This window comes from Rossellomorea pakistanensis (genome assembly GCF_016908495.1).
GTDB lineage: Bacteria > Bacillota > Bacilli > Bacillales > Bacillaceae_B > Rossellomorea > Rossellomorea pakistanensis.
The window spans coordinates 346029-403699 of sequence record NZ_JAFBDZ010000004.1; the positions used below are offsets into that span (position 1 = coordinate 346029).

The window sequence follows — 57671 nt, forward strand, 5'->3', positions numbered from 1 at the left end:
ACAAAAGGTAAACGGTAAGCGAGATTCACGTCATTCCATTGAGCATGTAGAAGTGATTCACCCTGATGATATCACTCGTTTCAAAGAGCTTGGTGTTACGGCTTCGATGCAGCCAGATCACTTAGCGATGTCTGAAAGAGGTGTTTACACCGATCGAATTGGTTCAGAGCGAGAAAAGTATGTTTTTCCGATTCATACATTACAAAAAGCCGGTGCGAAAGTGGCTTTTGGAACGGACTTCCCTATTGATATCCTGAATCCGTTGCTTCAAATCTATCGTGCCGTATCGAGAATCGATAGTAGCGGAAAAACAGTATGGCATCCACATGAGCGCATTACATTGGCTGAAGCATTAAAAGCTTACACGAGCGGCTCGGCCTTCGGTACATTCAGAGAGCAGGAATTAGGGACATTGGAAATAGGTAAGCTGGCCGATATTGTCGTATTGGATAGAAATCTTTTTGAAGTTCCTATGGATGAACTACTAGATACAAAAGTACAGTTAACGATTGTTGATGGGAAAGTCGTTTATGATCATTCTAGTTCATTGGTAAAATCATAAATGCTTTCGATTTAGAGGCTCCATTAGCAAGCGATTAGTTACAATATAGCGATATAAAACAAGGAGGTCTGATAGATGAATCATGCAAACTCGCCAACTCTTAAACGTTCTCTTTCATTGAAATATGTTGTTTTTTTTGGATTAGCCTTTATGGCTCCAACGACTTTATTTTCTACTTATGGAGTAGCTGTTCATGGCACTAATGGGATGCTTTCAACTGCTTATATCATTGCCTTAATCGTTATGTTTTTTACAGCCTACAGCTATGCACAATTGGTGAAAGCTTTTCCAAATGCAGGGGCCGCCTATACGTTTACACAAAAATCCCTAAGTCCCCACATCGGTTTTCTCGTAGGTTGGACCATATTGCTCGATTATGTATTCAGTCCAATGATTAGTGCTTTATTGTTAGGAATTGCCATGAATGCCTATTTCCCTTCGATTCCTATGTTCATTTGGATTATCCTCTTCATCATTACGATTACAATCGTCAATATACTTGGCATTACGGTAGCTGCCAAGTTTAATACTGCCATTCTGTTCCTTCAATTCGGAACATTCGCACTCTTTATCGCTTTTTCAATAAAGGGGCTCCTAAATGGTCATGGAGCAGGAACACTTTTTTCTATATTACCGTTTATGGATTCCAATTCAAATATGCCGGATATCATGTCCATGATCCCTGTCTTATGCTTTTCCTTTTTAGGATTTGATGCCGTTACAACTCTTTCTGAAGAAACGAAAAATCCTCGAAAATCTATACCCAGGGCTATTTATCTTATTACAATCATTGGTGGGGTATTATATATATTCGGCTCTTATTTCTTACAGCTTATTTGGCCGGACTTTCAATCATTTAAAAACCCGGAATCTGCTTATATGGAAATTGCCCTGTATATCGGAGGTAACTTTTTGACAAGTTATATTCTTGCAGAAGGAATAATGGCAAGTTTTTCATCGGCCGTTGCGTCAGGGACAAGTGCTTCACGTATTTTATATGCAATGGGTGCGGTTATCCGCCATGCCTATGATTTTACAAAAGAACAAAAAAGAGAATTTTTCAAGAACTTCCTTACTCATGCTGCTAGTTTAGGAGTAACCGCCGTCCACGACTTATTTGCAACGGAATCAATGGAAATCTTAAATGATTATGACCTTTTCAAAGAATTTGATGATAGAGGAGAATTAACAACTCGTATTCATTTATGGCCGGCTCTAAATGGCAATCTTGACCATGCTAAACAATTGCGAGAGAAGTATCAATCGGATAAACTTCGCGTATCAGGGCTGAAACAATTTATCGATGGTGTCATTACAGCTCGTACTGCTTACTTACTAGAACCTTATGCAGACCTTAAAGAATCACGGGGAGAGACATCCTTCCCTCCTGAGACAATTAAAAAATGGGTAATGGATGCAGATAAAGAGGGATTCAGTATTCGATTTCATGCGATTGGGGATGGAGCGATCCGTCTTGCTTTAGATGCCTATGAAGAAGCTCAGAAAGTAAACGGTAAGCGTGATTCACGTCATTCGATTGAGCATGTAGAAGTGATTCACCCTAATGATATTCCGCGATTCAAAGAGCTTAGTGTGACGGCTTCCATGCAGCCAGATCACTTAGCGATGTCAGAACGAGGGGTTTATACCGATCGAATCGGTCCAGAACGAGAAAAGTATGTTTTTTCAATTCATACATTGAAAAAATCCGGTGCGAAATTAGCATTTGGAACGGACTTCCCCATTGATATCCTGAATCCGCTTTTACAAATTTATCGTGCAGTAACGAGAATCGACAGCAGCGGAAAAACGGTATGGCATCCACATGAACAGATCACACTGGCCGAAGCATTAAAAGCTTATACATCCGGGTCCGCTTACGGTACATTTAGAGAGCAGGAATTAGGGACATTGGAAGTGGGTAAGCTTGCTGATATTGCGGTCTTGGAACGAAACCTTTTTGAAGGACCCGTAGAAGAAATCCCCAATACAAAGGTACTGCTCACGATTATTGATGGTAAAGTTGTTTTTGATCGAAAGAGCCAGTTAATCGAAAAGTAACCTAATGATCAAAAGAGGATTCCACAGCTGTAGAATCCTCTTTTGTATAGGATCTATCGTTAAACGTAGTTTTCATCTAACTTTGGAGGTATCCCACATTACCTTCCATTATTTAAGGACCAATTCGAAAATAAAGCGCAGTTCCTATTCAAGAAATTCTCCCTTAAATAAAAAATGAGCGCTAATCCGTTTTTCAGGATAGCGCCCATTTGATTAAAATCTATAATCAACTGATTCTAATAGCTAGATTAATCGAAAAATATTGAGGATCACAGGAGCAAGCCTACTTAAACTTAAAGCACCTGTGAGGTATAATGACATCATAAAATGGCTGTAAGAAGAACATTCAGTCCTGTTTATCAAATTCTGTTTTAATAACGTTCAATCCATTCCCCCCATCATTTTCTACCACATGTTTAAGCATGGACAATTTGTTATTCCAAAATTGCTCATAATAAGAAAGCCACTGCTTTAATTCTGTTAAGGGTTCTGGTTGTAACTGATAAATTTTTTCTCTCCCTACCTTTCGTCCACTAACTAATTTTGCTTCTGAAAGGATACGAAGATGTTTTGCAATGGCTGTACGACTAATAGGAAAATGAGATGTTATTTCCGAAATTGGTAATTCATTTTGAGCAAGCAATCGTAGAACCTCTCTACGAGTTGGGTCGGCAATAGCTTGAAATACATCATGCTTTACTGCTGCCACTTATCCCTCAACAGCCTTTCGAAGTCGTTCATTCACAATATCCACCCAGCCATTATCCATTCTATTACGAATAACAGAACTCTTCTCGTTCGCTTTTGGAAGAATAGTATCACGGTCTTTCCAACCACTATGAATAAGTGTAAACTCCGTTTTGTCACCCAACTCTTTTAAAGTAAACGAAACAATCCAACCATCTGTATCCCATGAAAAAGAGAGTCGGTTTGGTTCATCAATTTCTAAAACCTTACAAGGAGATGGACCGAATGGGGATTGCAAATGAAATTCGTGCCCTACTTTAGGTTCAAAATCATTTGGCATGAACCATGAGGCAATCCCTTCCGATGTTGATACTGTGTTCCATACTTTTTGAATAGGCGCTTCATAAATGACAGTTTGCTTTATATCTTGTAATGTTTCCATGTTATTTCTCCTTCTTTCTATTATCACAAATATAAAACCATTTGGTTTCATTTTCATAATATAACACCTTTTAGTTTCATGTCAATGTTAGATTGCCTCACTCCACCTATTCTTATTCAGTTTTTGTTTAACAATCAAATGACCATCTAATTGAACAATACAGCTGGAGTTTAGGATCAAAAGAAAAACCTATATTAATACAGGGTTTTATTAAACTTTGTTTTAAATCAACAAATTTTCAACATAAAAAGCCGACTCCTTGTATTAAGGAATCGACATTTTGTGATTTGCCTTTGTTTAAGAATCGCTCCCTTTTGCAGAATACTCGATTTCAAGATAAACTTAAAAGACATTAATACCCTTTAGGTAAATTAGACATAATATATGATTCACTATCGGCAGAATACCACTCAGGAATTCTGCATTGTTAGTACGAATTTAAACAGGCTTAAAAGTCCCCTTTATAAGCTCTATTTTTACCAGACAGGTCCTTACCTCGATGATAGTTTACCCTCATTTTCTTCAAAAACTAATTTTAATAAATCTTCTTTGAGCATTTGCATTCGTTCAGCACCTATGTTTTCAATCCAGCGTCCCTCAATCTCAGTTAGTATCTTCTCTTTTGCTTCTATTACTGACCAACCTCGTTCAGTCAAAACAATAATTTTTCCCCTTTTATCTGTGGGATGAGTTTGGCGCATAACATAACCACTTTTCTCAAGATAATCTACCATTTTACTCACAGCTTGCTTTGTAATTCCTAAATACTCAGCTAGTTCTATACCTGTTGCTCCGTTAGGAGTGATACATTTAAACATAAAACCATGTGCGGGTCTAATATCTCCAAATCCCAATTCACTCAATCTATCATGGAGTTCATTAATCGATGCCCTAAAAGATAAAGACAAAAGTGATGTTAGATCTAATTCACTAAATACTTGGTGATTCATACGTAAAACCTCCTAAAATAAAGTCAATTAAGTTGACTACATTTAAATCATATTGTACAATACGAAATATAGTCAATCAAATTGACTATATTTCAATTATGAAAGGAATGGGATTCACCGAAATAAACTAACAAATTATGGAGGTTTTTCATGGCAAACGTCATTAAAATTAGAGCAAGTGTTTTTATTCCAATGTCTTGGACTGAACCTAAGAAAGATATCCAAACAGGAAACATAATCCAATTTGAAGGTGACTCACGTGAATTTACACCTTATGCTATAAACACAATGCGTTCTAGAATTGAACAAGAAGTAGTTGTAGATTTTCATAAAAAAGATATTTTCTCATACGCGAATACTGGCACAACAACAGAAAGAGTAACAAATCCAGATGGTTCGGTTAATAAAAGAACTGGAAAAGCAAGTACAGAAGGTATTTTGTGCACTAATATTGAATGGAGTTCTGATGACGTCAAGTTTCAAATGAGTGCAAGTGCTAGCAACCCATTAAATGTATATGCACCTCCTGTTGACTACCTTTTAACTGTACAGGTCAAAAAAGATGGTAGGATCGATATTCAAGGAGCACATGATGGATTCCCTTGTTTTGAATTTTATAATCAAGTAAATTTTGGTTCGTTTGAACAAATTTATACTCATGATTTTAGAGAAACTGGTGACACACCTGAAGCTCTAGCTGGAGAAATGGAGTATTGTTTTAAAAAGATATTATAATGTAATTGTCTTGCCACATAGCTATAAAAACCAAGATAAATTTGTATTCATAATAGGTATCTCGCGCAAAACGGAAAGATCCCGAATTAAGTAAATTTAGACAAGATATGCCATAAAGTTTATTTCCGATGATGATGATTCCATGAATAAGACTATTTAAATTGACATTAAAATAATAAGGAAAATAAAAGATGTCAGCAAAATATTCTTGGAACTGAAATCTATCCTGTGTTTGCTCCTACATCATCTGATTTAGTCGCTGAAGAGCGAAAAGGGATTAGTGGTTTTGCTGGAAGCAATCTGGATCAATTGCTTCGTGCTAGAGGAATACGACATGTTGCTGTAGCTGATTTTGTAACTGAAGTATGTGTAGAGTCAACCATCCGTGATGCCTTTGATCGAGGGTATCATTGCACATTACTCTCTGATTGTACGGCTGCTCATAGCAATCAAGATTAAACATATGTAGAAAAGACAATCATGGCCTATTTCGGTAATGTGTTAACAGCTAAAGAGTTGATTAATCAGTTAGGCTAATGACAGAAATGACTAGGGAATCCATTCTAAATACAAATTGCTTAAAAAGCATAAGGGGTGACGGCAGGATTGCAAGCACAGCCAGCCTAACCTGAATGCCCTTTTATGGGTGTGGTTGCACGGTTGCTGGTTCTGCTTAATGAACTATTTCGGGGGATGGGCAAAAATAGCCAAAAAGAAGATGAATCTCTATTAAATGTAGTGTTCATCTTCTTTTTTATTCACTATATTCTGTGTCTAGTAATGAGACTCTTTAGTTTGTCAACAGTCCCAATTGAAGATCCTTTTTTGTTAGTAGGTAATTAAAACACTTTTGTAACTTTTAGGTATTTGTCTAAGCACTAGATGTTTATCTTCCGGAAATTATTTTGGATGAAAAAGAGTCACAAAGACTAAATGAAGAAAGACAAAGAAAGCATGAAGAAGCAAATGTAAATAAAGAAAAATCTCAATTAATTCAACCATTGCAAGCTACACCACCGGAACTAGCAGAAGCGATCGTTTCACCGGGAACACAACTTTGTTTAACTGGTTCTTCGATTACTGCAAATAGTCCCTTACAGGGTGAAGTGTTTAATATTCCACTTCAAGGTTTTCCGACAAATGGAAACTCTTTTGGTGGCCTTAGTAGTGGTATAGCTGCTGATGCATCAATTGCTGGGGGAACTTGTAGCACATGTTTTAACCCTGCAGGTGATGACACTATCTCTTTAGACTTGACTTTTGATGTTCCGACAAATCCAGGTAATTTAACTTTTGATTGGAAATTTGGTGCAGAGGAGTCTCCAATTACATCTTTCAACGATTTTTTTAATGTTCTTGTTAATGCTGTCCCAATCCCTGGTTTTCCAGTTACCGTTAATACTGCTGTTTTATCTCCTCCGGTTCCAAATGATGTTTGTTACAGTCTTATTTCACCGATGATTCAGACAGCTTCCTTTGATCTCACTCCTTTTGCCGGACAAACAATCACTGTCACTTTTCAAGTTTCCTACTTTGGATCCGTCTTTGGAGACTGTGTTGTTGATAGTGCTGCCTTTATTGACAATTTACAGATTGAGGGATGCGAACCGCCAACCATTACCTGTCCAGATAACATCACTCAGGAAAATGACCCTAGTCAATGTGGAGCAAACGTAACCTATCCACCTCCAACAGTATCCGGCGGGGTTCCTCCAATTGACGTTGTTTGTACCCCAGCATCGGGATCCTTCTTTATCTAACCTATACGTGATTGCAACCAATAATGGGCCTTCCCCAGCTACTGGGGTAATCATAGAAGATCTATTACCGCCAGAAGTGACGTTTGTCTCTACATCGCCTAATTGTACCTTTAACCCTGCAACAAACACCGTGACATGTGAGACTGGGAATCTAGACCTGGAGAGAGTGCAACGTTCACCATTGCCGTCACACCGAACAGTGAGGGGATCATCACCAATATGGCCAACGTTTCTGGAAATGCATTACGGTCACCGAAAGTACTCAGGTTATACGGCCACTGATCAATTTGATAGGCAGGGGATTTTTTAGTTAAAACAGACAAGGAAACGCTCCTTAATTTGGGGTACGGAAACGATTTGAGTTCAGATGACATAACGGTATTTAATGATCCAGGTAGAAGTGGAGCATTTCCAGAACCTACTGTAAGTCCTGGTGTTACTGCTGTCTGTACCCCAGCATCTGGTTCATTTTTCCCTACCGGTACGACAACTGTCACTTGTATCGCTACAGATGCATTTGGAAATACCAGCACATGTACTTTCAACGTGAGGGTGCTTATAGATCCTTGTCGTTTTTTTAGCAGCAGATGCCGCCGAAGAAAAAGATGATTAAACCACATTTGAATATTAAAAAGGAATGAATACTCTATACAAATCTAGTTAAAATAAAGCCAAAGAGCCAAACTCTTATTCAATATAATGGCCCTATATTAGGTAGCATCCCAAAAATGTATTTAAAGTGTTAAGGGAATAAAATATTAAAAGCCCTATTTCTCACTGAAAATATTGAGAAATAGGGCTTTACTATACTCATTCACTTCATTGACTTAGAAAGACTAAAAAAGTAAAGTCTTTCCTAAATCTAATGTGTTGCACGATATTATTTTTTATCAAAAGACTTCATAAAACTATTACAAGCATCCATCATCTTATGCCCACTTTCAGTAGACATCATTTCCAACATGGGACTCATTCCCTGCTTATTCATCATGTCATTTTGGTTTGACGATGTTCCCTGAGCGAAACTAGTCTGACTAACGACAAACAAGGTCGCTAATACAAATGAAGCTAGAAATGGGATTTTTCTAATTTTCATGTAATCACCTCCTTCATTAGAAAGGTGTTTATCAACCAATTGATAGAGGTTGTCTACTCCTTTTGTTGAAGAACTTGTTTTTTTCTTCTAAATTCTTCCTCATCAATTTCACCTCTTGCAAGTCTTTCTTCCAAGATAAGTATTGAAGAATTATCCTTCTTTTTTTCTAATGGTCTTAAAATTAAGAGTAGTAGACCGTAAATTATAAAACCGATTACAATTATTTTAAGTAGTATCCAAAACATTCCCCAGCCCATCATCGAAATAAGCACCTCCTAATTTAATCACTATTGAGTTGAAAAGAATCTTATTATCCCATCTACCAATTGCTAAGGTCTTGCAAAATAAAAAAAGTAGTTGTTTGAAACGTATTTCGAAAGATTAGATTGAATTATTTACCATTCCCAATCTTCATCCATCACTCCAACTTTTTTCAAAATGTAACTTATTATAGAATTCTTCTGGCTTTCTAAAGCTTTTTCTGTACAGGAATCATGAGCCTCATACCCTAAATCTATTGCTTTACTCAAAGTTGTTTCCTCCAGATAATTAGTTGCATTTGAGCTTTCAAAACAAGGTGGAGCGATGTATGTGCTGTAGTTATGCTCGAGTATTATTCTAGTATTTTGTGGTGGTTTTAAGTTTAAAGGTATATAAAAAAGAGCCAAGATTATTATAAAAGTTATCCAATTAATGATAGCAATTTTTCTCATTTACTCACCTATTTCAACAATACTTTAATATCTTTAATCATTTGCTCATAAGGAACCTCTTGAGTACCCGAGTAATCCTTTGCAACTTTCCCATCTTGGTCAATCAAATAATAACTTGTCCCATGAACTACTTGATCAGAATTAGGATCCTCTTGAACAACGGTTTTAAAACTTTCTAGTGCCAATTCTTTTATTTCCTCCTGTTTATAACCCGTTAGAAATTGCCAATTTTTAAAATCTGCATCAAATTGTTTAGCATAACTTTTTAGCTTTTGGGGTGTATCAATTTCAGGGTCCACACTAAAGGAAACCAACTCAACCTCTAATCCTTCTTCTTTCAGCATTTGTTGTAACTTAGCCATATTAAAGGTTAAAGTAGGGCATACAGTATCACAACTTGTAAAGATAAAGTCCGCTATCCACACTTCCCCTTTCAAATCATTTAAACTGACTTCTTCATTATCTTGATTTACATATGAGAAATTTTTCACTTCCCAGTTTGATCTATTTTCTATTTCATATCCCGAACATGCTGTTAATATCAAAACAAAAACTAATAGAATAAACTTTTTCATCTTTTTTCTCACTTTCCCGCTCTTACTCTAAACAAAATAAGTAAGAGACCTTTGATTCTATTTAATGTTTTTCTTTATTTTCAGAAGTTGCACCTAACTCAGCCAGTACATTCCATTGACTGCCGCTTTCTTTTGTCTGGTAAATATCTTTTTTAAATGTAGTAAAAGTAATTTCTCTAGGGTTCTTAGGGTTTATAGCAATGTAAGAAATAGCATCCTCTTCTTTAAGTGAAGGAATTGAAATTTTATCTTGTTCCTTTGTTTTAGCATCCATTTTAATTAATTGACTCTTTCCACTGTAAACTCCCAAATATAAAGCTCCTGAGTTATCAAAGGCAACGGATGTTACCGGTGAGTTTAGCAATGGTTCAAAATTATTCCCATAATCCTTAGAATAATAGGCACCGTTATTAGTCGACACGACAACGATATTTTCTTTAGAAGGATGTACAGCTAAAGTTGCAGTCTGACCTTCTAGTCCATTCATTTCACTTTTAGTCCATGTCTTTGCTTCATCCAAGCTATAATATAGCCCATTTTCGCTCATTCTTGAGTTCTTCTCAGGATTAAACACATAGATTGCATGAGAATAATAACCAACCGCCATCCCATGGAAATCAATTTCACCATATAAATCTAGAGTATCAAGAGTTGCTCCTAAATCATTACTTTTCAATATACCAAAAGGATTTTTCATTGATGAACCTGGTGCAGGATGTCCGCTACTGTAAAAACCTTCGTCAACCATTGAAAAGCCCATATAATCATGTGGTTCTCCTGCATCGTTTGCAATCCAATTTCCTTCCTCATATACTTTTAATCCATCATGTGCAGGAATATAAAGGGATTTTCCATCATTGGAATATCCCATTCCGTGAATGTGCATCAGTTCTATCGCATTTTCAGTGTTTTGTGGTTTTGTGGAAGCCCCCCCTATGAAAGTCCCAATGAATAATACCAATCCTAATCCAGATAATATAAGATAATTTCTCGCCTTATTACTTAAAATCTTTCTTTCATCTGTTTTCTTTTTATTTAAAGCAGCAAGCTTTTTATTATAAACACCCCACAAAACTAATCCAATTATTATGACTACTATGGATATAATCATTCCATACATCATATATGTGTTTGTAGCTATCTCTTGTTTATGCTCTTCCTCACTTCCATGGGCATATACAGATAAAGGAAATATAACCGATACCAATAAAAGTCCAAGAACTGCATTAATTATTTTCATTTTTATTTCTCCTCATTCTAATTAGATAAAGAATCCCTATCACAATTGCAGGAGTTGCTAACCATATACATATGGTAGTGAAATCTTCTACAAACACGCTAAATCGATTTTGTACATTCACTGTACCCGACATTGCTAAGCAGCTTGCTCCTAAAAGTATTAAGCTGAAAGCTACTATATAATCTAACTTTTTCAATTCTATTACCTACCTTTTGATGATAGGGAAAGACACTGTAAAAGTGGTCCCATTATCTATCTCACTGTTTACATCAATGTCTCCATGATGGAGTTCAATCAGATTCTTTACAATCGCAAGTCCTAATCCACTTCCACCTAGTGCACGTGATCTTGATTTTTCCACTCGATAAAATCTGTCAAATACATAGGGAATATTTTCTGTTGGGATTCCAATTCCTGTATCTTTTACTTTCACTATAGCTCTCTCTTCAGCGGCAGTAATCGTTACTTCTACATAACCTGAAACTGTATATTGAATAGCGTTATCGATGAGATTAATAAAGATTTGCTCCAGTCGATATCCATCCCCCTCAATAAGACTCACATTTTCCGATGGGAAAAATTGAAGAGTTATGCCTTTATCCTTGGCCTTAAGACTTACTTTGTTAAAGACATTTTCAAGAACCTCATCAAGATCTACCTCTTCAAAATCCACTTGCAGTTTTCCTTCATCAAGTTTTGACAACTCAAAAAGATCATTAACTAGTCTTGACAGCCGTTTTGATTCGTCTTCAATAATTCTTAAATACTGGGACTGTTCTTCTTGAGAGTTAAAAAGACCTTCTTTTAGAATATGGGCATAACCTTCTAAATAGGTAATAGGAGTTTTGAGTTCATGTGAAATATTTGCAAAAAACTCTCTCCTATTATCCCTGAATGATTTTACTTCAACAGCTAACTCATTGATTGCAGTAGACAATGAACCTATTTCATCATTGGAATGAAGCTTTAGTTTTGTTTCTAAATTGCCTTTAGCAATACTTCTCGTTGCCTCTTCCATTTGCAGTAAAGGACTTGAGAGCCTTTTCGAGACAATTAAAATGATTCCTATAGCAATGAGGGAAGCTCCAATCCCAGCAAGAATAAGGGTTTTTTGTATTTGGTTGACAGAGGAATCCATCTGATTAAGGGATTCAACGACAAACACTGCTCCTAAAAAATTTCCTTTATAATTAATCGGTTTACCAACGCTAAGAAATCTTTCATTACCTAATTCACTTACCAGTTCTTCTTCTATGGGAATTCCTTCTGTTAACAATTTAAACTTTATGGAGTTTATGTTGCTTCCTATTTTATAGGTGTCATTACCTGAATTAGAAACGATTCTTCCGTGCTGATTGACTACTACTATATCTTTATTTGTAAGTTCTCCCAGCTTGTCAAGCATTTCAATAACATTAGGCTCTAAAGTATCTATCGAATGAGCATATTTTGTTGATAAGGAATTTAACTCTTCCTCGATCTGTTTATAATAAAATTGAATAAAAATTTTATTTGATACATATCCAAGAGGTAATAAAATCACCATAATAATCAGGAAGATAGTAACACCCAACTTTGTTACAATACTATTTAACTTCATAATAATTCCTTATCATACTCAAATTTATATCCTACACCCCATACTGTTTTGATTGGATTAAACGATAACTTAGATTTTTTTAACTTTTCTCGTATATTTTTAATATGTGTATCAATAGTTCGATAATCTAACACTTCATTTATCCCCCAAATTTGATCAAGGAGTTGATCTCGCGAAAATACTTTATTAGAATTCGATATAAAAAATAGCAATAAGTCGTACTCTTTGGGGGTGAGATCAACCGTAGAATGATTAGCTCTAATTATTCTTGATTCAAACTCTATCGTTAGGTCTTGATAAACAAATTCCTTGCCTGTGGGAGTTTCTTTCTCGAAACTTTTTGAGGACCTCCGTATGAGTGCGTTAACTCGTAAAATTAGTTCTTCAATATTAAACGGTTTTACTAAGTAATCGTCAGCCCCCACGCCAAATCCCTGAACTTTGTCAGTTATCTCCCCTCTTGCAGTGAGCATAATTATGGGAACATCACTAGTCCTTCTGACTTTTTCACACACTTCCCATCCACTCATATCTGGCATCATCACATCCAAAATAACCAAGTCCACCTCAGAAACCATTTTAGATAATGCCTCATACCCATCGGTTGCTTCTATAACGTTAAAATTCTTTGAGAGATGAATTTTAAGCAAATTCCTCATATTCCATTCATCATCAACAATTAGAATTGTTTTCTTATTACTCATAAACACCATGCCTTTTCACTAATCATAATGACCAATAAGTTATAGTATCTAGAATCCCCATTATAATCATTAAAACTCCTGTCGTTCGTTGAACAATGTTCCCTATCTTTCTGCCTCTTTTTATTAACACGCCACTAAACCCTAAATACCATATAATAAGCAACACAATAATTAAGGGAAGAGCTGTTCCAATAGCAAAAATGGTTGGTATAATAAAACCAATTGAAGTTGAAAATGCTACCGGCATTAAGCTAACAAAAAACAATACAAACATAGTTGGGCAAAAAGCTAATGAAAAACTTAACCCTAATAGAAAAGAACCTAATAGTCCATTACCCACCAAACTTCCAGGAACTGTAATAATATTTATACTCCCACTTATTCGGATTAATCCTAACATGAAAACTCCAACTATGACTAAAACTGGACCGATCACTTTACGAAGCCAAGGAAAATAGTAGGTTAACTCTTGTTGCACTTCTCTTCCCAAAACCCACACTAAAAGTCCTAATAGTGAAAATGCAACTATCTTCCCTAAAATAAAACTTATTGCATTTTGCCAACTAATCCTTTTTTGGATGGATTGATTACCGTATAAAAGCATAGCACTGATATTACCAGTAAATTGACACGGAGCTAAGGCACCGACGATTCCCAAAATTAATGCGTAAAAAACTGGCAGTGACTCCAGTCCATATAAAAGATTAAAGAAAGGCTCCATTAACCAAGTACTTAGCTGACTAAAAATATCATACAATCTTATCACCTATTAATTATTAATCCTTTTAAGATTATCACTAAAAATTGAAGAAATATTGAAGATTAGAATTTTTATGCAGTTAAGATTTGGAATTTCAGATAAAAGTAAAAGACCACTTATAAAGTGATCTTACGTTTTATTTGACTACTATATCGTGAGAAGAGCAGATGCTAATTTTCTGGTTTCCTTATTCAACAATCTGGCCCGATTGCGGAACAAATAATCCTGCCTATCAATGCAGGATTTTGATCAAACTTTAGTATAAATTATGTAGTGTTCTTTAGCAGAAGGAGAAATTAAAAGAATAAAGCCCATATATAATGGATAGTCATTAACTTAAGGAACTATGGGTTACATTTCAGTTGGAATGTGATTGAAGGAAAAAATTATAAGGCAAGACGAAAAGAGAGAAGGTAATTCCCTCATAGTTTTTTATTAATTAGTTGACCACAATAAATAAAAGCGTAAAACCCTAAGAAATCACACTTCTTTGAACCTCTGTTTTCTCCGTTTAACTGCATTATACTTAATGCCAATGATTTCAAAATTCCACCTCTTCCACAGTTCGTTCATGGAATACCGTGAATGGAGTTCATTTGAGTTATTTCCTTATCTATCAAAAGATATTTTCCACTTGCTTATACTTATTTCATTTGCTACTATAACTAACGAACGTTCGTTAAATTCTTGAGGTGATAGTATGAAAAGCAATGAAATTAAGGACGCAGCTCTAAAATATTTCACGATTCATGGTTATGAAGGAGCATCCCTTTCTCTAATAGCGGAAGAAGTCGGCATGAAAAAGCAATCCATTTATGCTCACTTTAAAGGAAAGGATGATCTTTTTCTGCAAGTTTTACGTGATGCAAAAGAGACTGAGCTCTCTTCAAAAATCCAATATTTCAGTAAAATTGATTCCCAAAATCCTAATAAAGATTTATATGGTTTTCTACAATTGATCATTGATCTTTTCCAAAAAAATGAGCAGTTAAAGTTTTGGCTGCGTATGTCTTTTTTTCCGCCAGCTCATCTTACACAAGCAATCGAAAAGGAAGTAATTGATATCGAGGAAAAGGTGCAGGCGATGCTTGAGAGTAAGTTTCAGAACTGGATCGATGCGAAAGCAATCATCGAAGATTCAGCAAAAACACCGACCCTCGCCTTCTTAGGAGTAGTCGATTCCATTCTGCTGGAGCTTGTATACGGCAATGATGAAAAACGGCTGAAGGAGAAATTAGAAGCCTCTTGGACAGTATTTTGGAGAGGGATTTCACATCATTGATTCATATAGAAAAGAGGTACTGATTCATGAAGAAAACAATAAAAGAACAAAAGTCAGTATTAATCATTCTTCTAAGCAATATATTCATTGCATTTCTAGGAATTGGTCTCATTATCCCCGTTATGCCGTCTTTTATGAATATCATGCATTTATCAGGAAAAACGATGGGTTATCTTGTTGCCGTATTTGCAGTGGCACAGCTTATTATGTCTCCACTCGCAGGACGCTTTGTTGACCGTTACGGCAGAAAGAAAATCATCATAATCGGCTTATTCCTTTTTGGTGTTTCAGAACTTATCTTTGGTTTAGGTAAGAATGTATCGGTGCTATATTTATCAAGGATTCTAGGGGGAATTAGTGCCGCTTTTATAATGCCAGGTGTCACTGCATATGTTGCAGATATTACATCCGTTAAGGAACGGTCAAAAGCGATGGGCTATCTTTCTGCCGCCATCAGCACTGGCTTTATAATAGGACCTGGCATCGGTGGCTTTATTGCAGAATACGGTGTACGCATGCCCTTCTACGTTGCGGCTGCCATTGCCTTTTTAGCATGCATTTCATCAATATTTATTCTAAAAGAGCCACTAACAAAGGAACAGCTTGCAGAGATTTCTGCTAATACAAAGCAAACAAACTTTATTAGTGATTTCAAAAGATCACTTAATCCGCTTTACTTTATTGCATTTATCATTGTATTTGTACTCGCTTTCGGTCTATCAGCATATGAAACTATTTTCAGCCTATTTTCTGATCACAAATTCGGATTCACCCCGCAAAACATTGCAGCCATTATTACAATAAGCTCCATCTTCGGGGTTGTTGTACAAGTATTTATGTTTGGTAAAATAGTAGATATACTTGGTGAAAAGAAACTGATCCAATTATGTTTAATTGCAGGTGCTGTATTAGCGGTGGCGTCCACTGCGATTACTAGCTTTTTGGCAGTGCTGGCGGTAACTTGCTTCATCTTCCTCGCATTCGACTTGCTTCGTCCGGCATTGACCACATTTTTATCCAAAGCTGCCGGGAAAGAGCAAGGATTTGTTGCTGGAATGAACTCAACCTATACAAGCTTAGGAAATATCGTCGGTCCAGCGATGGGCGGAATACTATTTGACATAAACATCCACTATCCTTATCTTTTCGCTGCTATTATTATGGTTATTGGCCTTAGTATTACAGTTATGTGGAAGGAAAAGCAATTGGGAGAAAGCTTAGCGAAATAATTTAAAAAAGCGCGGGCGACTTCGGCATAATCAGGACACAAATTCTTCCTGTTATCCATATGGATTCTTATATTTGAACAATGACCAAAAAGGAGTGAGGAACCATAGATACTATCTTATGGTTTCTCACTCCTTGATTTAGGTCATCCTTTTTTTTACCAGTCTTTTCAGAAGAACTTGTTTAGGTTCCTTTTTGATTTTGTCCCACTACATATTAACTTGTGCATAAATTTTACATCTCGTGGATTTCTTAATCATTTTCATGCATAAAATCAGATTCTTGTGCAATTTCCCAAAATTTTCGTGCACAAAACCAAAAAGTTGTGCATTACCACTATTCAAAACATGAACTGAGTCTTATAACTAGAGTAGATAATGAGATTACTATGGATTTGATATTCTTTATTCAATGAATTGCTTGATATTTTTTTTATTGAGTTAATTGTATCCTCATTTTGTAAAGCTCTAAGGTACCTGTTTTCATTATCACGTTCTTATCAATGTCAAAATAAAACCTCATTACTGTATTCTGTTTATAATCCACTCTGTTTACTTCCGCAATATTATTATCGATGTCTATCCTTACATACGCATATTCAACTATTGGCGTTATACTAGCTTTACTTGTCCAATTTTCATCCACTAGAACTCACACTGATCCTTGATAAATAGATGAACTGACTTAAATCGAATTTATGACTCTACTTCTTCAAGAGGACTTCTCTTTCTAGAAGATATGCCCCCTCTAAATATATAAACTATGGTCAAAAATCTATATAAAATGGTTGCGTTTCTTCATTCAAACAACATTCTATTCTCTGTCTGAAATTTTTCCAAGTCACCATTTCTAAAGCTTCCTCGATTGGGAAGAACCCCACTTCCAAACTCTCTGGAGAAGTTGTCAATTTACCTCCGACTGGTTTAGCTAGAAACAACGTGTTACAAATTGAACTACTTACATTTTGAAACACTCCACAAAATTTTAATACTTCAATATCTATTCCAGATTCTTCTCTAGTTTCCCTAATTGCAGCTTCTTTCAGCGATTCTCCTTCTTCAACTTGCCCCCCAGGCATTTCCCAGCCTCTCCGTGGACCTTTGATTAATAAAATTTCCCTTTGTTCATTAAGTACAATAGTCGCTGCTGAAATAATATGTTTTGGCGGCGTATAAACATCTTGTGTACTTTGTTTATTTGATATCAATAAACTTCCCCCATTCAATGGTTGATTGGTATATTATTATTTTAACAGGAATACTACTGAAAGAATGTCCAACTAAAATTACTAGTTTCTTTCTTTCTGCTTTATGTAATCATTTTCTGAGATTCTTTACAAATTGAACACTATGCTTTGGCATTTCGCTTTTACCACAAAAGCCTTATTTTTTCTTTTTCTTCGTCGATGAATCAAAAAAACCTAATGCAACCGCAACCGCCACAGCAATTCCAATCCAGGCACCAATACTCACAACTGCCACCACCTATAAAACCTTTACCTCTTTATACGTATGAGGCAATTCAATGTTTCATAATTTAATCATGTTTCTTTTTTATTTTGGCCTTATCGGATGTTAAAGACTGTGAAATAACCCAAGAACTTAAATGTAAGCATATTCGTAAAAGAATAATAGAAAAGACAATAGATGCTTATTTAATTTCTGACCCTATTTTAAGACCCGATTCTATAAAAGAAAAGCTGTACATAAAGACTGTGCTTTATCTCAATTATATAGTTATCAAAATAATAATTACTTCTCCACTAGGAGAGTTTCAATCTCAAATATTCCTATCCCATAAATCTGAAAAGGGCCTCATCGATTCGATAAGACCTTTTTCTGCTATCTCTTATTCCCTAAAAGTATCCCAACATCTCTTTATGGACGATACTACTCTTCAGCTTTTACATTCATTTACCTATGATCTTCACAAGGCTTACCGGGAATAATCGTCACATTCCCTTCACCTAAGTTCATTATAATACTAAACACGGTTTCCATTTGTTCATGCTTTAGTTGTGTCGGATCTTTATGACGGCAAATGGAGTTTGGGTAATGTGTATGGTCAGAAAGCCATTGTTTAATCGTTTCGACAGTGACTGGTTGATTATGTTCATCTATTTGTGTCATTAATGTATCAAGCCGTTGAAATGAATCCTGAATAGGATAATCTGGAACGTTAGTTTGAAGGTGAGCTGAACATATATGGTTTGTATGAACAACGGCACCATCCTTAGGTTCAATTCTACTTGTCCCACGGGGTGACACTTCTAATCCGATTGCATTCCCATCTTTAGAAGCGACTAAAAAGTGGGCTGGTGATGCGATTTGATCTGGTATGACCGTATCAAGTGCTTCATCGAAGGTATTAGACTCCAATATTGCTCTCAATCCAATATGAATCGGGATTTTTGGTGCCCATGTTTTCGTTTTAAGGGCATTTAAGCAGACCCCTATTCCTTCAGAATTACAGCCTATTTTTCCAATAATCCCACCTTCTGTCACCATTTGAATCCTCGGTTTATCCGCTTGGGTCATTTCGATTGATAAAAGGCTGTTTTGCTGTTCTTTTGTCCAATCCCAATTCTGGGCAAGCCATGTAGTTTCAGCTTGAATGGCTAGGGCGGAACAACCGTCATTTGCATTTGTCAGCGCAATTTCACTGCGTGCATTTAAGGTTAAAATGTCGGCAAATGAGACACCTGCCCCTTCGGCGATTCCCTCCATTTCGTCGATATATTCAGGGCGGAATTTTTCAATGGAAGGAAGATGCAGAAGGGCCTTATGATTCGCTTCCTTCCAAGATAGACGGCTATAACCATAGAATAGCTTTTCATAGGTTTCTAGACTTTGGTGAACCTCTTCTTTCCCTTGCCTTCCGTGCTGAACGCCAATATGATAGGCAGAGCCTTGGAGTTTTAGCTTCTTCAATTATAGATACCACCAGAAACTAGTTCAGAAAGCTGTTCGGTTTCATAAACCCTTTTCCCATCGATCATCGTCATTAGCACTTCAATATCTAAAATCTCTTTTCTTTCCGTATTTAGGATCGAACGGTCAAGGACAATAAGGTCTGCAACTTTTCCAGGTTCAATACTCCCTTTGAAGTCTTCTTCAAATGAAGCATAGGCCCCGTTTATAGTATACATACGAATTGCTTCAAGAATAGGGACACGCTGATGGATCCCTGCATCTTGGTTAGACTGCGATTTTCTATGAACCGCTTCATAAAGTCCCCGCATTGGCGAAAAATCGGTTACAGGAGAGTCAGAGCCGATAGCGGCCTTAATTCCATTCTGTAAATAATCATTTAGCGGATACATATGATTGACTCTCTCTCCATAGTGATGTAAATAGATATCTCCAAATTCATATAGAAATGCTGGGTTTGGAATTGGAATGACCTCCAATTCCTTCATTCTTTCAATGAGATCAGGCATTGCAACATCGGCATGTTCAATACGGTGGCGATGATCTTTTCGTGGATGAAGTTTATTGGCTTTTTCATAAGTATTTAACAGCATCTCAATGGCGGCATCCCCTTGTGCATGAGCCGTAATTTGCCATCCCATTTTATGTGCTTCAAGAAATAATTCGTCTAACTCTTCTTGAGATAAGTATTTGATTCCGTAATTCTCCTGATCACTCGTATATGGCTTTCGGGTTGCTATTGTTGGACCTGTACTACTGCCATCTAAGAATACTTTAACAGGGCCAATTTTATACTTTTCATCTCCTAAACCTGTCACAATTCCCGTTTTCAATACATCCTTTGCATAGGGAACACTTTCATTCAAAGCACAGTAGATAACGTAAACACGTTGTTTTAATAGATCTTTTTTTACAGCTGATTGCAGGGAACGCATATTGGCTGCACTTACTCCACCAGCATCATGAATACTAGTGATGCCTTTCTCTAAAAAATGTTTGGAAGCAATCTCATGTGCTTGATCAAATTCTTTTTCTGAATAGGAAGCAAGCCCTAACGTATTCATATGGGCGCTTTCTATTAATAATCCATTTGGCGTCCCATGTTCAGCCCGTCCAATCTTCCCACCTTCTGGATCAGGTGTATTTTCATCAATGTTGAAGATTTTTAAGGCATAGCTGTTTACTGCAGATATATGTCCACACGTTCGAGTGATGATGATGGGATGGTCACTTGATACAGAATCTAATTCTTCGAGGGTCGGGTATCGCTTTTCAGCTATCGTTTCATTATTGAAGCCCCATGCCCTTACCCATTCGCCTTTCGGTGCAGCCTCTGCTTTTTCTTTTAAGGCTGTCAATATCTTTGAAATACTGTTATTTTCAGGATCCTTACATGAAACGGCCAATTGATTGGTTCCATACATTGTAATATGGGCGTGTGATTCAATAAATCCTGGTAATAGCGACTTCCCTTGCAAATCGATAACATTGGTTGCACTTGATGACCATTGCTTTATTTCTTCATTCGTTCCGACAGCGATAATCTTATTTCCTTTTATAGCAACCGCTTCAGTAATAGTATTTTTAGCATTAACCGTGATGACTTCTCCGTTAATAAAAATGAAATCTGCTTTCATTTGTACCTCTCCTTATCAAAATATTTAATTAGGCTACAGGGCTTTGGTTGTGGGCTCTGTTGATTCTTCATATAATTCATCCACCATATCTGGGAAAAAGCGTTCAATCGTTGATCTGGAGGTTGGCTGTGTAAGTAGGGAGACGACAACGAATGTAGGAATGTTAATCATAAGTCCCCAGATACCTGCATGAATCCCTAACGGATGCGGAATCCAAACGGAAAACACAAGCGTTACAATGAAACCGGTAAGCAAGCCCCAAAACGTACCATGCTTTGTCGCTCTTGGCCATAAAAACATGCCGATAACAGCGGGAAAGGATTGGCCGATAAAACCGTAGCCGATTAATAGGATATAGACTAAACTTGCCGGCTGCATAATCGAAATGGGGGCAATGATCAGCCCCATAATCGGGAAAATCAATCGGCGTGTTAGCTTGCCAGTTGTTTGATCGTTCAATTTAAACAATGGCTGTAAAATATCTTTACTATAGCTTAGCGCTGTCGCATGGATACACGGCTCACTCGACGACATCGCCGCCGCTAGAGTACCTGCTCCCAGTAATCCCGCAATCAGAACAGGCATATTATCCACCGCCATTTGAATCGCAACGGCATCTGGATTAGCTAAGTCTGCATAGGTGAAAATCCCAATAAATCCAACGACAATCATCGGTAAACAAACGATATAAAAAGTGGGCAACATCATGGTCGCTTTACGAATAGCGTCCTCTGACTTTGCTCCCATCCATGAAATCCAGTGGGTCTGCCAAATCGAAAACATTGAAATGAGAATCGAAGTTGTCCAAAATTGAAAGCTCATATCCCCCAATGCCCCAGGTAATGTCAAAAATTGTGGTGCATCCTCTCTTACTCGCTCAAATACAGACGTAAACCACCAATCACCAGTGAATTGCTTTGTCGCCCAGATTCCAAAAGCCCAAGAGACAGCAAACATGAGAGCTCCTTGGAAAGCGTTGGTGATTCCTATTGCTCTTAAACCACTACGGAACAAATAAATCGAGATAATCCCTAAGGATAAAATGCACCCCAGCCAAACAGGGATTTTTCCAAAACTCATGACGTTTAATATGTAAGCGGCACCTGTCGTTTGTAATACAGCGTAGGCTAAAACACCGATTGAGGTAACAAAAGAAGCAAGTGCCCCCAAGCTCTTACTCTCATATCTGTCTGATATCGCAGATGCTTGTGTCACATGATTGTATTTCTTACCCAACATCCATACTTTAGGGCCGAAATACCAAGCCATAATCGCCATAAATGTTAAATAAACCACAACATATAACACGGGAACACCTTTCGTGTAAGCCCAGCCTGGTGCCCCCATAAACGTATAGGCACTAACTCCGCCTGCACCAACAAGTAAATACATCACAATCGGACCAATACTTCTTCCAGCTACTCCCCATTCTTCTACAGAGTCCATTTTTCTTCCTTTACCGGCACCTACGCCAAGCCAAACGGCAATAACCATATACAAGACAGTAATGATTAAAGGAATGATAGAGCCACTCATATTAATGGACCCCCATTCTGCTAGCTAGCCACATGATGGAGGTTGTCGTAAAAACAATGACATAGGACCAAAAAATAATCACCGGAAGTCCTAAAATGAGCATATCGGAATTAAATAGAACAATAACAGGCCAGGAACCAAGCAGGACATTAACAATGATCAAACTTAAAAAAATCCACCCTAATTTAGTTTTTGGTAAACGCAGTGTCGCTTTCAATTATCTCCCTCCTAAAATAAAAAACTTTCCATCTTTTCTGTCCAAAAAATTCGAGAGTTTATTTCGAGATTTCACCAGATTAGAAATTGAACACAACCTCAAATAATTACGAATATTATTACTATTCAGTTTATATTCATTCGGTTCGCTTTTCATGATACATTTTGCAACGCTAACAAGATAATAATTGGACACTTTGTAAACAAGCTGTCATTCAAATAGAGAAGGGAAAGATACACAAATTGGGATTCCCATGCTCATCCTTTCGATATCATTATTCAATTAAAACGCTCGATTACTTAATAAGAAAAATCCTGCACTGAGTACAGGATTTTTGATTAAGCTTTGCATTATATGGTTCAATTTTTTTCAATACGGAGTAACTTTATTTCAAAGCTACAGAAAGCGATTCCCTTCCTTGAAGACATGTCAACCTTATTTGATTTTTTTAGAAACTATATTTTGGTTTCAGATCACCTTTATATGGTTCATGTTCAACGAATATAGTTATGTCCTTGCCATCTTTGTCTTTACCAGTTCTTTTATACGTAAATTTATTATTATTAAGTTCGGTCAGTTCAAGAGCAGCACCATACTTATTATTTCCAATTGAAACATGGGCTCTTATTTTATTATCGTGTACAATATCGAAGTATCCATAATCACCCCGGCTTTCGCCTGTTTCACCATTGAAAAACTCATATTTATTCGTCTTGTCATCAAATTTTGCCAGACTTATAAACATTGAATTATACTTTGTTACATCATTGCCGTCTTCATCTATTACCTTTGTACCGTGCCAAAGGGTACTACCTAAAATTTTATCTCCATCAACGTCTTTAACAATATCTCCTGTAGTAGTGTTCAACTGCTTGTCCGGATCAGTAAATGACAGCTCTTTTTCTTTATATGGAACATGTTCAACAAACACCTCTACATCGTTGCCATTAGCATCTTTTCCCATTCTTTTATACGTAAAAACATCTTTATTTAGTTTTGTCATGTCAACAACAGCTTGATAATTCATTGATTCTGAAATTAATATTCTCTTCTTCCCATCATTGGTGATAAAGAATGTTCCGTTATCGCCACGACTTTCACCTGTCTTCGCATCAAAAAATTCATATCTTCCTGACTTCACATCATATTTCGCAAGACCAATGAAGTTTGCATTCTCTTTTGTTAAGTCATTATTTCTTTTGTCATACACTCTTGTGCCTTGCCAATTTGTGCTACTAAGAATGTTAGCCATTTCCTGTCCTTTGGTTAACTTATTTTCTTTTTTAGTCTCTTTTACAGTTTGTTCTTGCTTCTGTTTACTTTGATATTCTTTTGCGTCAGCACCAGCACTGCACCCTGTTAATACTAATGTAAACCCTAGCAGTATTGATGGTATTGTTTTTGCTTTTTTGTTCATTTTTATCTTCTCCTCATTTTATGATTTTAGAGTATTTTACATTCTTGTCTATTATTTAAAGTAGTGGTACGGTTTGATTAGAATCCTATACAATCTGTCTATTTTGCTCCTGCTTTTAACAAAATTTGTTCAATCTCTTTAAACCCCTGCTCACGTGCATGTTGTAAAGGAGTCACATTATTATTATCTGAAATGTTCACATCTGCCCCATGATGAATCAGCCATTGTATGGCTAGCTGTTGTTTTTCCCCTCCATTATTCAACACGATAGCTTCCATTAATGCAGTCCAACCCAGATTATTTACATGATTTACATCAATATCCGTTTTGGTGAGAAGCTCCTTGATGACCTCCACATATCCATGTTCCGAAGCAGGGATTAAAGCAGTTCCTCCATACCGGTTCGTTATCGAAGGGTCGGCACCTGCTTCAATCGTAAGTTTTAGGATATCTATATAACCTTCTGCACCAGCATACAAGAAGGGGTTATTTTCCATGTCATCCTGGATGTTTACGTCTGCACCAGCGTCAATTAGGATTTTTGCAGTCTCTACATCATTGTTATAAGTCGCAATCATTGTGGCCGTTCGCCCTTTTGAGTCCTGTGTATTAATATCGACACCTTCCTCAATCAATCTTTTTATTGTATCCGTTTCCTTCTGTCCAGCAGCTTGAATCAGTTGTTCATTCATATCTAGTTCCACCTTTATCTCTTTCTCCTGTTTATTTAGATCTCCATCTTTATCTGAGACACACCCCTGAAGAATGAAAATACATCCAACGACTATTAGCCACTTACACATGAAATTCACCAGCCTATCTCATTTATGTCAGCCTATCGATTTCTGCTCAACATATAGGGTAAGGTTCGCTGCTGACTAAAATCCTACAGCTTGAAAGAAATTCGCTTTACATTAGAACACACTTGATTAGTTGGATTATTTGTTTCAATTCAATATTCGTAATGGTAGCAATAGTTATTTTTTTGCTTTATAAAGTAGTTCACCCCTTACTGTTTCTAGAACCCATGAGAATAGTTCCTCCTTCATAAATTTTTCATTGAACTTTGTTACCACATCCATTATGTTAGTTCTTAATCTTAAACTGCCTCTAAATAAATTCTTAAAAAAAGATAAACTTTCCCATAAAATTTCTTAATATTTATAAAAAAACCGCCACCTTTGTGACGGTATTTCATTTAAACATTAAATCGGTATCCTGCTCCCCAAATAGTTTCCAAGAATTTCGGATGGGCAGGATCTCTTTCAATTTTCCCTCGTACTTTTCTGATATGAACGGTCACCGTTGAAACATCTGCTGCCGATTCTAACCCCCAAATATTTTCATAAAGCTGTTCTTTGCTTAATACTTGATTTGGGTGCATCACAAGAAACACTAACAAATCGAATTCTTTTGTTGTGAACGGGATTTCTTCTTCGTTAATATGAACTTTGCGTGCTGACCTATTAATCGAAATTCCATGAACGAAAATGGTAGTTGATTTTGCTTGATTTCCTGCTAAACGTTCATAACGCTCTAAATGTGCTTTCACCCTAGCAACCAGCTCACTTGGACTAAAAGGTTTGGTAATATAATCGTCTGCCCCTAAACCGAAACCTCGAATTTTATCGATATCCTCCTTTTTAGCGGATACAAACAAAATCGGAATATTTTTAACAGCGCGGATTTGTTTACATATTTCAAACCCATTTACTCCTGGGAGCATGATGTCCAAAACAATTAAATCATAATGGTTTTGAAGAGCCAGTTGGAGTCCTGCATCACCGGTATGCTGAATATCGACATGAAACTGATTAATTTCAAGATAATCTCGCTGCAGTTCTGAAATACTAACATCGTCTTCAATAAGGAGTATCTTTTTCACAGTACATCCCCTTTCTTCTTTAAGGAAAAGAAGATACTTGTCCCTTTTCCTATCTTACTTGCGGCCCAAATATCCCCTCCATGCTCTTGAATGATTTGTTTTGTAATCGCAAGTCCTAAGCCACTTCCGCCTGTCTGAGAATTTCTAGATTGTTCCGCCCGGTAAAAACGATCAAAAATGTAAGGTAAGGCAGCAGGCTCTATCCCTTTTCCATTATCCGTTACTTGTACAGTGACGTCATTCATTCCTTCATATAGAGAAATGGTAATGATCTTTTGATCCTTATTCATATATTTTAAACAATTGCTAATAAGGTTGGTCATGACGCGCTTTAATTTCTCCCTATCTGCTATTACATGTATCGGTTTGTCCATAAGATGAAGGTCAATCTGGATCCCATGTTGAAGTAAATCAAGATGAAGGTTTTCTACGTAATCCTGCATATAGTTATCCAGTTCAACGGTTTCAAAAGTAAAGGGCTCTTTTTTTAGATCCAGCTTGGAAAATAAGAACAGTTCATCTATCAATGAATCCATATATCTTGCTTTTTGGTCCACAGTTGATAAGTACTTGTCCATCTTCTGCGGCGTATTAGCTACACCATCTTTTATCCCCTCAACATATCCAATAATAGAAGTAATAGGAGTCTTCAAATCATGCGAAATATTAGATAGAAGTTCTTTTCGATTTTCCTCATACTGAATCTGGAGATTTACGGATTCTTTTAATTTTATTCTCATATCCTCAAACGCTCTATTTAATTGTCCGATTTCATCCTTTGAAGTAGCTTTGATTTTAAAATTTAGATCACCTGATTGTATTCTCTCTGCCCCTTTTCTAAGAATTGAGATAGGCTTGATAATGCTCCTTGAAACTAAATAATTCAACATCCCAATAATCATGATAAAAAGAAACAGCAAAAGTCCAGATAAAATTGGAAACAACTCTCGAATAAGCTCAGTATAGGAACTTGCCTTTCTTAATACGAAAATGCTGCCTTTACTTTTATCCGGAAAATAAAAATCAAATTTCACATAAGTAAAAAACAGGTCGTTAATTTTAATCGTATCTCTCGTATTGATGTTTGTTTCTTCAAATCCGGGGAGGGATTTAACCAATGCATGTTTGTCAAGAGCAGGGGAAGCATACTCAACTTTTGTACCCTTTCTTACAACAATCCCGATGTCCTCTTGCTCAATGCTTTTGAGTTCCTTTTCATTAAGAAGCTGTTCAGGATTTTTTTTAGCAAAAAGCTTCAAATCGAGAAACACACTTTCTTCTTCTGTTGTCAAAGGTTTTTGTACATACGTTTTTTTATAAAGATGTTCTATTGATTTTACATCGCCTGTTATGGCAAACATAATTAAAAAACCAGCTGCCAATAATAAAGTGATAGAAAAAAGGATCACCCCAACATAAGACAATAGAAACCTCATTTTAATTGACATCTCTTTCACTCACTCTGTTATAAATTTTCACAAGATCATTCCTTATTCTTATCATGCAAGATCCTTTTGTAAACCACACTATCCAGATTTAATAAGATCATTTTTTTCTAGGTTCTTTTCTAGAGTTTGTTGCTTTTAACAACATGGAAAATGCAGAGTGGATTGGTGCGGAAGGCATTTGACTCCTTCGGGATGCAGAGGAAAAGTCGAGACCCCGCAGACGGAACGTCGAGGAGGCTCGACTTCCTCCCCGCGGAAAGCAAGTACCTATAGCGGAAAGGAACGGTCAAATGTTTATTCCCCAAAAACAACAATCTCGCCGTAAAGAACCTTTTTCTAAGAAATTAAAAAAACCATATCATACAAATCTTAATAATTTCTAAAAAATAGATAAAAAATTCTTAAACATTTTCCAATAAACGACTTAGTAAGACCTGTTATCATCAAGCTATAACTAGTACTTTCCCCCGTTTGATCTATAATAACTCAAACATTTAAGACCAATAAAAAGAAACCATTTTGAAAAAAGATTGATCAAAATGGATTCTTCTTCAGTAGAATACTTTCCCTATCTTACTTTAAATATATTATCGGTTTAGGAGCATGAATATTGTTCGTTTTACATTCACTTCTGAATTCCGTATCCATCACAAATGATGTACATGTTTTCGGGAATTCGAACGGAATAAATTGCTGGAAGTTGTCCGGATAAAGATTTGCATTTCTGAATTCTCTATATGGATGATCAATGGGACTGTTTTCATGATTATTTTGTGTTTGCAGGTATTTAACAATGACATTGCCGATATATCGTCCTAGTTTGAGCCCTTCGTTATTATCAGATGGAAAATGAACGCCTCCATATAAGCGGCTAACCGCATCATCTTCAGCTATTTTCCGAAGCTTTTTTGCCTCTTTTGGGAAGAAATAGCTTAGCACGACTTCTGCACAACCTGACATGGTGGCATGACCGGATGGATAGGTTGGAAAACGCGGTGTACAAATAAATGTTTCCATCGTTTGATCATATTGATTAGGTCGTGCAACATCCCATTCATATTTCAAATCCCATACGACGATCATCGTGTCATTAATAGCAGACTGCACAGCAGCTAAGATCCGTGCTGCATAAGCTGGAGATACATCATACGTATCAATTAAGCGATCAATCACAGGCGTCCACTGTTTGGTAGGAACTCCAGTACCATAATAAATCGCAATCTCTTTTTCATAAGGGGTAAGTTTCTTTAATGTATGTTGAACAACTTGTAATTCTTTTTCAAAATCGATAAAGCTGGGATGTTTTATAGGGAATCGGAGCTTTCTTCCAGCTGAGTCAAGGTAATTTCCTTGTTTGTCACGTTTTAAATAAATGGTTGACCATAATCCGGCTTCAGGGGTAACCGGATCTGTAGGCGGTGTCCCTTCCCCTGCATAAGGTATCTCTGTCCAGCGTAAAAAGTTTTCTCTCAAGGTTTTCACCCTCCATTTTTGTATTCTCCATACTATGAAAGAATCAAAAATGTGAATAGGCTACTGTACAGATCAATGAACGAAAGAAACTCAATCAATTAAGTTTTTATCACCATCATCATTTAATTCGGGAGAGTAAGTTGCCAAGAGACACCGAACTTATCAACGAGCCAGCCAAATTTTTTACTAAATCCATAATGATCTAACGGCATTAGTTCTCCACCGCCATCTGTTAAATTCTCATAAAGCCGATTAATTTCTTCTTCTGATTCACATGTGATAAACAAGGAAAACGAAGGGGTAAACGTAAATTCATGCTGAATATTGCTATCAATGCACATAAATTCCTGACCCTTTAATGAAAAGGTGGCTTGCAAAACACTCCCCTCTTCCCCTGGTCCATTTGCTCCATAACGGGAAATATAAGTTATTTCTGAATCCTCAATTAAAGAAGTGTAATAATTCATGGCTTCTTCCGCATTTCCTTGGAACATTAAAAATGGTGTAATCTTTTTCAATATAACCAACTCCTCTTTTCAATCATTCCTCAATCAAAATTAAGCTTAGATGCCCCACTGCCTATACCAAAATGGCTGACACTACCTCATTCGATTATGATCCTTTATAGCTAATTTTTCCTGTTTCCACTAATTCCTTAAGTCCCATGAACATTAAATTCCAACCATGTTCAGATCCCTCGTGATATTCTCCAAGAGCTTTTTCGATATCGGATTGTGTCCAATTTTCTTCATGAGGAACGATGATGTTTTGTGTAAATGTCATTTCACAGCCTTGTTGAAGTTCTTTTAGCTCAACTGTAATCGTATCCACTGTTTCGCTAAACTGCGGCATTTCAAAAGTAAACACTAATTTTGTTGGAGGATCAATTTCAAGATACTCCCCGATCGCTCGATAATCTTTTCCATCTCGATGATCAATAATTTCCCAAGTGCCCCCTACTTGAGGATTATTTTGCGCCACCTTATTGGTCCCTTCCAATGTAAATAGCCATTTTCTCATCATCTCGGGGTTCAGCCATGCATCAAAAACTCTTTCAGGTGCGACATCAAAATTTCTTGTCATGTTTAAAATCGTGGTTGAACAGTTTTCCATCTAATAGCTCCTTTATGTAATTTAATGTTCTTTCTTTTTGGCTTTCAATAACTCCTTCTCAAGAAGATCAAAACGATTACTCCAAAACTTCTCATAAAAACGCAGCCATTCAGTAGCTTGAGATAATGATTCAGTATTTAAGCGACATATGTGAGTTCTTCCCTTTACACTCCTTTCGATTAAATTTGCTCGCTCCAGAACCTTTATATGCTTTGAAATAGCCGCCAAAGTCATATCAAAAGGGACTGCTAATTCAGAAACTGTTCTTTCTTTTTGCGCCATCATATGAACCATTTCTCTTCTTGTTGAATCAGCTAAAGCATGAAAAATATCATTTAAATTATCTTTGTTATGGTTAACCATATGGTTAAATATATCGGATTTCGCAATTATATTCAACTATTTAGTTAAATAAAAGCATTGGTTCTCTTAGAAATTGCTTGATTGCAGAACGTATTCCTCTAGTAGAATGACTGCTGACTAGACAATATTTATTAATTAAAGATTCTCCCCAAATACTAGGCAAGTCCTTTTTTAAACCAAAATACAAACTTCTTGATAATATACAATATAATAAAATTGCTTATTAAACAGAGATACCAGTTCCAATTTTTAAATTCAATTAGTGAACTGTAGTGTTCTATTAATAAGGTATAAGTTGAAACGGCTACAGCAAATAGTAAAGTGTGTATAAACTCCCTCAGCTTTCCTTTATCAAGGGGATACAAAATAATAAAAAATACTCCAAACGTTGGATATATAAGATAATGCATGGAAAAACTCATTTTTGTTGCAATAGGAAACTCTCTGTAGGGGTATTCAACACACTTAAAGAGCACTTGCATATATTCATAAAACCATGCAATCGCTTGTACAAATAGGAATGTTATATAGGCTGTCCTTTTACTCTCCTTAGGGATATACTTCAACAGGATTCCAATTGAAATCAGCCAAACAATAACCAGAATAAGGAATTCTTTACTCATAGTTCTATACCTGTACCAATCTTTTTCTAAACCAAAGATAGTATCTATGATTTAATAAAAGCGAAATCATGACTGTCAAAAGAGTCCAATACCATTTCCATTCATGATATTTAACCAATGAGGTATATTTCTCCAGTAATACCTCAAAAATTGTAAAGAAACCAGCAAAAGCAATGTAATATACCAGTGCCCCTTTCCATTTTAAGTTACCTGGATAATATAAACTAAAGATAATGGCAACAATAGGAAACAAGAAAAACTCAAAAGAGAAACTTGTTCTATTGTATTCATTTGCCTGTGGCAGTAGTTGAGTGGGATATTCAATCCAGCCCATTTCAACGGCAAATAAGCCTGCTGGCCAAGTGATAACTTGCAGAAACAGAAATAAAACGCATGCATCCCTTACTTTTTCTCTTGGTACCAATTTAAAAAGGGCAATGATGCAAATTAACGAGAAACTCATAAGAAACCATCTTTCAATATTCATTTTCATCATCCTAATAAAATGTATGAATTTATTATGTTTCAATTTATTTTAAAAATACCATTTGTAATTGTTGAAACGTGAAGGGTACATTTCAATATTTTAAATAACTAGATCCTAAAACGTAGCAAAAAAAGCGGCCGGGAAATTGGACTGCTGAAACAGTCTATCGTTGTTCAGCATCTTGCGTACATCCGTGAAGGATAGAAAATGAAATAATGTTTTTTAGCTGAAAAACTAAAAAGGCCCCTGGTTCAATCTATCGATTAAAACCAGAAGCCTTTTACCTCTTACCTATCCTTCGATATCCCGTTTGTTATATCCTATAAATCCTGCAATCATTAGAACAAGTGCAATAACTATCAAGATGGCAACCGGTCCATATTCCATTTCTTCTACCGGGAGTTGAGGAATGTGTCCATATGGAGAAATTTGTCCAACCCAATCCGGAAATTGGAATAACCCCCCCAGATAAAGCACAATGAATGAATAAAAGACGTACAGCCATATGAAAACATTTATCTTAGGAGTAAACCCAATCAGAAACACGGCAATCCCGATCATGACCAACATTGCCGGATAATAGACAACAGCAGCTCCAGACACCATCCCTAAATCTAATCCACTTTCCATCACAGATGTTCCTGCAGCCCACAGACCAAGTGCAGCAAGTGAAATCATCACAAATCCATTCACTGCGGATAGGACAAGGTAACAAAACATCAATCGAGTACGGGAAACCGCTCTCCCAAGTAAATGTTCAATACGATTCTTTTTCTCATCCCCATACAATTTATTGATAGCCATGAGAGGAGGAACCGTTCCTAATAATGCCATAATAACCATTAGCATCGGGATAAACTGTTCGCTTAAGGAACGGCCATCCTCAGGTTTAAAAAGCTGTTGCATCGTATCATTGGCCCCCAAAAAAGACTCTAAATCACCTAGAACAGATCCATAGGAAAGCCCCATCACAAACATACCGACAGCCCAGGCAATGATTCCTGTCCGCTGAAGCTTTAAAGCAAGGCCAATCGGGCTTTGTAAAAAGGCGGAAGCATGTTTCCTGCCAGGTCTTGCAGGCAAAAATCCAGCTCCTAAATCACGGACTGCATTCAAAAGATAGGCGATTATGAATAAAATGACAGATGAACCTAACAGCAATAAAACCGGCCACCAGTGATTACTTGAGTAAGCCTCAGTCTGAGTGACCCATCCTAAAGGGGAGAACAACGATAAGGTTTCATTGCTCACATCACCAAACGCACGTATCAGATAGGTTATAATCAGAATCGCAATCGAATATCCAATTGTACCGCGGGAACTCTCCGAAAGCTGTGCGAATACGGCCGTCACACCTGCAAAGATGATACCAGTTGCACCTAAAGCGGCACCATATAATAATGACCCCTCAAGACCCATACTTTCTATGTCGAGTACATACAATCCAAAGCCTGTTATCAATGCTAAAGCTGCATTTGTGATACATAAAACGAATAAGGTGGCATTTAAAGTAGATAGACGCCCTACAGGTAGTGAACGAACCATTTCGATTCGCCCGTCTTCCTCATCTGATCTTGTATGACGGTTGACTAGCAGGATACTCATAAGACCGACAACAACTGCTGTAAAAAGCAGCATTTGATGCGTTGTCATAGCACCCAGCGTGTAATGATCCAGGTTACCTGGGCCTACCATTGCGGTCATCGCAGGATTCCTCATGGTTTCAGCCATAGCGTCTCTTGCTTGTTGAGTTGTATACAGGTCAGTAAAAGCAACAGGTACAATTAACGTGAAGAAAGAAAGCCCAATTAACCATAACGAAATTCGAATGCGGTCCCGGCGTAAAATGAAGCATGATAGCCGAATCGTTCTATTAAAAAGATGCCCATCCATCAGGAAACACCTCCTGCTCCTTTATGCGCCGTATTTCCTGCGCCTTCATAATGCCGCATGAACAAGTCTTCCAACGTTGGCGGTGCGCTCTCTAATTTTACAATCCCAAATTGACTGACATACCTGATCACCTGTTCCATTTCCTCCGTGTCTACCTGAAATGAAACGCCTTGATCTCTTTTTACGATGTCATGCACACCTTGTAAATCTTGTAAGGCGGTAATCGGTTGTTTCGTTTCCACAAGCAGGTTCGTGCGGGTTAAATGACGTAACTCGCTTAATGATCCTGTTTCAATGATTCTACCCTGACGAATAATGCCGACTCTGTCACATAATTTTTCTACCTCAGATAAAATATGACTAGAAAGCAGGACACTTTTTCCTTCTTTTTTTGCATCCATCACACATTCCTGAAAAACTCGTTCCATCAGAGGATCAAGGCCTGAGGTCGGCTCATCCAAAATATAAAGGTCTGCATCGGATGAAAAAGCAGCTATTAACGCTACTTTCTGCCGATTTCCCTTTGAATAGGTTCTGCATTTTTTTGTTGGGTCCAAATCAAATTTCTTAATGAGCTCTTCCCGCCTGCTTTGATTGTTGCCTCCACGCAATGTCACAAAAAGATCGATCACTTCACCGCCTGTTAAGTTCGGCCACAAATTCACATCTCCAGGAACATATGCAATACGTTTGTGAATGTCAACCGCATCTTTCCAGGCATCCTTGCCAAAAATCTTTACTTGCCCTTCCGTCGCCTTTAATATGCCGAGCAGAACCCGAATCGTTGTTGATTTTCCGGCTCCGTTCGGACCGATAAATCCATAAACTTCTCCCTCATTCACTTCGAGGTTAACCCCGTCCAATGCCGTGAACTTTCCAAACTTCTTTGTTAAGCCAGTCACTTTCAGCAGACTCATGGTTGCTCCCCCCTCACTTTTTGTAAAAGCTTATTTTCAATATGTCCAAATATTCATAGAACTCCTTCCAATATGGGTCAAAATCGACTGAAGCAATCTTTTGACCCTTAAAATGATTGATCAGCTCGTTTTGATATCCTTCTATTGACCATCGGATGAGTTTAAATGCCTTATCGACATCAATATCATCGCGGAACAATGTTGGGTCAATATTGTCATACAGTATCGATTGACCTTTTTGTTGCAAGGCAGAAAGCCGTTGTTCCAATTCCTCCGGCAGCTTCACATTATCCGTTAATACAACAGTCGCCAAAAATTGCATCACATCAGGATTCTTATGGTAATAATCCATTTTAACCCTGGCTGCCTGCTTTAACCGCTCAATAAAATCAGGCTCTGTCGTATCGATAAGACTTAAATATCCCTCAACTAGTAAGTTCATCGCATAATCAATTAAATACAAATATATGTCTCTCTTGCTTTTGAAATAGTAAAAAAGCATTCCTTTTCCTATTCCGGCGTTTTTCACAATTTGATTCGTTGACCCTCGCTCGTACCCATTCTCGGCAAATTCTTTAAGTGCCGCATTTAATATTCGCTTCTGTTTATTCTCATTGAGGTTTTCAAATGTTTGATTAATCTAAAGAACCCCCTTTGCTATGGTTTATTCCTACTCGTATTAAAATAGACCACATCGGTCTAATTAAATGTAACACCATTAGACCACACTGGTCAATACCTTGTTAATTGAAAATAAAGTCATTTACTTCTACTAGCATGAAGCCGCATTTTCCAACGGAAAATGCGGCTTCTCTAATCAATAGTCCTTTACCGTTATTCCAATATTACGTTCCTTTAACAGTACTCATTGTCATCATATTCCCTTTAAAAATCTACCTACAAAATGGGCAAAAAGGGCAATCTTATTTATAAACAGAAAACTTTATTTCAAAGCCGCAGTAGATAGAGAATGTCAAAAGCCCTTTTCTCTCTGCATTCAGATGAAAAGGGCTTTAAACTTCTATCCCATCTTAATTTGTATTAACATCACAATATCTCAACATACCCATCTGATCCATGCACCCTTATCCTTTGACCGTCTTTAATCAGTTTCGTTGCGTTCTCTACCCCTACAACAGCCGGCAGACCGTATTCACGGGCAATTACGGCCCCATGTGTCATCAGTCCACCGACCTCTGTCACTAAGCCTTTAACGGAGACAAATAAAGGTGTCCAACTAGGATCCGTAAAGGTGGTGACTAAGATATCGCCATCTTCTATGTTTGCATCCTCCATTTTTAGAACGACACGTGCTCTCCCCTCAATGATACCTGTTGAAACAGGGATTCCTGCAAGGGCACCTTCAGGAATATCGTCGGTGTTATATTGGCCGAATAGTACCTCGCCTTCAGAGGTCATCGCCCGCGGTGGTGTCAGCTTTTCATAGTGTTCGTATTTCTCTTTTCTCTCCATTATTATCTGATAGTCTAGCTGATTTGTGCGAACGACCTCTCGAAGTTCTTCAAAGGATAGATAATAGATGTCCTCTTTTTCAGAGAGTATTCCTTTTTGCACAAGTACTGTCGCTTCCTTTATCAGGGCCATCTTATAAATATAATAACGACTGATGAAGGAATACTTCGGATATTCACGATAGCCGATATAATTTCGAAGAACGCTGATCATTTTTTTGGTTTTTTTCGCTTTTTGATTGCCACCTGGTATTTTCTCCAAGCGTGTTACAAGATCCTCCGCCTTCTCCTCTGCTTCTTTTCGACCCTGCTCAAACTTCTTACTGCGAGCATTGGGTTCAAAGTTCTTAATATTGCTGAGAATCATCGGGATGAGTGCGGTTGGTCGCTCACTCCAGCGTGTTCGTGTGATATCGATTTCCCCGGTACAGCGCATGCCGTATTTTTCAAGATACGCTCTTAGCGAATCCATCACAACGCCTCCACCTTCTACTTTCACCAACTCTTCAAAAAAGGACTCATCCTTCGCTTCTTTGAAATAGGTCTTTACTGCCGGATATTGCCTTACGACATCTGATACATCCAGGAGGGCAAGCCCCATTTCCGATGTCACATTGTAAGGGACAGATTGGGAAAGGATGTCGGCTGTATTCTTGTCACCAAGCCATTTTTCCATTTTCTTATTAAGCCAATTAGCGGCATACACCCCTACCATGATGACACCCAAGCTTTGTTGGTCATAAAGCAGTTTCTTTAATTGCTTATGGTCCTGTTCAATAAAATCGAACAGCTCCTCTCCTGAGAAGTTTTCGATGGTTTGCTCTACTTCTTTTAAAGACGCCTGACTCTTGGAAATGAGACGTTGCACGATAGTTATGTCATTTTTCTGGTAAGCTTGAATGGCTTTAACTGGAAGTGACCAAGTCAGTTCCTCAGAGCCAAGAGTGAACATTCTTTTCCCTTTAGGCAATGCCATCATGAAATCCTTCCTCTCCATTAAATTGGAGATTACATTATGCATCAGTGGGTCGTTTTTCCCCATCGTTGAAAGGATAAGCTTTCGTCCCACCGGCGAGGCTAAATCGTGCGAGAGGTCGAAAAACAGCCTTCCCCCAGCTGTGTTTAATTCAAACCTGGACAATAGGGAGAAAAATGAAATCCCCAATGGTTTGATCGCTTCTGTCATCATCTGTTGATGCCCGACAGACATGTAAACACGGTTCTCTCCATCATTCGAGTCCAACATAGGGTAAAGGGTCGTGATTGGGCGACTTTGGACAATATAAAGTGTATTTTCAAAAAGGCACCATTCGATGTCCTGCGGGCAGGAAAAATAAGCTTCAAGCTTTCTCCCCAGCTTCTCCAGCTGTAGGATCTGGTCATCTGTCACTGTTTGTTTAGTTTGCCGGTCAGGTTCGATTTCCTGTTCCTGTGTTCCACCTTCTGTTATGGCATGGATTGCCACTTTCTTAGTAGAAATTGTCTTCTCAACAATCTTTCCCTCCCGTACCTTATAATTATCAGGATTTACGAGCCCTGAAACGAGCGTTTCCCCTAACCCAAAGCTTGCGTCAATCGAGAGTACCTTCCTGTTAAAGCTGACAGGATCGGCTGTAAACATAATTCCCGATGCTTCAGGGAAAACCATTCGTTGAATGACGACTGATAAAAAGACTTTACTGTGGTCGAATCCGTTTTGAATACGGTAGATGACTGCCCGTTCTGTAAACAGTGACGCCCAGCATTTACTGATATGCTCAAGGAGAGTTTCTTTTCCAATAATATTTAAATACGTATCCTGCTGACCAGCGAAGGAAGCAAATGGCAGATCCTCAGCTGTCGCACTTGAACGTACTGCATAAGCATGCTCCACGCCAAGCTCTATATGTTTATGAGTGATTTCTTCGGTAATCTCCTCAACCATCCCAAGCCCTTCAATAACTCTGCGGATGTTTTTACTAATTTCAGCGATCCTTTCCCTATCTTCCACCTTTAGGAATGAGAGCTCATCCAGCAACTCCGTAAACTTCTTATTTTTTTGGACGACTCTTTTATAAGCTTCAGTAGTGACACAAAAACCCTCAGGGACACTGATCCCTTCAACTCTAGATAACTCTCCCAGGTTTAATCCTTTTCCCCCGACGACCATGAGCTTTGTTTTCTCGATCTCCTCAAAACCAAGAACATAAGCAGACATCGTAATCATCCTCCTCAGCCATTTAGAAAATTAGCCTTCAATTCCAAAACGAACCATATTTAAGAATCGTGTTCTTTCCTTAAGTAGCTGTTTATGATAGTCTTCATCAAAATCGTTGATGTCCATTACTTCCGCTAAGAATTTCTTTTCAAAGTGTTCCATCGTGACCATAATCAATTCAAAGGCTTGCCCACGGTCCGCCCCTTCTTTGAGGGGAACATTTTCAAAGAGCCGCTCCCAGATTTGATTCCTTTCCAACATCAAGTCCCCATACTTTTTGTAAATGTCCGTCTTCAATTCAGAAGGTGGCTCTTTAAAAGCCTCAATCAACAATTTATACACGTCTCTATTTTTCAGTAAAAAATTCAGCTTCATCAGGCTATACTTTTCTTTCATTTCAAAAAAGTCCCCTGTTTCGGGTAGGTGGTCGATACCAAGTGCCGTTCTAACCATATCGAAACATTGGTCTAAAACATAAAAATACAATGTTTTTTTATTTTTAAAATGATGAAAAATCAACGCCTTGGAAATACCCGCCGCTTCTGCCAGCATTGCGGTGGACGTTTTCTCATAGCCATGACGGGCAAACACTTTCAGACAGGCATCCAAGATTTGTTCTTTTTCATAAACTTGTAAAGGCAAGTGTTATACCACCTTTCTTATACTAACCAATTGGTCAGCATTAATTTACCATATACTAACCGATTGGTCAATATCTCTATTTAGATAACAAATTCAATTTATACACTATAAATGTGAAATAATCCGAAAGTTGAAATGACCATCTCAAAAGAAGGGAATGAGGTGGTGAAATTGAGAGAAAGCCAAAATGACCACCTCAATTGAGTTATTTTGAATGAGGAATGCTGCAAACTACATGTAGAAATGCACCACTTTTTGATTTTATGCGTGAGAATAACTTGGAAATGCACGAGAATCTAATTTCATGCATGAAAATGACTCAGAAATGCACGAGATTAAAAAATTTATGCATTTTCTTGATAGGAAGAGATGATATTTTAAATAAAAACAAAGGGCTGTCTAAAACCAGGGAGTCAGGAGCACAACTTCTTTAGACAGAAGACTGCTATCTTTAACGAACATGGTGGTTCCTGATCCGGTTTTGGACCGCCCTAAAATAAAGTTATTCCCATTATGTTGACAATAAATTGAGGAAATGGAACTGAAAACGCTAGCTGTTCAAGGAATTACTTTTCAATTAATATGGTTCAGCCTCGTGTCCTTTTTCCACAGCATTTTCAGTTGCGTTAACGCCATCTTTGTTACCAAGTGGTGCTTGGCTCGATCCGTCTTTAGGGGCTTTCGCCAAGCCTTCTCTTAACAGGCGACCATATTCTTCGTCTGCTTCTTCAGCAAGTGCAACCATTTTATCCTGAAGCCTTTGGTCACATTTGGAAAGGTCTGATACAAGGTTTGAAATTAATTCTGTTCTTTCCCATTCTTCAAATCTACGGTACGTTTCACCGGCTTGTTTTGTATTGCTCTGCCTGTCGATGGACTCACGTACCAAATTCCCTTCAATGTTAGGTGTATATTCTTTTCCAATTTGTTCTGCTTCTTTTAATCCGCCCAAAATCGATGGTTCATAGTTAATATGAGGGTTCTGGCCAGGAGCACGATCCACTTTATATTGCATTTGACCGCCATTTTGATTCGTCGCAACCCGTTTTTTCGGAGCGTTAATCGGTAGCTGCAAATAATTCGCTCCCACGCGATGCCGTTGTGTATCGGAATAAGAAAACGTCCGACCTTGAAGCATTTTGTCATCTGAGAAATCGAGACCATCAACAAGGACACCTGTACCAAATGCAGCTTGTTCTACTTCCGTAAAATAATCCTCAGGGTTTTTATTTAAGACCATTTTCCCGACCGGCAGCCAAGGGAATTGATCCTCCGGCCATAGCTTCGTATCATCAAGTGGATCAAAATCCAATTCAGGATGCTCATCATCGCTCATCACTTGAACAAGTAGCTCCCATTCAGGATAATCTCCACGCTCAATCGCTTCGTATAAATCCTGGGTCGCATGATTAAAGTTTTTCGCTTGTATTTCTTCCGCTTCCTTTTGTGTCAAATTCTTAATGCCTTGCTTTGGTTCCCAGTGATATTTAATAAGTACAGCTTCTCCGTCATTGTTTACCCATTTATATGTATTCACTCCCGATCCCTGCATCATACGATAGTTTGCTGGGATTCCCCAAGGCGAATAAACAAATGTAACCATATGAAACGTTTCCGGAGAGCTGGCACAAAAATCGAAGAATCTTTCGCTATCTTGAATGTTTGTAATGGGATCTGGTTTAAAGGCATGAATCATGTCAGGGAATTTCATGGCATCACGAATAAAGAAAATTTTTAAATTGTTTCCAACTAAGTCCCAGTTTCCATCTTCCGTATAAAATTTCACAGCAAATCCACGTGGATCTCGGAGTGTTTCTGGAGAATGACCTCCGTGTATAACCGATGAAAAACGGACAAATACTGGTGTTTTTTTCCCTTTTTCCTGAAATAATTTCGCACGAGTATATTTCGAAACCGGATCGTCACCGGCGGTTCCATATGCTTCGAAATAACCATGTGCACCAGCACCCCTTGCATGGACAACACGTTCAGGAACACGCTCTCGATCAAAGTGACTGATTTTCTCAATAAAATCATAATTTTCTAATGTAGCAGGGCCGCGGTTTCCTACTGTTCTGGTATTTTGATTATTCGTAATAGGATGTCCCTGCCTATTTGTCAAAGTGTCTTCGTTTTCAATATTTGTTTGATTTTTACTATTTTCAATCATCTTTTAACCTCCCTAGATTTTTTAAACACTCTCAGCATTGATACTTAAAGATGGATGACCAGCTGAATAACCACTCTATTCCGATCATAAGAGCCTAAATATTCCACTTATACTTTTTCCCACATATATAAAAATCATCCATTTTTTCCTGTACGAATTAAAAATGTATAATTATTTAGGGTTTGATATGTGATTAATAAAAGAACAGAAAATTGTTTATTCAAAAAAGTTATCCAGCCTTGGGCTATAAAATAAAAAACCAAGTGTAAAGTCTTTCGATTTTACACTTGATTTCCTTTTTCTCTATTGACGTGTCTCCACGTTTTAGGAATTACTTCCCTCTTGATTTTTAAATGGATCTTTATTTGGTGCTACTTCCTTTGCGAACTCTGTCATATTCGCCATATTTGGCATTTGACCTGTGTTTCTTGAGCGTAAATTATTCATAACGTTTTGAACAGGACGCATCATATTGGTATTGTTTCGGTTTCTTCCTAATCCATAGGCTGCTGCACTAGCACCAATTCCTAACAATGACGCCCACATCATCCCTCTATTGTTGTTTCTTCTTCTTCTGCCAACCATCTTTAAAAGGTTTTTACCTTGACGTGAATTGAAAAGCATTGTCATCCAGTTATTCATTTAGAGCACTTCCTCTATAGAGAATGTGAAAAGCAAAAGAATCACTTTTCATCTTCTAATATGTGCTATAACCAGATTGATAATGCTGGCAATGTTTTGATTTAGTGGAGAATTTTCAGGTCAAAACATTTCGTTCTTTTCCCATGACTCCACTGTTTTATATGCCGTTTGTGGATCGCAGCCTTTTCCAAGCAAGTAAGCAATCGCAGCAACTTCTGTGAGTGCATGTGAATAGGATGTATATGTTGCTTCTTTTAACCCATACTCGACAAAAGGGCTTACTGCTTGCAAAGTCTCATTTTTCAGCTCTTCATAAGGGTTATATACCCTATTATGAAAAGGGTGACCATAATACATCAATCATCCTCATCCTTCCTTCATAATACTTCATGTTTCCTTCTATCTTATGATGAGGAAAGCATTTGGTCATTTGTCCTTTTTTCAAATAGCTCTTTTCGTAAAAATTGTTGTTTTTTTAGGAAGCCTTTTAATTAAAGCTATTGGTAAATCGCTAATTTCTTCTTAATCCGACCTTTCACTTCTGACATCAAGCATACAAAACGTTACAGAAACTTTGCTTTTGCTCTTAAAGGCAACAAAGTTTACAAAACAGCCTTTTAAAATCATCCTTCACTTGTCAAATAATCCTTTCACATGAATTATTGAGTTGAATCATATCTATGAAGTAAACGATTTTCTTATAAAAGGAGTGATTGCTTTGTATTATAACTACTATAGAGTGAACAACTGGCAGTCCATTCTGAATTTTTTACAACAAAGCTTGTATGCGGAAGAAATGGTTTGTGCGATGAGTAGTGAACTTTATCATATCCCTGAGACCCAGGATCTAAAAGGGAATAATGAGATGCACGATCATTTAGTTCCCGCTTCTTACCATCGGGTGACCTCAGTTGGTTCTGCCATAAGGCTTGTCAACGGAGAGCAACGGCAATCCATTATCGCCACAATGACAACCTGTATCGTAAATGCTGAAAAGCAGGATAAAGGAGTTCGTGAAGGATTAAAGGTGATGGAGGAAAATGCAAGCATCGAATATAAGCCAGTCATTCGAATGATTATTCGATGGCAAAATCAAGCAGAATCTTATTTAAAGCAAGCAAAGGATTCTTTACAAGCGATGGGAGTTTCGTTTCCTTCAGGAAGTGACGAGCAAGGTGGAGAGTATTAGGATAGTATCTAGATCAATTTAGCGTATTCAATTATGGGGAACAAAAAAAATAACAAGTCACGGTTCTTTCAAGTTTTTCACTTTTTATCCGGTTGGATAATATTTGTTTTCCGATTGATAATAGAAGCAATTTACATTACTTTCTTGGTTGAATTTTTGGGCTGTCTGGTAAGTCATCGACTATCAGACGGCTCATTTTGATTTTAGAAATATTGATAAATAACGTTTTGTTGTTAATTTTCTGGATTTTCCCTTTTCGAAAGCCCCTTTTCCTAGTCTTGAATGTGGTAACGCACAACTTATCGATTTTATACACCAAACGAATTATTAATGCACAAAATTACAAATTCATGCACAAGTTAATACATAGAGACGAATAAAAAAGGACCCAGGAACCACTTCAATAAATAGGAGATAACCTCAGTAGCACCTTCTATCTAGTGACGATCATATGGTTCCTGATTCCTTTTTAGACAGCTCACTTTTTTACACTTTTGTTTTGTCCTTCATCGTCGTTATGAAGGAATTTTTTCCGTGTTTCTACCGTGTTTTTGCCTTCATTGACGAAGGAATTTTCTTCCGCATTTCTATAATATCGTTTATTGCACGTAAAAGTCCGTTGTCCTAATGTTCCTTACTATCTAAATGATTAAGTATACCGAACGGAAACATCTCTTGCCTTTGTGACAAATTGATTAGTAAAACAATTTAGCCTCAACTATATTTCAATCTCGATCCCAACATTCCGTTCTTTCGATTGAAAATAAACACCTTTTGCCACTGCGAGGTCAAAATAAGCAGCACCGACTGATTTAAAGAAAGTGATTTCTTCTTCATGTTCCCTTCCTGTTTTCATTAGATTTGCTAGCTCATAAAGCTCTCCATAAATATCGTTAAACGACCATGTTCCCTGATTAGCTGCATGAATAAGTTCACCTGCTTCATCCTTTACGCCGGCTAAATCATCGACGATTATTTTAGAAGAGCGTGAAACCGTTGTATGATCCACTTCTCTCATATGCGGTAAATAAGACCCAACCCCGTTAATGTGTGTACCTGGCTTTAAATCCTGTCCATTAAATACAGGCTCGTTGGAACGAGTTGCACAGCAAATAATATCTGCTTGACGAACAGCTGTTGATACATCCTCGATCACTTCAAAAGGAAGGGTTACTCCGAATGCCCTTAGCTTTTCACCAAACTTTTCTGCTTTCTCTGGGGTTCGATTTACTAATAAAATTCGATCAATGTCCCTAACAGCTAACACACCAAGTGCTTGTTCAAATCCCATTGCTCCCGTGCCGATAATAGTGAGAACCCTGGCGTCTTTCCGTGCAAAAAAGTCTGTAGCAATACCGCTCAGTGCCCCCGTTCGAAGTCGTGTTAAATAAGAAGCATTCATCATGGCTAAATGCTCACCATTTTCTGCATCCGACAGCAAAATGACTCCTTGTGTCGTTGCCTTGCCCACTAAAGGATTTTTCGGAAAAATGGTCACAACTTTCACCGCCGTAACTTCGTTAGATAAATCTGCACTTGGCATATAAAGGGCGGATGCCTCGTGCTGCGGAAAATCAAGTACTGTACGATGAGGATTATTAATTTTTTCAGCGCCATATGCATGTAATACCGCTTTCACATCCGCTATTGCGTCCTTCATTCCATATGATTGTTGAATTTCGTTTTCATTTATGATCAACATTCGATTTTCCTCCTTGAAGCAAATGAACCATCGTTTACATTGCTTTACTATTATACGATTCGTCTAATTTCTGATTGCTTCGATCTTTTACTGCCCAAATGGCTGCCAGTGAGAGAACCGCTGTAAAAATAATATAAATAGCGACAGGAACATAAGAGTTATTAAACTTGCTAAGTAAAGCCGTTGCAACTAACGGAGCTGTCCCTCCTGCCAGAGCAGCACCGATTTGATATCCGAGTGTAATACCAGTGTAACGGATTTTTGCATCAAAAATCTCCGAAAACATAGTGCCAAGAACTGCTGTAATGGGTGCCCAAATAATCCCTAAACCTATCACGGTAGCAATCATTAATAGCAGTACCGATTTTTGCTGCAACATCCAGAAATATGGGAACGCAAATATGGCCATTCCAATCGTTCCGAATATGTACAACTTTTTGCGACCAATTTTATCAGATAAATTCCCCATAATTGGGATTAAAATCGTCGTTATAACCGTTGCGATCATGACGGCCGTTAATGTGGCAGTCCTTGAGAATCCCAAATTTGACGTTGCGTATGATACGACAAAAGTGCTGAAGATATAAAATGGAGCTGTTTCTACGACTTTGGCTCCCACGGCAATAATCACTTCACGCCAATAATTCTTAAGCGTTTCTATAATTGGGAGCTTTGGAACTTCTCCAGACTCCTGTACTTTTTTAAAAGATGGTGTTTCATCAATTCCTTTACGAATCCATAAGCCAAAAATAACAAGTAGAGCACTTATGATGAATGGTACACGCCATCCCCAAGTCATGAATGCGTTTTCAGGCAGCAGTGTCATAATCGATAAGGCAATCGTTCCAAGCAGCATCCCTATCGTCACACCCATCTGAGGAATGGCACCGAACAAGCCCCTTTTTTCATCAGGTGCATATTCAACCGCTAACAGTAGAGCACCTCCCCATTCACCACCAATTCCTAGACCTTGAACTAAGCGTAAAGTGATTAATAAAATCGGCGCCCAAATCCCAACGGCTTGATACGTTGGAAGAAGTCCCATCCCAAATGTGGCAATCCCCATCAAACTAAGTGTTAATACAAGTGTTTTCTTTCTTCCAATGCGGTCGCCAATGTGGCTAAAGATCACACCGCCAAAAGGGCGGATAAAGAATGCTAGCGCAAAAGAAGCATAGGAAAGCAAAAGTCCAATTGTTGGATCCTCATTCACAAAGAACAATTGGTTAAATACGAGTGCTGCAACGGTCCCATATAAAAAATAGTCAAACCACTCAATCGAACTGCCCACTAAACTTGCGATTAAAACTCGTCGCATTTGTTTCTTTTCCATCGTAAATCACTCCCCTAAAATTGAAGTATCACTTCAATTTATATTTCTCTCTATTCTAGATAATAAAGAATTTTCTGTCAATATTTTTAGGAGTATTATTGAAGATTGAACTTGTAACCAAAATTCTCATGTATAATGTAGAAAGATACTATATACAAAAGGAGACATTCTTGTGCCTTCTGATTCAATTGGAAAAAAAATAAAATTCTTGAGAAAAGAGCGAAAACTAACTTTAAAGAGCTTAGCCGAACAAACAGACGTTTCGATCAGCTTTTTATCACAAGTAGAGCGTGGAAAATCAAGCGTCACATTAGAGTCGTTAAAAAAAATTGCTGATGCTTTAAATATCAACCCAAGCTACTTTTTTTCTGAAAACCGCTCTCAAGAAAATTCAGATGCGAAACATGAACCATTTCACTATCAGGATTTATCTCACGATATTCGTGATGCTGTTTTTTCCCCCATTCTTGTCACTTTAAAGCCTGGCGAAAATAAAGGAAGTGCGTTTTCCCACAGCGGTCATGAATTTATCTATATTATTGAAGGAAAGTTAACGGTGGAAATATACGGGGAAAGATTAGAACTTCATGAACAGGAGTCGTTTATGTTTGATGCGAGAAAAGCCCATTACTGGTTTAACTTCTCGGATCAAGATGTACGTTTTTTGGTGGTGTCATCGAAGTAACGGAGAGTCTAAAAAGGCAGATCCTCCAAATGAAATCACTTGGAGGAGTTTAAGTATTTGTCAAAAATTAATAATATATCTTGTGGTCTTGCTGCATGAGTTTAAAAGTTTTTGAGTATGAAATGTTTCAGACTAAGAAGAGGATTGATGACATTTAATGTTTTAATAAGGCCAAACATTCGCAGCTTATCTTTCAAATGATGTCGGCTTCTTAACCATTTTTTGTTTCTTAATCTTTTTCTTCTGTTTAGTCAAAATAGTAAACCATACTTTTGGGTGGAAAAGGTGCAAAGGGGGCTTCAATAAATTCATTACTCTAACTAATCTAAGATAAACCTCCGGATCAAAAGCCGAAAGCTGATATACTTTTTTACTATACCACTGTTTAAACGGCTGTAAGAGAGGTCTGGCCCCTTTAATATCAGGGTGGCGGAATGCCTCTGTAATGGCCATCTCCCATGGAGTGACAATCAAATTAGAAATTCTCTTGTGAAATGATTTGGTGAACCCTTTATCAGGATAAGCAGAATAGTTAAAATACCTCTGTAACTCTAAGGCTTCCATAGCAGCGACAGATATCCCTTGGCCAAATACCGGATCAAAGCGGCAGTGAGCGTCTCCAACCACCAGAAAACCTTCAGGGACATCCGCAAGGTCAAAACGTCGACGCACCTGATAAGGAATCTTATGTATTTTTATCTCTGAAATCGGTTCAACTTGTTCTAGAAATTGAAGCACATCAGGGACAGGTAACTTTTCGGCATAAGCGAAAAATTCCTCATTTGTTTTTGGCGCACGTTCGTTGGCGTAACCACTAAAGGTAACTGAGAATCGATTCTTTTCGATCGTTTGAATAAATGCACCGTACGGGTTTTCAGGGAAACTGGGAGAAATCAGAAGATTACACCAGTCTAGAGGGTCCTCACTTTTCAGACGAAAAAATCTGGTGGCATAAAAAAGTTGAATCCACACCTTTTCTTCCTTAATCTCTACACCGTATGATTTAAGCCATTCTATATTCTTTGAGCCAAATCCGCTAGCATCAACAACCAGATCTGCAAGAAGTTCTTCTTCTCTTCCTGTCTTAAAGGAACGTACCCGTACTCCGGAAATTTTATTACGTTGATGATCTAATATAAGTTTCTCAACCTTCGTTTCGTACTTGGTTACAATATTAGAAACTTGATCAACACGGTGTTGTAAATGCCACTCTAACATAGGGCGGCTTTGTTGAACCATGACTAACTCCCCGGAAAACTGTTGCTTCCAGAACCCAAAATGATGCCACTTCAAATCTCGTGTAAAGTTATTTACAATACTCCCGTCTTCTATTAATTGATCAAGGAAGTGTGGAAACAACTTTTCTATTGCTTCTTCTCCTCCTTTTAATAAGACATGAGGATGATAACTTTGTGGTACTCTCTTCCTTGGGGCTTTTTCTTTCCATCTTTGACCGGCTTCCAAGATGATTACTTGTCGAAAGGTATGCGATAGGGCTTTAGCAGCTAGATTCCCAGCGATGCTTCCTCCGATAACGATTACTTTCTCCAATATGGTTCTTCCTCCAATCTTCCTGCAAGTATTCGTCGTCTCTCAATCATTATGGGATTGTATCTTCCACTATAATTTTCTATACTAGAATCCCACAACCTCTATGGACATAAAAAAATTAACCGGAATTTATTTCCTGTATATTTCATGGTACGTGAATGTAAAACGAATGATTATTTAAAATAAGCTTTTTTTCACTCAACAGTGGGATTAATCGAGTCCCAGTGACTATGAATAATAGTAATCCATCCCAATCTAACCCCGAAAATACAATTGATCCAACCAATCGACCGCCTGGCATAGTCAGGTCATTTTTTAAAACAGAATGTCGCTTAACTTTTATATTGGGTAGACTCATTCAAAAAACCAATGGATGGTCCATCGGTTTTCCATTTGTCGACTTTACTTTTGGGTTTTTAATTCATCCTTATTTCAATGATATTCTAAAAAAATGACCTCTTCAATAAATCACAAAAAAATAACACCAAAGTTGTCGGTCCTTATCAATAAAACTTAATATTTACTTAGCTATGCAAACCTCCCCTCAACCAAGGGCGATGTTGAAAAGGACCGATTGGAATTTGGATTAGACTGGTTTTTCCTTGTGGATCCATCTTGTAAATCTCATCACACACGTTTACATCATACCCAAGAAGAGGATGCCCCCCCATTCCAATGGCTGATGCCGCTAACAGTAATCGTTGTACGAGCATACCTGCTTCCATTTGCTGGATACGATATCCTCTGTACCCTAGTTCTGTTTTGTAGTGATCCAGGTCCCCTGCTACATGCAGGCAGAGCGGTACTTGGAACAAATTCACATTATCTAGGGACATACCGTATTGCAGCTGGAGTCGATGATCTCCAAGGTTTACCTGTCGTAGCTCATGAGCAGCGCTGTCATAATGATAAGCGCCATTCGGAATTCCTTCCACATTATACAAGCAGCCATATAGTGACACACGGGACACTTGCTTCCTCTGTGCTCCATCCAAGTCATTTCGATACGAGAAAGAAGCTGTCACCTCCTTTAGCAATTCGGCGAGTTGTACATTGCTTACTTTTTCCAAAATGAAATCCATATCCGGTGAATATCGTTGTCGGCAAGCCGAAGCAAATTCATACGATAACCGCTTCACATCAGGTAGCGCGATCACTCGGTCCTCACCATTCATATTCTTCTTTGTCTTGACCTCCCGAAACGATAGGGTAGATTCTAGCATGGACGCTTCATTCATCTTGGTTATCATCGGAAACTCTAAGACCTTTTGTGACCGGACGTAATGATGATTTTGAATCGCCGGAATCTCCCGGCATAATTCGGTGGAAGTGGTGTCACTCCCTCTCATAAACCAAATGGTAGGCTCCACCGATAGCGGGATAACCGCATACACGCTCTCCTCTCGTTCAGAAAGCCCGAGCAAATGGTTAATGGCGCGATCAAGAAATTGGAAGTACACTCCCGATGCAAAGCCAAACCGTTTTCCCACTTCAAGTAGCTGCCCCAGCAGCACACCAGCATCCAAGCCTTGGAGACGGTAGGAAAAGTTATTGTACTTAAAGAAATTTTTCCAAAACATGGTCGATACAAAAACAGCTCCAAAGCAAGTGGACACTTCACAACGACCACCAAGAGCTTGAGATAAATAGGAATCGAAATTCCCTTCACGCAATAATATCAAGCGGTGGTGTGCCACATCGTAATGGTACATACCAGCAGGTAGATCTGTAAGCTTCAGATACACGTATACTTCATTTGGATACAACGCCCCACCGGAAGGAACAAATCGCCGATATGACTGCATAAGGTCCGGTGATTGTTCCGTAGAATCCAAGGTAAAAACGGAATGGGAAATCTGGTTAAGTCCGAATACATACCAGAGAAAATGACCGATCCTACGAAGGTCTGGCTTTTGGGGTCCATCCCGTCCTTCAAGTGCCAGTGGTACTTCTGGAGAAAGCGGAACAGAAGGCAAGCCATGATAGAGCTTATACGCAAGCGGGGCATCTTCCCAATCCACTTCCCAGTTCTCTGGGCTTACCTTATCAATATCAAAATGTAGGTTATGCAGAAATGCCTCTAGACTCATCCTCCTACCTCCTAGTGACTGCTTATGGAAACGGATGTGGATGTGGATTGAGCTGTTCAAATGTGAGTGGCTGTTTCGTATAACCGAGTTCCATTGGTACCTTGAGCACCCTCTCAAGGCCTGTTACGCGGGTAAGGTGATGTCCGAATGTCATCGGTAGCATCCCTGGAATCAGTACTTTTACGCAGTACAGTCCGTTTCGCATTGTTTCCGTTGTAGACTGGTCCACCACTATCACATCGAGATTTAATCTGCGAAACACCTGAAGAATGTCCTCCAGATCATCGGACAGGTCTTCATGCTTTGCCTCCCGCTTAAATTCCTCAGCAAACGTTCGCAACGGACGATTTTCGTCCAGCAAAAACTCTAGGCGTTCTTGTGCTTGTGGCAAGCCGTACAGCATGCCATGATCATCCATTTTCTGGACCAGAGAAGAATCCTTCAACATCCGCATGAACTCTTCCTTGTTCGCCTCTAATTTCTCATCAAGCGTCAGCATCATGCCAGCCAACTCGTGAACAGCACTTTTCACCGCCCGTACTGGGTCAGGATGTGCTCCTGCAGCACAGATGATATTCATTCCCTTTCGCTTACTATTTTTTGCCATCGCCCAAACGCTTGGAATCCCGTTCTCCATCGTCGCGTTATACAAATACAGATCATACCCCGCCACTGCCCGCACACGGTCAACCATCAAACTCAATTCTTGATTGTTAGCAGAATATGGGTCAAGACGAGGGAGCGGCAGCTGCCCATACCAAGTCATCAGAAACGCATCTCGCTCCACTACTTCCAAAATACCGTAGAAAATGGCCTCCTCTAAACTTCCGCCTAACGCGCATCCATTAGAAGTTTCATAGACAAAACCATCTCCGCAGCCCAAGCTGTAATAGGCAAGCAACTCTGGAACCAAAATTGGACGCTCTTGTAAAAACGAATAGCCCCATACCCAATTCATTGAACGATCAGGATTAAACGGTTCAAATGGAAAGTTAGGTTGTTCATACTGTCCCTTCTCGTGTACCCCTACTTTTATTGGATTGAGAGCTTGATCCTTCAAGTTATGATAACTATCATAGACCACTGTTCGTTTTCCACGGGGGGATATACCGCATGAACGCTCCAAACCTTCCAAAATGGCCGTCAACTCACTTATCGCATAGGAATGAGTCCGGCCAGCTGTTCCCTCGTCCGCTGTAAATAACGGCAGATTTACCATGACGTCAGCAAACGGCGGCGCGAAATCATACATTTTGCCATTTAAACATCCAGTCCGTTGATCCAGGTAGTCTTTAGACAGAACCTTTTTCAGCTCCTCCAATGGACGACATCGGTATATGTTAGTACTGATTTTCGGACTTGGTTTCAATGTAATTTGCGCCAGAGTCGAGGAATCATTTGGTAAGGAACTACATACTGGACACAGAGAATCGGGTAGAATGAAGTGCCATGAGCTCTCCATTGTTTTCAGGTTGATCAAAAACACCCGTTCTTCCGAGTGGGCTAAGCTGCCTTGCAACACCCTCTGCGCCTCTGCCTCGAGTAGGTAAGCCATCTGCAAAAGCCCCGTACGCGATGCCCACGCATCACTTGACATTCCACCGTACTCCACCAGCTTCTGTTGTAGCTCCCACATTTCTTTACGGTCGCGTCCAGCCATGAGGTGTCGCATATCTGCACATTGAGAGCACCCCGGTGTACTCGGGCGAACTAGCGGCCCAATCACTCCTTGGCCAAATGATACAAAGCCTCGTAGCCAAGGGATACCAGGTGATCGTAACACTTCTTCTGCCTTTTGATGAACGGAGGGATTCCAGGAATCATGCAACACCAGAACCAAATCAGTCACTTCCGGCACTTCCTCCTCGAAATCTGTATGTCGAACGATTTTGTACTGAGAGGACAGTTCTGCGCAAACGCGGTCCGCCAATAAGCCTTCTCCGACTACTACCACGACAGCACTCAACGGGATTCCTCCTCTCGTAACACCACTCCAAACACCCCTGCCAGTTCCTCTTTCAAAAATGGTTCTAACTCTAATTCGAAGACTAATAGACGCTTGTGGTTCAGATCTAAAACCTGCCTAGCAGACTGTAAGGCCTCTGATGGACTCGTCTCTTCACACGAAGGGAATTCAAGGTTAAGCGAAACCTTTTCCTCTAGAAACACGGACGAAACCTCCAACGCTTGCGTCTTAAGGTAAATCTCCTCGTTTTGTTCCTTTATTAATGCCTGTTGTAAAGCTTTTCGCAATGCCAATGTTCTATTTAAGTCTACACCGCCATACCAGCGATCGTTCGTCCCAACCCATACTACAGGGAAACCGGACACTTCTTCTCCCAAACCGACTATTGGTGCTCCCTGCATTGTAGTTAGTGCCTGCAAATAAAATCGGCAGCGTTCATCCTCTACCGAACTTAGATCTACTCTTGAAACAGCATTCCTCCCATCTGTCTGTTGTTTACTCAGCTCTTCAACCAAACACCTTTGCAACCCTCGACAAATGCCTTCCGCAAACGTTTCCCCTGCTCCGATACCAACAAATGCCCCCCCTACATCATTAAGTGAAGATTGATTCGTAACGAGCAAACTAACCATTCGCGACACATATGCTTCAATCCCGGCTAGACCCGCTTCACGTCTTGCCTCCTCATGAGTCAGTTCTGTACAGATGATGCTTGGTAGCAGCTCTGCCGGCCCTTCCGACAATGGATCGACTGCCTGAACGCGACACTGAGCTAACGGCAGCTGCTTCAAATCTCCTTCCTCCCAAACATGGAATATCCCTGATTCCGCTGATGCCAACTGACTAAAGGAACGAAACAACCTGTTATGCTCACCTCTGTTAGATTTTTGTTTAAGCCGTAGATCGAAATCTTCAACCCATTCGGCTGCCATACGTCCGGTCACCTTTGGATGAGGTATGAACGAATGCCATTTTCCTTCCAACGTATCCAGATCAAGCAGGTAGAATTGATTCTTCTGTTCGGATTCGGTCACTCCTGTAACTTTTTTAAACCACTCAAATACGATTACATTGGCCAACATTGCTCCAGCTGTCGATGAGAAGGTATGTGATGAATGGTCTTTACAAATCGCGGATTGGTGTATTCTGTGCCATGCAGACTCCCAGCATCCCTCAGAATCTGGATGCACCAGCGGACCTGCCACACCTCCCTGCAACAGACGGATCGCGGGTAGGAACAGCTTTTTCTCTTCCCTGCAAACCATATGAAGAGCTCGTAGTTCTTCTACATTATCCTCCTGCGATACATATAAAATTGAATCAAATGGCTGCACAATCTCCCGCCAATCACTTACTCCCTCCTTCTGCATGGAGACCTCTTCCATTCGCACTTCGGGATCTGTCTTGCGTGCATGTTCCACCAGTTCCATTAACCGATGACGATTGGTCGGTTCTGAATCCGTTACGAGCACGTGGATCTTAGGCAATCCGGACTCAATCAACGCTGCAACCAATGAGTTTAAGAAAGGACCAGATCCTATCGCTAACACAGTAGCCTGACGATAGATTTGAAATCGGTAACCACCTGAATCGCTTATACTGTCCAAAAATTCAATTTGAGAAGCATGCTTTTTAAGAACCTGTTCAGCCAATTGATGCGGCCGGTCTTTACTCACATCCCGAACATACCCATTCCGATACAATACTTCTGCAATTTCATACACACGATTACGGTGTGGACCTGGTAATCCATTTGTCAAATCATCCAACGTGTACTTCCCATTTAACATCGGCATCAGCTTTTCAACCCACTGATCGATCGTACTTCCTTCCATACGAAACGAGCTTACGTTGTTTCGAAAGTACACACCGCCGTTTGAATCAGGGAGAAAAGAAGAGTCCCTTTTCACTTTCAAACGCATAGAAGGGGTTAATTTTGTCATCACGTTCCTCCTTATCCGTTATCTAATCATATTCTGCATTATTACCCTCTATAATCCTATGTAGTGTAATTTGTCTATTATGTCTCACCTTATAGAGAAGAGCCCCTGCAACAACTTCTGCAGGGGCTCTTCTTATTAGGCAATCACGGTATACGTTAGAAAGAGTATTATTAACCGCCGCAACGTCCTCCACCACAGCGACCGCCGCAGCGCCCACCACAACGACCACCGCAACGCCCTCCACAGCGACCGCCACAACTAAAGCAGCTAAAGCAAAAAAAACAAAAGAAGCAACTAAAGCAACGGAAAAAACCACCGCATTGTCGTGCCTGATCCATATAGTACTGGTTTTGGTCCCAAGGAACTGCCTCGTTCGCCTGGAAATCACCAACATTTAACATTTGTAAATCATTTTGAAAATCATTCATTGTCATACCTCCGTATTTAAACTAATAAACAGTGACAAGCAACATGAAAAGAGGAACAGAAAGAACCTATCATCAACACAAAACTGTGTAGCAGGATATTCAATCAAGGCTTTAAACACTCTCACCAACAAAATATGAACGGTTCTGGGGTATTGTTACTATATCAAATACCCATTTTTATTTGGTTTTCGTAAAAGAGTTTAGAATGAAAACAGGCTGACCACATAATCAATAACATTTAAAGACAGCAAAGAATTTGTACCGATAAATTAATCTGAAAATTAAATAATTTCATTGACTAATCTCACTAACAATTTTAATATAAATATATAGAAAACACGGAACATTGTTCCGTATTATGGAACTAGAGGTGGAAACCAGCATGGATGTTGTAACTGTAGGTGAATCAATGGTGTTGTTTGAGCCTAACGAAAATGGACTCATTCAATACACAGATCATTTCAAGAAAAGAATTGGAGGTGCTGAATCTAACGTTGCCATTGGGTTAAGTAAATTAGGTCATTCTGTTTCATGGATTAGCAGGCTTGGGGATGACCCTTTTGGACGTTATATCTATTCATTTATTCGTGGAGAAGGAGTGGATGTAAGTCAGGTGAAATTCGATTCCAATGCTAACACTGGAATTTACTTCAAACAGACGGGAGGGTTTAATCAAACGAGTATTTATTACTACCGTCAACAATCTGCAGCTAGTTTTTTGAACCATAATGATATGAAGGAAGATGTCATTTCAAAGGCTCGCTTTCTTCACATAACAGGGATCACTCCAGCCTTAAGCCAAAGTTGCTACGAAACCGTTATACATGCGATTAAAATCGCAAGAAAACATAATGTAAAAGTGGTATTTGACCCTAATATTCGTACAAAGCTTTGGGATTCTTCAGATTATATTCCGATTTTGAAAGTGATTTTAAAAATGGCCGATTTCTTTCTACCTGGAGAAGATGAATTAAAGCTCTTGTTCCCTAATGAAGCACCTGATGAGATCATCGCAAAGGTTTTAAAGTTTGGAGTCTCCACCATTATTGTGAAAAATGGAGCAGCGGGTGCCACTTACCATACGAAAAGTGAGAGCCAACATGTAAGCGGTTATCCTAATGAACATGTAAAGGACCCCGTTGGTGCTGGCGATGGATTTGCTGCTGGATTTATTTCAGGGTTAATTGAAGATCTTTCTTTATCTGATTCAGTGAAAAGAGGAAATTTAATAGGATCGATGGTCACCATGGTTCATGGCGATTGTGAAGGGCTCCCGTCAAGACAAGAAGTTCTAGGTTTTGAAAAAAAGACTAGTGATGTCCATAGGTAGGAGGAATTATTTAGTGATGATTGAGAAGTTAAAGAAAGATAAAATTGTAGCTATTTTTAGAAATGTTCCTTTTGAGGAACTTTTACCCCAAGTCGATTTACTGGTCGAAAACGGAATTAGGATTATGGAGGTTACCTTAGATAGTCCTTCTGCCTTAAGCTCCCTTTATGAGTTAAAAAAGAGGTATGACCAAGATATTCATCTAGGAGCAGGAACGGTCATGAGGTCGGAAGATGTAGCAAGAGTCAACGATATTGGAGCGGAATTCATTATTTCTCCTCATATTGATATCGAAGTGATCAAAGCAACAAAGGAATTAGGATTAACCAGTATACCTGGAGCCTTTTCTCCAACAGAAATAGCTACTGCTCATCAGTATGGTGCCGATATGATTAAGGTTTTTCCCGCCTCAACTTTAGGTGCTGAGTATGTAAAAAACTTAAAAGGACCTTTTTCTTCTATACCGTTTATGGCAACAGGAGGGATCAATGAGCATAATGCGAAGGAATTCCTTGAAAGCGGATACACGTCATTAGGGGTTGGTTCATCTCTTACATCCGTTAAAGATGGTGATTTAATAGCTTTTAAACAAAAAGTGAAAGCCTTTACTAATTTACAACTACAATAAGGAAAATTGGGGGTATTAAAATGGGTGATGCACAATTAATCTATTTGTTAGTGTTTCTTGGATTTCTTATTGCTATGATAGCTGTCGGAATTCTCGTCAGCCGAAATGTTAGTAGTGGTGAAGACTTTCTCATGGGCGGCCGGGGCTTGTCTACTCCATTATTAATCGGAACTACTGTCGCAACTCTAGTCGGAACCGGCTCCAGTATGGGGGCAGTAGGATTTGGCTTTAGTAATGGTTGGGCAGGAGCTCTCTATGGAATAGGCGGATCTGTTGGAATGATTCTGCTGCTTCTTCTCTTTGCCGATGTTCGAAAATATAACTTTATGACATTTTCTGAGGAATTAAGCTTTTATTATGGAGCAAATAAATTAGTAAAAGGATTAACTTCTATCATTCTTTACGTCGCTTGTATTGGATGGTTGGGAGCACATATTATTGGAGGAAGTTTATACTTAAGCTGGATTACCGGAATAGATCCCACTCTCTCGAAAATCATTGTGGCATTAGGGTTTGGTTTATATACTCTTATTGGAGGCTACTTAGCCGTTGTTTACACAGATGTAATCCAGGGTGTCATTCTTTTTTTAGGATTTGTTATATTAACCGTCCTTGCCATTATAACTATTGGAGGATTTGGCGAGCTTAGCTCTAAGATCACACCGGAAATGGGATCGTTTTTAGGGCTTGAAAAATTAGGAGTGATCCCCGCTTTATCATTAGCGGTTGTTATTGCTGTAGGAGTACTAGCTACCCCCTCCTACCGACACCGAATCTACTCAAGTAAGGATGAACACACAGTTAAAAAAGGATTTTGGATCAGTGGAATTCTGTTTGCTGTCTTTTCCTTATTCCCTGCAATTGTAGGAATGTCCGCTTACATTCTTAATCCTGAGCTCGAATCTGGTTTTGCTTTTCCTTACTTAGCAACAGAAGTTTTTCCCATTTGGATTGGCGCCATTGTCCTAATCGCTGGACTTAGTGCGACGATGTCATCGGGAAGTTCTGACTTTATCGCAGCCGTTGCCATCCTCCTTCGAGACGTCTATCAAATATTTACTGGCAGTGTACCGAAAAAGGAAAAGATGGTTCTGTTTTCAAGAATATCATTAGTCATCACACTTGCTCTCGCTTTGTTCTTTACGTTGTTTACCAACAATATCATTACTTATATATCTAATTTTATCTCTACCGTTATGTCTGGTTTATTTGTGGCAGCGTTGTTAGGGAAGTTTTGGAAAAGAACGAATTGGCAAGGTGGAGTGGCCAGTCTCATTGCAGGGTCGGCAACCTCATTTGTTATCTTAAATAATGAAAGCATGCTCACCTATTGGGGAAATCCGATTATCCCATCGGTGATCATTGCTTTA

At 38.5% G+C, this 57671-nt stretch carries 55 protein-coding genes and 2 pseudogenes (2 of these 57 cut by a window edge); 14 read left to right on the forward strand and 43 right to left on the reverse strand.

Features of this window, described 5'->3' with window-relative positions; translation table 11 throughout:
- Both JOC86_RS19220 and JOC86_RS24775 read left to right on the forward strand, forming a co-directional pair.
- On the forward strand, positions 1–562 hold the 3' portion of the coding sequence (locus tag JOC86_RS19220) for an amidohydrolase (protein WP_205174558.1). The gene continues 1061 nt to the left of window position 1, outside the view; only the last 562 of its 1623 coding nucleotides appear in the window; its start codon lies off the left edge, out of view; the stop codon is at positions 560–562.
- A 75-nt stretch (positions 563–637) separates the two neighbouring features.
- Positions 638–2623 (forward strand): amino acid permease, encoded by a 1986-nt coding sequence (locus tag JOC86_RS24775; RefSeq protein WP_239587707.1) that lies wholly within the window; start codon positions 638–640, stop codon positions 2621–2623.
- A 346-nt stretch (positions 2624–2969) separates the two neighbouring features.
- On the opposite strand, the gene JOC86_RS19235 is transcribed toward JOC86_RS24775, so the two are convergent.
- From JOC86_RS19235 to JOC86_RS19245, 3 genes are all read right to left on the reverse strand, one after another.
- Complete coding sequence (locus JOC86_RS19235; protein WP_205174559.1) at positions 2970–3332, reverse strand: metalloregulator ArsR/SmtB family transcription factor; 363 nt, start codon at positions 3330–3332, stop codon at positions 2970–2972.
- Complete coding sequence (locus JOC86_RS19240; RefSeq protein WP_205174560.1) at positions 3333–3752, reverse strand: SRPBCC family protein; 420 nt, start codon at positions 3750–3752, stop codon at positions 3333–3335.
- A 491-nt stretch (positions 3753–4243) separates the two neighbouring features.
- Positions 4244–4702: a MarR family winged helix-turn-helix transcriptional regulator gene (locus JOC86_RS19245; RefSeq protein ID WP_205174561.1), complete on the reverse strand. Its 459-nt coding sequence runs from the start codon at positions 4700–4702 to the stop codon at positions 4244–4246.
- Positions 4703–4852: 150 nt separating this feature from the next.
- Here JOC86_RS19245 and JOC86_RS19250 point away from each other — a divergent pair, with 150 nt between their 5' ends.
- The 5 genes and pseudogenes from JOC86_RS19250 (at position 4853) to JOC86_RS25360 (ending at position 7806) form a co-directional block, all read left to right on the forward strand.
- On the forward strand, positions 4853–5437 hold the full coding sequence (locus JOC86_RS19250) for a DUF3238 domain-containing protein (RefSeq protein WP_205174562.1): 585 nt from the start codon (positions 4853–4855) through the stop codon (positions 5435–5437).
- 195 nt (positions 5438–5632) lie between these two features.
- Positions 5633–5896: pseudogene (locus JOC86_RS19255) on the forward strand (cysteine hydrolase family protein); the annotation flags it as partial.
- Between the two features lie 446 nt (positions 5897–6342).
- Positions 6343–7197, forward strand: coding sequence for a DUF5011/hyalin repeat domain-containing protein (locus tag JOC86_RS19260; protein WP_205174563.1), 855 nt, complete (start codon positions 6343–6345; stop codon positions 7195–7197).
- Positions 7198–7204: 7 nt separating this feature from the next.
- A complete protein-coding gene (locus JOC86_RS25355; protein WP_205174564.1) occupies positions 7205–7507 on the forward strand; it encodes a DUF11 domain-containing protein in 303 nt (100 codons plus the stop codon).
- A gap of 47 nt (positions 7508–7554) precedes the next feature.
- Entirely contained in the window at positions 7555–7806 is a 252-nt protein-coding gene (locus tag JOC86_RS25360) for an HYR domain-containing protein (RefSeq protein WP_205174565.1), read from the forward strand.
- 271 nt (positions 7807–8077) lie between these two features.
- Here the strand turns inward: JOC86_RS25360 and JOC86_RS19275 are convergent, their stop codons facing one another.
- The 8 genes from JOC86_RS19275 to JOC86_RS19310 all read right to left on the reverse strand — a co-directional run bounded on the left by JOC86_RS19275 (position 8078) and on the right by JOC86_RS19310 (position 13882).
- A complete protein-coding gene (locus JOC86_RS19275; RefSeq protein WP_205174566.1) occupies positions 8078–8293 on the reverse strand; it encodes a hypothetical protein in 216 nt (71 codons plus the stop codon).
- A gap of 53 nt (positions 8294–8346) precedes the next feature.
- Positions 8347–8553 (reverse strand): SHOCT domain-containing protein, encoded by a 207-nt coding sequence (locus JOC86_RS19280; protein ID WP_205174567.1) that lies wholly within the window; start codon positions 8551–8553, stop codon positions 8347–8349.
- Between the two features lie 135 nt (positions 8554–8688).
- Entirely contained in the window at positions 8689–9006 is a 318-nt protein-coding gene (locus JOC86_RS19285; RefSeq protein WP_205174568.1) for a hypothetical protein, read from the reverse strand.
- A gap of 8 nt (positions 9007–9014) precedes the next feature.
- A complete protein-coding gene (locus JOC86_RS19290) occupies positions 9015–9581 on the reverse strand; it encodes an SCO family protein (RefSeq protein ID WP_205174569.1) in 567 nt (188 codons plus the stop codon).
- A 61-nt stretch (positions 9582–9642) separates the two neighbouring features.
- The gene (locus JOC86_RS19295) at positions 9643–10821 is read right to left on the reverse strand and encodes a F510_1955 family glycosylhydrolase (protein WP_205174570.1); all 1179 of its coding nucleotides are present in this window, start codon (positions 10819–10821) and stop codon (positions 9643–9645) included.
- Between the two features lie 205 nt (positions 10822–11026).
- Positions 11027–12367 carry a sensor histidine kinase gene (locus JOC86_RS19300; RefSeq protein WP_205174571.1) on the reverse strand — a complete coding sequence of 447 codons (1341 nt, stop codon included), beginning with the start codon at positions 12365–12367 and terminating at the stop codon, positions 11027–11029.
- A gap of 50 nt (positions 12368–12417) precedes the next feature.
- Positions 12418–13125: a response regulator transcription factor gene (locus tag JOC86_RS19305; RefSeq protein WP_205174572.1), complete on the reverse strand. Its 708-nt coding sequence runs from the start codon at positions 13123–13125 to the stop codon at positions 12418–12420.
- A gap of 22 nt (positions 13126–13147) precedes the next feature.
- Positions 13148–13882 carry an urease accessory protein UreH domain-containing protein gene (locus tag JOC86_RS19310; RefSeq protein ID WP_205174573.1) on the reverse strand — a complete coding sequence of 245 codons (735 nt, stop codon included), beginning with the start codon at positions 13880–13882 and terminating at the stop codon, positions 13148–13150.
- A gap of 703 nt (positions 13883–14585) precedes the next feature.
- On the opposite strand from JOC86_RS19310, the gene JOC86_RS19315 reads away from it, so the two are divergent.
- The gene (locus JOC86_RS19315; RefSeq protein WP_205174574.1) at positions 14586–15167 is read left to right on the forward strand and encodes a TetR/AcrR family transcriptional regulator; all 582 of its coding nucleotides are present in this window, start codon (positions 14586–14588) and stop codon (positions 15165–15167) included.
- 26 nt (positions 15168–15193) lie between these two features.
- Positions 15194–16396 (forward strand): MFS transporter, encoded by a 1203-nt coding sequence (locus JOC86_RS19320; protein ID WP_205174575.1) that lies wholly within the window; start codon positions 15194–15196, stop codon positions 16394–16396.
- Positions 16397–17160: 764 nt separating this feature from the next.
- On the opposite strand, the gene JOC86_RS19325 is transcribed toward JOC86_RS19320, so the two are convergent.
- The 24 genes and pseudogenes from JOC86_RS19325 to JOC86_RS19435 form a co-directional block, all read right to left on the reverse strand.
- Positions 17161–17601: an NUDIX hydrolase gene (locus tag JOC86_RS19325; protein WP_239587709.1), complete on the reverse strand. Its 441-nt coding sequence runs from the start codon at positions 17599–17601 to the stop codon at positions 17161–17163.
- Between the two features lie 706 nt (positions 17602–18307).
- Complete coding sequence (locus tag JOC86_RS19330; RefSeq protein WP_205174576.1) at positions 18308–19324, reverse strand: C45 family autoproteolytic acyltransferase/hydrolase; 1017 nt, start codon at positions 19322–19324, stop codon at positions 18308–18310.
- Entirely contained in the window at positions 19321–20961 is a 1641-nt protein-coding gene (locus JOC86_RS19335) for an amidohydrolase (protein WP_205174577.1), read from the reverse strand. The genes JOC86_RS19330 and JOC86_RS19335 overlap by 4 nt, the downstream gene beginning before the upstream one ends.
- Positions 20962–20994: 33 nt before the next feature.
- A complete protein-coding gene (locus JOC86_RS19340; protein WP_205174578.1) occupies positions 20995–22497 on the reverse strand; it encodes a sodium:solute symporter family protein in 1503 nt (500 codons plus the stop codon).
- A gap of 1 nt (position 22498) precedes the next feature.
- Positions 22499–22714, reverse strand: a complete 216-nt coding sequence (locus JOC86_RS19345) for a hypothetical protein (RefSeq protein WP_205174579.1) — start codon at positions 22712–22714, stop codon at positions 22499–22501.
- Between the two features lie 448 nt (positions 22715–23162).
- Positions 23163–24131, reverse strand: coding sequence for a DUF4822 domain-containing protein (locus tag JOC86_RS19350; protein ID WP_205174580.1), 969 nt, complete (start codon positions 24129–24131; stop codon positions 23163–23165).
- A 98-nt stretch (positions 24132–24229) separates the two neighbouring features.
- Positions 24230–24934 carry an ankyrin repeat domain-containing protein gene (locus JOC86_RS19355; RefSeq protein ID WP_205174581.1) on the reverse strand — a complete coding sequence of 235 codons (705 nt, stop codon included), beginning with the start codon at positions 24932–24934 and terminating at the stop codon, positions 24230–24232.
- A 395-nt stretch (positions 24935–25329) separates the two neighbouring features.
- Positions 25330–26016, reverse strand: a complete 687-nt coding sequence (locus JOC86_RS19360) for a response regulator (protein WP_205174582.1) — start codon at positions 26014–26016, stop codon at positions 25330–25332.
- Positions 26013–27464, reverse strand: coding sequence for a sensor histidine kinase (locus tag JOC86_RS19365; protein WP_205174722.1), 1452 nt, complete (start codon positions 27462–27464; stop codon positions 26013–26015). The genes JOC86_RS19360 and JOC86_RS19365 overlap by 4 nt, the downstream gene beginning before the upstream one ends.
- Before the next feature lie 573 nt (positions 27465–28037).
- Positions 28038–28946, reverse strand: a complete 909-nt coding sequence (locus JOC86_RS19370) for a vanadium-dependent haloperoxidase (protein WP_419096113.1) — start codon at positions 28944–28946, stop codon at positions 28038–28040.
- A 113-nt stretch (positions 28947–29059) separates the two neighbouring features.
- A complete protein-coding gene (locus JOC86_RS19375) occupies positions 29060–29455 on the reverse strand; it encodes a VOC family protein (protein ID WP_205174584.1) in 396 nt (131 codons plus the stop codon).
- 94 nt (positions 29456–29549) lie between these two features.
- Positions 29550–30050, reverse strand: coding sequence for an SRPBCC family protein (locus JOC86_RS19380; RefSeq protein WP_205174585.1), 501 nt, complete (start codon positions 30048–30050; stop codon positions 29550–29552).
- A 21-nt stretch (positions 30051–30071) separates the two neighbouring features.
- Positions 30072–30449, reverse strand: coding sequence for an ArsR/SmtB family transcription factor (locus JOC86_RS19385; RefSeq protein ID WP_239587710.1), 378 nt, complete (start codon positions 30447–30449; stop codon positions 30072–30074).
- 119 nt (positions 30450–30568) lie between these two features.
- A complete protein-coding gene (locus JOC86_RS19390) occupies positions 30569–31036 on the reverse strand; it encodes a CBO0543 family protein (RefSeq protein ID WP_205174586.1) in 468 nt (155 codons plus the stop codon).
- 4 nt (positions 31037–31040) lie between these two features.
- The gene (locus tag JOC86_RS19395) at positions 31041–31523 is read right to left on the reverse strand and encodes a CBO0543 family protein (protein ID WP_205174587.1); all 483 of its coding nucleotides are present in this window, start codon (positions 31521–31523) and stop codon (positions 31041–31043) included.
- A 291-nt stretch (positions 31524–31814) separates the two neighbouring features.
- Entirely contained in the window at positions 31815–33416 is a 1602-nt protein-coding gene (locus JOC86_RS19400; RefSeq protein ID WP_205174588.1) for an ABC transporter permease, read from the reverse strand.
- The gene (locus JOC86_RS19405) at positions 33416–34333 is read right to left on the reverse strand and encodes an ABC transporter ATP-binding protein (RefSeq protein WP_205174589.1); all 918 of its coding nucleotides are present in this window, start codon (positions 34331–34333) and stop codon (positions 33416–33418) included. The genes JOC86_RS19400 and JOC86_RS19405 overlap by 1 nt, the downstream gene beginning before the upstream one ends.
- Positions 34334–34346: 13 nt before the next feature.
- A complete protein-coding gene (locus tag JOC86_RS19410) occupies positions 34347–34775 on the reverse strand; it encodes a hypothetical protein (RefSeq protein ID WP_239587711.1) in 429 nt (142 codons plus the stop codon).
- A 27-nt stretch (positions 34776–34802) separates the two neighbouring features.
- Positions 34803–34973 (reverse strand): annotated as a pseudogene (locus JOC86_RS25215) (TetR/AcrR family transcriptional regulator); the annotation flags it as partial.
- A gap of 407 nt (positions 34974–35380) precedes the next feature.
- Positions 35381–38002, reverse strand: coding sequence for a phosphoenolpyruvate synthase (ppsA, locus tag JOC86_RS19415; protein ID WP_205174590.1), 2622 nt, complete (start codon positions 38000–38002; stop codon positions 35381–35383).
- Between the two features lie 30 nt (positions 38003–38032).
- Entirely contained in the window at positions 38033–38644 is a 612-nt protein-coding gene (locus JOC86_RS19420) for a TetR/AcrR family transcriptional regulator (protein ID WP_205174591.1), read from the reverse strand.
- Between the two features lie 577 nt (positions 38645–39221).
- Positions 39222–40814 carry a catalase gene (locus tag JOC86_RS19425; protein WP_205174592.1) on the reverse strand — a complete coding sequence of 531 codons (1593 nt, stop codon included), beginning with the start codon at positions 40812–40814 and terminating at the stop codon, positions 39222–39224.
- A 324-nt stretch (positions 40815–41138) separates the two neighbouring features.
- Positions 41139–41456: a hypothetical protein gene (locus JOC86_RS19430; protein WP_205174593.1), complete on the reverse strand. Its 318-nt coding sequence runs from the start codon at positions 41454–41456 to the stop codon at positions 41139–41141.
- Between the two features lie 120 nt (positions 41457–41576).
- Positions 41577–41813 (reverse strand): hypothetical protein, encoded by a 237-nt coding sequence (locus tag JOC86_RS19435; RefSeq protein WP_205174594.1) that lies wholly within the window; start codon positions 41811–41813, stop codon positions 41577–41579.
- Positions 41814–42174: 361 nt separating this feature from the next.
- Between JOC86_RS19435 and JOC86_RS19440 the strand changes: the two genes are divergently transcribed.
- Entirely contained in the window at positions 42175–42645 is a 471-nt protein-coding gene (locus JOC86_RS19440) for a hypothetical protein (RefSeq protein WP_205174595.1), read from the forward strand.
- A gap of 718 nt (positions 42646–43363) precedes the next feature.
- On the opposite strand, the gene JOC86_RS19445 is transcribed toward JOC86_RS19440, so the two are convergent.
- Complete coding sequence (locus tag JOC86_RS19445) at positions 43364–44347, reverse strand: ornithine cyclodeaminase family protein (RefSeq protein WP_205174596.1); 984 nt, start codon at positions 44345–44347, stop codon at positions 43364–43366.
- A gap of 34 nt (positions 44348–44381) precedes the next feature.
- A complete protein-coding gene (locus JOC86_RS19450) occupies positions 44382–45680 on the reverse strand; it encodes an MFS transporter (RefSeq protein WP_205174597.1) in 1299 nt (432 codons plus the stop codon).
- A gap of 172 nt (positions 45681–45852) precedes the next feature.
- Between JOC86_RS19450 and JOC86_RS19455 the strand changes: the two genes are divergently transcribed.
- Positions 45853–46365, forward strand: a complete 513-nt coding sequence (locus JOC86_RS19455; RefSeq protein ID WP_205174598.1) for a cupin domain-containing protein — start codon at positions 45853–45855, stop codon at positions 46363–46365.
- A gap of 186 nt (positions 46366–46551) precedes the next feature.
- On the opposite strand, the gene JOC86_RS19460 is transcribed toward JOC86_RS19455, so the two are convergent.
- From JOC86_RS19460 to JOC86_RS19485, 6 genes are all read right to left on the reverse strand, one after another.
- Entirely contained in the window at positions 46552–47919 is a 1368-nt protein-coding gene (locus tag JOC86_RS19460; RefSeq protein WP_205174725.1) for an NAD(P)/FAD-dependent oxidoreductase, read from the reverse strand.
- Between the two features lie 521 nt (positions 47920–48440).
- The gene (locus tag JOC86_RS19465) at positions 48441–50006 is read right to left on the reverse strand and encodes a SagB family peptide dehydrogenase (protein ID WP_205174599.1); all 1566 of its coding nucleotides are present in this window, start codon (positions 50004–50006) and stop codon (positions 48441–48443) included.
- 22 nt (positions 50007–50028) lie between these two features.
- On the reverse strand, positions 50029–51972 hold the full coding sequence (locus JOC86_RS19470; RefSeq protein WP_205174600.1) for a TOMM precursor leader peptide-binding protein: 1944 nt from the start codon (positions 51970–51972) through the stop codon (positions 50029–50031).
- Positions 51969–53915 carry a putative thiazole-containing bacteriocin maturation protein gene (locus JOC86_RS19475; protein WP_205174601.1) on the reverse strand — a complete coding sequence of 649 codons (1947 nt, stop codon included), beginning with the start codon at positions 53913–53915 and terminating at the stop codon, positions 51969–51971. The genes JOC86_RS19470 and JOC86_RS19475 overlap by 4 nt, the downstream gene beginning before the upstream one ends.
- 22 nt (positions 53916–53937) lie before the next feature.
- The gene (locus tag JOC86_RS19480; protein WP_205174739.1) at positions 53938–54132 is read right to left on the reverse strand and encodes a hypothetical protein; all 195 of its coding nucleotides are present in this window, start codon (positions 54130–54132) and stop codon (positions 53938–53940) included.
- Positions 54086–54343: a heterocycloanthracin/sonorensin family bacteriocin gene (locus tag JOC86_RS19485; protein ID WP_205174602.1), complete on the reverse strand. Its 258-nt coding sequence runs from the start codon at positions 54341–54343 to the stop codon at positions 54086–54088. The genes JOC86_RS19480 and JOC86_RS19485 overlap by 47 nt, the downstream gene beginning before the upstream one ends.
- 382 nt (positions 54344–54725) lie before the next feature.
- Between JOC86_RS19485 and JOC86_RS19490 the strand changes: the two genes are divergently transcribed.
- The 3 genes in view from JOC86_RS19490 to JOC86_RS19500 are tightly spaced (at most 20 nt apart) and all read left to right on the forward strand, a layout consistent with a single transcriptional unit that may run on beyond the window.
- Positions 54726–55673, forward strand: a complete 948-nt coding sequence (locus tag JOC86_RS19490) for a sugar kinase (protein ID WP_205174603.1) — start codon at positions 54726–54728, stop codon at positions 55671–55673.
- A gap of 16 nt (positions 55674–55689) precedes the next feature.
- Positions 55690–56301 carry a bifunctional 4-hydroxy-2-oxoglutarate aldolase/2-dehydro-3-deoxy-phosphogluconate aldolase gene (locus JOC86_RS19495; protein WP_239587735.1) on the forward strand — a complete coding sequence of 204 codons (612 nt, stop codon included), beginning with the start codon at positions 55690–55692 and terminating at the stop codon, positions 56299–56301.
- A gap of 20 nt (positions 56302–56321) precedes the next feature.
- Positions 56322–57671 carry the 5' portion of a sodium:solute symporter family protein gene (locus JOC86_RS19500; protein ID WP_205174605.1) on the forward strand. 138 nt of this gene lie beyond the right edge of the window, so the window shows 1350 of its 1488 coding nt (coding positions 1–1350); its start codon is at positions 56322–56324; the stop codon falls past the right edge of the window.

Excerpts from the sequence above, each read along its gene's own strand:
- JOC86_RS19400 (WP_205174588.1), bottom strand. The coding sequence starts at position 33,416 with ATGGATGGGCATCTTTTTAATAGAACGATTCGGCTATCATGCTTCATT.
- JOC86_RS24775 (WP_239587707.1), top strand. The coding sequence starts at position 638 with ATGAATCATGCAAACTCGCCAACTCTTAAACGTTCTCTTTCATTGAAA.
- JOC86_RS19245 (WP_205174561.1), bottom strand. The coding sequence starts at position 4,702 with ATGAATCACCAAGTATTTAGTGAATTAGATCTAACATCACTTTTGTCT.
- JOC86_RS19405 (WP_205174589.1), bottom strand. The coding sequence starts at position 34,333 with ATGAGTCTGCTGAAAGTGACTGGCTTAACAAAGAAGTTTGGAAAGTTC.
- JOC86_RS19395 (WP_205174587.1), bottom strand. The coding sequence starts at position 31,523 with ATGAATATTGAAAGATGGTTTCTTATGAGTTTCTCGTTAATTTGCATC.
- JOC86_RS19350 (WP_205174580.1), bottom strand. The coding sequence starts at position 24,131 with ATGAACAAAAAAGCAAAAACAATACCATCAATACTGCTAGGGTTTACA.
- JOC86_RS19485 (WP_205174602.1), bottom strand. The coding sequence starts at position 54,343 with ATGAATGATTTTCAAAATGATTTACAAATGTTAAATGTTGGTGATTTC.
- JOC86_RS19425 (WP_205174592.1), bottom strand. The coding sequence starts at position 40,814 with ATGATTGAAAATAGTAAAAATCAAACAAATATTGAAAACGAAGACACT.
- JOC86_RS19320 (WP_205174575.1), top strand. The coding sequence starts at position 15,194 with ATGAAGAAAACAATAAAAGAACAAAAGTCAGTATTAATCATTCTTCTA.
- JOC86_RS19390 (WP_205174586.1), bottom strand. The coding sequence starts at position 31,036 with ATGAGTAAAGAATTCCTTATTCTGGTTATTGTTTGGCTGATTTCAATT.
- JOC86_RS19410 (WP_239587711.1), bottom strand. The coding sequence starts at position 34,775 with ATGAACTTACTAGTTGAGGGATATTTAAGTCTTATCGATACGACAGAG.
- JOC86_RS19365 (WP_205174722.1), bottom strand. The coding sequence starts at position 27,464 with ATGTCAATTAAAATGAGGTTTCTATTGTCTTATGTTGGGGTGATCCTT.
- JOC86_RS19380 (WP_205174585.1), bottom strand. The coding sequence starts at position 30,050 with ATGGAAAACTGTTCAACCACGATTTTAAACATGACAAGAAATTTTGAT.
- JOC86_RS19495 (WP_239587735.1), top strand. The coding sequence starts at position 55,690 with ATGATTGAGAAGTTAAAGAAAGATAAAATTGTAGCTATTTTTAGAAAT.
- JOC86_RS19315 (WP_205174574.1), top strand. The coding sequence starts at position 14,586 with ATGAAAAGCAATGAAATTAAGGACGCAGCTCTAAAATATTTCACGATT.
- JOC86_RS19435 (WP_205174594.1), bottom strand. The coding sequence starts at position 41,813 with ATGTATTATGGTCACCCTTTTCATAATAGGGTATATAACCCTTATGAA.
- JOC86_RS19430 (WP_205174593.1), bottom strand. The coding sequence starts at position 41,456 with ATGAATAACTGGATGACAATGCTTTTCAATTCACGTCAAGGTAAAAAC.
- JOC86_RS19335 (WP_205174577.1), bottom strand. The coding sequence starts at position 20,961 with ATGAAAGCAGATTTCATTTTTATTAACGGAGAAGTCATCACGGTTAAT.
- JOC86_RS19305 (WP_205174572.1), bottom strand. The coding sequence starts at position 13,125 with ATGAGTAATAAGAAAACAATTCTAATTGTTGATGATGAATGGAATATG.
- JOC86_RS19340 (WP_205174578.1), bottom strand. The coding sequence starts at position 22,497 with ATGAGTGGCTCTATCATTCCTTTAATCATTACTGTCTTGTATATGGTT.
- JOC86_RS19465 (WP_205174599.1), bottom strand. The coding sequence starts at position 50,006 with ATGAGTCTAGAGGCATTTCTGCATAACCTACATTTTGATATTGATAAG.
- JOC86_RS19295 (WP_205174570.1), bottom strand. The coding sequence starts at position 10,821 with ATGAAAATAATTAATGCAGTTCTTGGACTTTTATTGGTATCGGTTATA.
- JOC86_RS19450 (WP_205174597.1), bottom strand. The coding sequence starts at position 45,680 with ATGGAAAAGAAACAAATGCGACGAGTTTTAATCGCAAGTTTAGTGGGC.
- JOC86_RS19300 (WP_205174571.1), bottom strand. The coding sequence starts at position 12,367 with ATGGTGATTTTATTACCTCTTGGATATGTATCAAATAAAATTTTTATT.
- JOC86_RS19240 (WP_205174560.1), bottom strand. The coding sequence starts at position 3,752 with ATGGAAACATTACAAGATATAAAGCAAACTGTCATTTATGAAGCGCCT.
- JOC86_RS19280 (WP_205174567.1), bottom strand. The coding sequence starts at position 8,553 with ATGATGGGCTGGGGAATGTTTTGGATACTACTTAAAATAATTGTAATC.
- JOC86_RS19285 (WP_205174568.1), bottom strand. The coding sequence starts at position 9,006 with ATGAGAAAAATTGCTATCATTAATTGGATAACTTTTATAATAATCTTG.
- JOC86_RS19445 (WP_205174596.1), bottom strand. The coding sequence starts at position 44,347 with ATGTTGATCATAAATGAAAACGAAATTCAACAATCATATGGAATGAAG.
- JOC86_RS19475 (WP_205174601.1), bottom strand. The coding sequence starts at position 53,915 with ATGACAAAATTAACCCCTTCTATGCGTTTGAAAGTGAAAAGGGACTCT.
- JOC86_RS19490 (WP_205174603.1), top strand. The coding sequence starts at position 54,726 with ATGGATGTTGTAACTGTAGGTGAATCAATGGTGTTGTTTGAGCCTAAC.
- JOC86_RS19355 (WP_205174581.1), bottom strand. The coding sequence starts at position 24,934 with ATGTGTAAGTGGCTAATAGTCGTTGGATGTATTTTCATTCTTCAGGGG.
- JOC86_RS19290 (WP_205174569.1), bottom strand. The coding sequence starts at position 9,581 with ATGAAAAAGTTTATTCTATTAGTTTTTGTTTTGATATTAACAGCATGT.
- ppsA (WP_205174590.1), bottom strand. The coding sequence starts at position 38,002 with ATGTCTGCTTATGTTCTTGGTTTTGAGGAGATCGAGAAAACAAAGCTC.
- JOC86_RS19250 (WP_205174562.1), top strand. The coding sequence starts at position 4,853 with ATGGCAAACGTCATTAAAATTAGAGCAAGTGTTTTTATTCCAATGTCT.
- JOC86_RS19275 (WP_205174566.1), bottom strand. The coding sequence starts at position 8,293 with ATGAAAATTAGAAAAATCCCATTTCTAGCTTCATTTGTATTAGCGACC.